Source organism: Sphingobium nicotianae, from assembly GCF_018603885.1.
Lineage (GTDB): Bacteria > Pseudomonadota > Alphaproteobacteria > Sphingomonadales > Sphingomonadaceae > Sphingobium > Sphingobium nicotianae.
This window is the reverse complement of sequence record NZ_JAHGAW010000003.1, coordinates 1-56479: the sequence shown is the minus strand read 5'-3', so window position 1 is coordinate 56479 and position 56479 is coordinate 1. Positions and strand designations below refer to the sequence as shown.

Below are 56479 nucleotides of genomic sequence, written 5' to 3'. Positions count from 1 at the left end.
GCCCGCCTTTCTGAGGGCATTGCGTTGACGCCGCGCCACCATCACGCCGGCGCATGACATAATCGTCACTCCAGCGAAAGCTGGGGTCTCGTGCGGGAGAACGCCCTGCTGGCGGACGAGATGCCAGCTTTCGCTGGCATGACGGGGGGGGGGAATGACGGTGAGGTTGGCGATGGGATTGGTTGTGGCTGGCGGCCCGGCCTCAGCCCAGCGCCTCGATCACCGCCGCGCGCAGTTCGGGGATGCCCATGCCTTTCTCGGCCGAGGTGGCGATGATCTCGGGATGGGCGGCGGGGCGCTTGCGGATCTGGCTGGCGGTCTTGTCCATCACGGCCTGCAGTTCGCTTGCCTTCACCTTGTCGGCCTTGGTGAGCACGACCCGATAGCTGACCGCGGCATTGTCCAGCATGTCGAACAAGGTCTCGTCGACATCCTTGATGCCGTGGCGGCTGTCGATCAGCACCAGCGCGCGCTTGAGCACGGCGCGGCCGCGCAGATAGTCGTTCACCAGGAAGCGCCATTGTCTGATCATGTCCTTGGGCGCCTTGGCATAGCCATAGCCCGGCATGTCGACGAGGCGGAACAATGGCGGCGTGACCTCGCCGCCTTGCAGCTCGACGGCACCGACGTCGAAGAAGTTGAGCTCCTGGGTGCGGCCCGGCGTGTTGGACGTGCGGGCGAGGCCGTTGCGGTTGGTCAGCGCGTTGATCAGCGAGGACTTGCCCACATTGGAGCGGCCAGCGAAGGCAACCTCCAGCGCGACCGGATCGGGCAGGAAGCGCAGATCCGGCGCGGACTTGAGGAAGGCGATCGGCCCGGCGAAGATGCGGCGGGCCTCCTCGATGCGGGCGGCGGCGTCATGGTCTTCCGCGCCTTCGGTCACGTCGCCCTCCCGTTCGGTTCGAGCGGCCGTCGAGCCAAGTCGAGACGGCTGTCGAGAAGGCCGTTCTCGACTTCGCTTCTCGACAAGCTCGAACCTGCGCTCGAACCGAACGGTGTGAGGGAGATGATCACTTCGCCGCCACCGGCTGGTTCAGCACCGGATGCTGGCGATACAGCCACCATTGCTGGGCAATGGTGAGGATGTTGGACGTGCACCAGTAGATGAGCAGGCCGGCCGCGAAAGGTGCCATCACGAACATCATCATCCACGGCATGATCGAGAAGACCTGTTTCTGCATCTCGTCCATCGGCGCAGGGTTGAGGCGGAACTGCAGGAACATGGTGATGCCGAGGATCACCGCGAGCACACCGATGCCGAGGAAGGCGGGGGGCGTGAAGTTCAGCAGGCCGAACAGGTTGAGGATGTGCAACGGATCGGGCGCGGACAGATCCTTGATCCAAAGGATGAAGGGCTGGTGGCGCATCTCGATCGTCAGCATCAGCACCTTGTAGAGCGCGAAGAAGATCGGAATCTGCAGGAAGACGGGCAGGCAGCCGGCGAGCGGATTGACCTTCTCGCTCTTGTAGAGCTGCATGATCTCCTGCTGCTGTTTCGGCTTGTCGTCCTTGTAGCGCTCCTGGATCGCCTTCATCTTGGGCTGGATCGCGCGCATCGCCGCCATCGAGGCGAACTGGCGCTGGGCGACCGGGAACATGAGGCCGCGCACGATGAAGGTGAGGCAGATGATCGCCACGCCGAAATTGCCGATCATGCGGAACAGCCAGTCGAGCAGGTAGAAGATCGGCTTTTCGAACCAGCGGAACCAGCCCCAGTCGATCGCGCGATCGAACAGGGCGATGCCTTCCTTGTCGGTGTAGCGTTCGAGGACCGTCGTTTCCTTGGCGCCGACGAACAGCCGGCTGGTGATCGTCGCGGATTTGCCGGGCGCGATGGCGACCGCGCCATAGGTCATGTCGGCCTGGTAGCGCTTGGCGTCGCCCGCGCAGCCGTCGGTATTGCCGTCCCTGGTGACGCAGCCGCGGAACTGCGCCTGAACGGTCGCATTCTGCGCCGGGATCAGCGCGGTGTGCCAGTAATGGTCGGTGAAGCCGAGCCAGCCGCCGGTGGTGCTGTAGCTATTGACGCCGCGCACCGCCTTGGTGCCGAACACCGAGGCGAAGAAGCCCGGCTCGTCGCCATCCAGATTGGTAAAGTTGACGTCATAATTGGCGGCATTGTTGAACACGCCGATGGGGCCGGTGTGGATCGTCCAGGTCGAGGGCGTGGTGACCGGGCCGAGATGCGAGATCAGGCCATAGGGGCGCACGACGACGCTGCCGGTACCGACATTCTCGACCGTCTGGGCGACGGTCAGCATATAATCCTGATCGACCGAGAGCTTCATGATGAAGCGCTGGCCGGCGCCATTGTCCCAGCGCAGGGTGACAGGGGTCGTCGGCGTCAGGGTCGGGCGGTCGGGTGTCCAGACGCTGTTGGCGTCAGGCAGCTTCACGCCCTCACCGGCCCAGGCGAAGCTCGCGAAATAGGCGTCCTTGGTGCCGCTCGGGCTGAACAGGCGGACCGGCGGGCTATCCTTGGCGATGGTTTCCTTGTGGGTCGGCAGCAGCACGTCGTCGATGCGCGCGCCCTTGAGGTTGATCGAGCCCTTGAGCTTGGGCGTGTCGATCGCGACGCGCGGGCTCTCGCGCAGCACGATCGCGCGGTCGCGGATCGCCTGCGGGCTGTCCGGCGCGGGCGCGGCGGCGGTGCCGGATTGCGGCAGCGGCGTGGTCTTGCCGCCCTGGACCTTGGTGACGGGCGGGTTGGCCGGCGGGAAGAAGCGGTTGGCGATCATCGGCCAGCCGAACAGGATCGCGATGGTCAGAACCGCGGCGAGGATGATGTTGCGCTTGTCGTCCACGTCTCTTTTGCTTCCCGTCTCGTCTTGGTCGTCTGGCTATTGGGAGTGTTCACGGAACCGGGTCGTAGCCCGAGCCGCCCCATGGATGGCAGCGCAATAGCCGCTTCGTTGCCAGCCAGCCACCCTTTATCGCGCCATGTTTTCCGAGCGCCTCGATGGCATATTGCGAGCAGCTCGGGGCATAGCGGCAGGTCGGCGGCAAGATCCGGCTCGGCCCGATCTGCCAGAGGCGGGCGAGGAGGATGAGCAGCTTGGCCATCATTGCCCCTCGCTCTGCGCATGCTTCGCCGCGAGACGGGCGAGCGCCTTGTCCAGCTCGGCGGCGAGCAGGGCATAGTCCCGCTCGATCCCGCCCTCCCGGCCGATCAGCACATGATCGGCGCCTGCGACGCCATGATTGGGCAAGGCGGCGCGCGCCAATGCGCGAAAGCGCCGCTTCATCCGGTTGCGGATGACGGCGCCGCCGATCTTCTTGGTGACGGTAATGCCGAGGCGCTGGGTCGGATCGCCATCGCGCCGATCGCGCACCAGCAGCACGAAGCCGGGCATAGGCGCACGCAGGCCGCGATTGGCGGCCAGAAAGTCGGCGCGGCGGGTCATGCGACCCACGGCACGCCGGGGCGCGCCAGCCACGCCCTGTAACGTCAGGCCGTCAGCTTCTTGCGGCCGCGGGCGCGACGCGCGTTCAGCAGCTTGCGGCCCGCCGCCGTCGCCATGCGCGCGCGGAAGCCGTGCCGGCGCTTGCGAACCAGGTTGCTCGGCTGAAAGGTGCGCTTCATCGTTCATTCCTCAAAATCGAATCGGTCTGCAGAATCGACAAAAAGGGCCGCCTCGAATGGGGCGGCCGTCTGTCCGAAGGCGCGCGGATAGGGAAACGGCGCGGATTTGTCAATGTTGTGCGGCAGGTTTCCGCGCTCGCCCGCGTGATGGAGAGGCGACAGGGCTGCCTCTCCACAAACCGGTCAGGCGCTGGCGGGCGACAGGGCCATGGCCCGCCGCCGCATGAGACCGCCCGCCAGCGCGAAGCCGCCGATCATCAGCGCCCAGCTTGCCGGCTCGGGCACGCTGCCGGGCGGGGGCACGACGTCCGCCATGAAATCATCATAGCCGACGCCACCGAAATCGGTGCTGGAAATGACGAGGCGGGTCACGTCCGTAAAGCCGGCGAGAGACACCAGATCTTGCGTGAACGGGTCGCCGTCGGTCACGATGACGTCGACGATGCCCAGCAAGGTCGCGCCGGAGAAGATCTGCACGTCGCCGATATCGGCGCCGATCGTCGTCTCGTTATTGTAGAGAAAGTCGAAGCTGATGCCGGAGGTCAGTCCGCCGAAATCGACGGTGAGGTCGAGCCCGCAATCCGCGGAATTGGCGGCCGTCGGCGACGGACACAGCACACCCCCGGTCACATAGTTGAAGCCGGGCGTGGAGAAGATCATGCCGTCGAGATGCAACGGATTGTCTGCCGGTCCGTCTGGAATTCCCGAGAAATCGACGTTATTCGTGGCCGCCTGGGCCGGAGGCAGGCCGGCAAGTGCGAGCGCCGCCAGAAAAATCCTAAGCATGTCGTGCATCCTTTGTTTCCCACTGAACAATGATGCGGCGCGAAGAACTCTCTTTTACTTTGTGCAATGGTTACCATGTTCCCCGCATTGTGGAAAAGTCGAACGGTCAGCCGTGCTCCACGTGCGGTGGCGCGCTGATAGGGCCTCCGGCTCGATCGAGGCGGATTTGGGGCGCCCATTAAAATTATGGAAACGAAGCGGGAACACCGCTAGACCCGCGCGATGATCGCACATCTCAAGGGCCTGCTTGCCTCGACCGGACTGGACCATGCGGTCATCGATGTCGGCGGCGTGGGCTATCTGGTCGGCATGTCCTCGCGCAGCCTGTCCGCATTGGGAAGCGTGGGCGAGGCGGTGACCGTCCATACCGAAATGCTGGTGGCCGAGGACTTCATCCGCCTGGTCGGCTTCGCCAGCGAGAGCGAGCGCGACTGGTTCCGGCTGCTGACCGGCGTGCAGGGCGTGGGCGCGCGGGTGGCGCTGGCCATCCTCTCTGCGCTCGACCCGGTCGAGTTGCACCGCGCGATCGCGGCGCAGGACAAGGCGATGGTTGCCCGCGCCAACGGCGTGGGCCCCAAGCTCGCCGAGCGGATCGTGCGCGAGCTCAAGGACAAGGTTGGCGCCATCGCGACCTCGCCGCTGGCCATCGGCATGGCGCGCGGCGCGCCGGCCGCGAGCGGCGCCCAAGCCGATGCGCTGTCCGCTCTGACCTCGCTCGGCTTCAAGCCCGCCGAAGCGTCGACCGCCGTCGCGGCCGCGGTGGACGAACTGGGCGAGGGGGCGACGCTCGACGCGCTGGTACGCCTCTCGCTGCGCAAGGCGGCGAAATGAGCGCCTTATTTGAGGCGACCGGCGATCTTCGCGAGGCCCGGCTGCGCGCAGGCCTCATCCTTGTCGCCGCCCGGCGCGCCGGAAACGGCGATCGCGCCGATCTGCTCGGTGCCAGCCATCAGCGGCAGAGCGCCCGGCCAGGGATAGGGCATTTTGGGATCGGCCTTCACCTCGGCGGCGAGCGCGGCGTCGGTCTTCATGCGCTCGGCGATCGTGCCGCTGGAGACCTTGTACTTGATGACCACCGCGGTCTTGCTGGCCACGATCTGCTGGGTGCGCGCGCCCACGCCATCGGCGGAAAGCATCGCGACGGGGATGCCTTCGCTGTCGCTCACCAGCACGGTCGTCTTATAGCCATTGGCAAGGCAGGCCGCGATAGCGGTCTGCGCCGCCTCCACGGCCAGATTGAGCGCCGGTCCCTTGGCGCGAGGCGGTGGTGGCGCGGGCTGCGCGATGGCAGGCGCGGCGAGGCTGGCGAGCAGCAGGGCGTTGGCGAGTCTGGATTGGCGCATGGCTTTGATCCTCCCATCGGCGCCGCCCCTTGCGCGGCGCCAGCGCGGGGGGCGTATCAAGACACCGGGTTGCGCGCAATCCGATCCCGGCTGGAATATCGAGCGCATCCGGATATGAGCCGCGCATGAGCAATGACGATCGCCTCACCAGCCCCGCGCGCATCGCCGAGGATGCCGATGCGGCGCTGCGCCCCAAGACGCTCGACGAGTTCGTCGGGCAGAAGGGCGCGCGCGAGAATCTGCGCGTGTTTATCGCGGCGGCGCGGGCACGGGGCGAGGCGCTCGATCATGTCCTCTTCTTCGGTCCGCCGGGCCTAGGCAAGACGACGCTGGCGCAGATCGTCGCGCGAGAGATGGGCGTGGGCTTCCGCTCGACCTCAGGGCCGGTGATCGCCAAGGCGGGCGATCTCGCGGCCCTGCTCACCAATCTCGACGAGGGCGACGTGCTGTTCGTTGACGAGATCCACCGGCTCAATCCAGCGGTGGAGGAGATCCTCTATCCGGCGATGGAGGATCGCGCGCTGGACATCATGATCGGTGAGGGTCCCTCGGCGCGATCGGTCCGGATCGACCTGCCCAAATTCACGCTGGTCGGCGCGACGACGCGGCAGGGGCTGCTGACGACGCCGCTGCGCGATCGCTTCGGCATTCCCGTGCGGCTTAATTTCTACACGGTGGACGAGCTTGAGCAAGTCGTCACGCGCGCCGCGCGGTTACTGGCGCTGCCTCTCGCGCCGGATGGCGCCACCGAGATTGCGCGGCGCTCACGGGGCACGCCGCGCATTGCCGGGCGGTTGCTGCGCCGGGTGCGCGACTTTGCGCATGCCGCCGGCCACGACGTCGTGGACGCAGCCGCGGCGGATAATGCCCTCTCGCGCCTCGATGTCGATCATCTCGGCCTCGATACGATGGACCGGCGCTATCTGCGCATGATCGCGGACATCTACAAAGGCGGACCGGTCGGCGTGGAGACGCTCGCCGCCGGCCTTTCGGAGCCGCGCGACACGATCGAGGACGTCATCGAGCCGTTCCTGCTCCAGCTCGGCCTGATCGCGCGGACGGCGCGCGGGCGTATGCTAAACGCGCCGGGCTGGAAGCATCTCGGCCTCAATCCGCCCGAGGGCAGCCAGGACGGGCTGTTCGACTGAGCAGTGCTCCTTCGAGGTCCCTGTGGGCAACTTGATCCGCGCATGAAATGACGCAGGTCATCTCGTCTCTCCAAAGCCCCAGCTTGTCGTCCGGACGAGCCGAAAGCGAGATATAACCATCTCATTTTTCGCCCGTTTTCGATGAATCGCGTTAGGGGCTTCCCCCCGCGACTCGGCTCGACTAGGGTTTGGGCCCATGGCACCGGCACTGGAACCTCTGCCCGCCTCGGGTTTTTTCGAGGATGGGGAGCACCTGTTTCCGGTGCGTGTCTTTTACGAGGATACCGACCTGTCCGGCGTCGTCTACCATGCCAATTATCTGCGCTACATGGAGCGGGCCCGCTCCGACATGCTGCGCGTTTCCGGCATCGACCAGCGCGGCGCGCAGGAGCAGGGCCTCGGCCACTATGCCGTGGCCGACGTCCATATCCGCTATCGCGCGCCCGCGCGGCTCGATGATGCGCTGATCGTGCGCAGCCGGGTCCAAGAGGTGGGCGCGGCGCGCTGCGTCATCGCCCAGTCGGTGTGGCGTGGCGAAACCCTGCTCACCGAAGGCGGCGTGACCGTCGCCTTCGTCGATCCCGCCGGCCGGCCGCGCCGCCAGCCTGCTGACTGGATCGACCGCTTTAACCGGCTCGGCGCGAGCCCCACCTGACCGGAGAGATTGTCCTGCCCATGATCCTGCCTCTCATCCTTGCTGCGGCCGCGCCTCCGGCCGCCGCCGGCCCGATCACCCTGTCGCCGGTCGAACTTTTCCTGCAGGCGGACATCGTCGTGAAGATCGTGATGATCGGGCTCTTGCTGGCCAGCATCTGGACCTGGGCGATCATCATCAGCTTCTCCGCGCGCATCGGCCGGGCGCGCAGGGGCTGCGAGAATTTCGAGCGCGCCTTCTGGCAGGCGCAGGACATGGACGCCTTCGTCAAGGAGCGCGGCAAGGAAGATCTGCCGAGCGCGCAGGTCCTGGCGGCCGGCATCTCGGAATGGCGCCGCTCGACGGCCAAGCGCAACCTTGCGGCGGACGGCACGCGCGACCGTCTCGCGACCGCCATGGGATCGGCGGTCGCGGGTGCGATCGACAAGATTTCGGATCGGCTGAATATCCTTGCCACCATCGGCTCGGTGGCGCCGTTCGTCGGCCTGTTCGGCACGGTCTGGGGCATCATGCGCAGCTTCACCTCGATCGCCGGGGAGCAGAGCACCAGCCTGGCGGTCGTCGCGCCGGGCATCGCCGAGGCGCTGTTCGCCACCGCCATTGGCCTGTTCGCGGCCATCCCGGCGGTCATCGCCTATAATCGGCTCAGCCATGGCGTGAATCGGCTTGAATCGCGGCTGCAACGCTTCGCCGATGGCCTCTACACCACCTTCAGCCGGGAGCTTGAAGGCGGATGAGCATGGGCCTGCCCCAGAAGCGGCGCACCGGAGGGCGTCGCGCGCCGATGGCGGAGATCAATGTGACGCCGCTCGTCGACGTCATGCTGGTGCTGCTCATCATCTTCATGGTCACAGCGCCGCTGCTGGTGACCGGCGTGCCGATCAAGCTACCGCAATCGCGCGCCAAGGCGCTGGATCAGGACCAGAAGCCGACCGTCCTGTCGATCGACAGGCAGGGTCAGCTCTTCGTCAACGACGAGCTTGTGCCCGATGCGGAGATGGCACAGCGGCTGACGGATCTGCGGACCCGGCTCGATCCGACCGAGCAGCTCTTCCTGCGCGCCGACGCGGCCCTCGAATATGGCAAGGTCATGCGTATCATGGGCGAACTCAACCGGGCGGGGCTGGATCGCGTTGCCCTGGTGACGAGCGGCATGAGCGGCAGCCAGGGCGAGGGGCAAAAGGATGAGGCGCCGTCAACCGGCGGTTCATCCGGGGGCCAATAGGCGGGAGCGATGGATCGCAGAGAAAGCCTCGGCGTCGGCATTTCCACAGTGGGGCATGTCCTGCTGTTCGGCGCGCTGTCGCTCGGGCTCTTGCAAACCAGCATCAAATTGCCGCCGCCGCCCGCGACGATCGACGTCTCGCTGGCCGATGATATCGCGTTGGAAAGCCGCACGAACAATCCCACGACCACACCGCCCGAGGTCGCCCAGGCGCCCGAGATCGGCCAGGTCGAGCCCGACGCTGCACCGCCTGTCCCCGCGCCCGAGCCGGAGGTGGTCGAGCCGCCGCCATCGCCCAAGGCGATCGAGCCGGCGAAACCGAAGCCCAAAGAGACACCCAAGCCGCAGGTGAAGGCACCGCCCAAGGTGCAGCCCATGCCGCGCGCGACACCTCGTCCGCAGCGGGCCCAGCGGCTGGGAAACGATTTCCTCAAGGGCCTCGATAGCGACGCCCCCACGCCGCGCAATCCCGCGCCCGCCGCCGCGCCGGGATCGGATGCGCCGATGAGCGCGATCGCGGCACGCGCGCTCAATGCCGAGATCAACCGGCAGATCAAGCCTTACTGGCGGCCGCCCTCGGGCGCCGACGCCGATCGGCTGGTGACCCTGCTCAGCGTCCATCTGGATCGCGATGGCAATGTGGTTGGGCAGGTCGAGGTGGTCGGGCAGCAAGGCGTGACTCCGAGCAATCGTGCCCAGGCGGACCTGCATGCCGAGCGAGCGGTGCAGGCCGTTCAGCGCGCGTCGCCGTTCCGTAATCTTCCACCGGAATATTATGACCAGTGGAAGTGGCTCAAACCCCTCCGATTTGACGCGAGACTAGCCCAATGAAAACCGTCGCCCTCCGCCTCCTGCCGGCGCTTGCCGCCCTGTGGCTGGCCGCGCCCGCCTCTGCCCAGCTCAGCGTTGACGTGACCGGACAGATCCAGACCGATCTGCGTATCGCCGTCCCGCCGATGCCGGCGCAGCAGAGCGTCGACACCCCGGCCGGTTCGACCGATCTGCTCGGTCAGAAGATCGCCGAGGTGATCGCCGCCGACCTCAAGGGCAGCGGCCTGTTCGCACCGCTCGGCCCGGCGGGCGTGCAAGCGCCGACCGTGCCGGAAGTCACCAATCCCGTCTTCGCGCGTTGGGCCGGCATGAATGCGGAGGCATTGGTGCAGGGGTTCGTTCGCTCGGGCGGCGGGGATTCGCAGATCACCGTTGGCTGCTATCTCTATGACGTTGCGCTCAAGCAGGAGCTGACACGCCAGGGCTATGTCGTCGCCCCGCGCGACTGGCGCCGCGCCGCGCATCGCTGCGCCGACCTCATCTACTCGCGCCTCACCGGCGAGAGCCCCTTCTTCGACAGCCGCATCGCCTATATCGCCGAGACCGGGCCGAAGGATAACCGCGTCAAGCGCCTCGCCATCATGGACAGCGACGGTGCCAATCACCGCTTCATCACCAACGGCCAGAGCCTCGCGCTCACGCCGCGCTGGTCGCCGGATTACAAGTCGATCGCCTATGTGAGCTATGTCGGCAAGACCGTTCGCATCTACATCTACAGTGTCGACAAGGGCTCGCAGACGGCGATCTTCGAGACGACCAACGCGACCTTCGCGCCGCGCTGGTCGCCGGACGGGCGCACCCTGCTCTTCTCGATGGCGAGCGGCGGCAATACCGACATCTACAAGATCCCCGCGACCGGCGGCCGGCCGACGCGGCTGACCAACACGCCGGGCATCAATGTCGGCGGCTCCTTCTCGCCGGACGGCAGCCGCATCGTGTTCGAGAGCGATCGCTCGGGCGGCCAGCAAATCTATGTGATGAGCGCCGACGGATCGGGCCAGAAGCGCATCAGCTTCGGCGGCGGCCGCTATGCGACGCCGGAATGGAGCCCGCGCGGCGACCTCATTGCCTTCACCAAGATCGCGGGCAATTTCCGCATTGGCGTGATGAGCCCGGCTGGCGGCGAGGAGCGACTGCTGACCAATGGCTGGCAGGACGAATCGCCGACCTGGTCACCCAACGGCCGCGTGTTGCAGTTCTTCCGTACGAGCGAAGGTCGTGGCGGCAAGTCCTCGATCTGGCAGGTCGATCTGACCGGTGTGAACGAGCGCCATATCGTGACGCCGGTGGATGGATCGGACCCGAGCTGGGGCCCGTTGCTGCAATGATTTCAGGGACGTGACCTGCTTTGCGGTTGACTCGGAGACGAAACGCCCTGAGCATACGATGAACCGTTAGACGTTTGAGCGACACAGAAGGAGAAGACCCATGCGCATGACATCCGCGATATTGCTGGTTTCGAGTGCCGCGCTGGCCCTGTCGGCCTGTTCGAAGAAGGCGCCCGAGGCCTTGCCGCCGCCACCCGCCGATACTGCTCCGACGCCGACTCCCACGCCTCCGCCGCCGCCTGCTGGCCCGACGCCGGGCAGCCAGGCCGATTTCGTGGCGAGCGTCACGTCGGATCGCATCTTCTTCGATACTGACAAGAGCGACGTCGACGCCGAGGATCAGGTGACGCTGCGCAGCCAGGCGACTTGGCTCGCCCGCTATCCGCAGAAGCGCATCACGATCGAGGGGCATTGCGACGAGCGCGGCACCCGCGAATATAATATCGCGCTGGGCGAGCGCCGCGCCAATGCCGCCAAGAATTATCTGGTGGAGCTCGGCGTCGATGCGAGCCGCATCACCACGATCAGCTATGGCAAGGAACGCCCGGCCGCGCTGGGCTCGGACGAAGCCAGCTGGGCGCAGAATCGCCGCGCGGTGACCGTGACGGTCGAGTAAGTGCGCTAACTTCAGCCCCTCCTCTTCAGAGGAGGGGTTGGGGTAGTGCTTGAACGGTGCGGGTTTATCGCTGTGCGAGCGATGCTGTGCATCGCCACCACCGCCTACCCCTCCTCTGAAGTGGAGGGGCCTATTTTTCTCAGTCCCGCCGCGTTCCCGTCATCGCGAGCTGGCCAAAGGCGCCGGCGTCGATCGTGCCGGTGAGCTTGCCGTCTGTGATTACCGCTTCGCAGGTCAGCGTCATCGGCATCGGCATGGTCATTTCCATAACCCAGGTCAGGCGGTTGCCGTCGACCTTGCCGTCCTTGACGTCGAGCGAGCCCAGCGGTCCGGCATTGGTGCCATTGAAATGGTCGCCGTCCGAGACAATCGTGAACACGCTCGGCTGGTCGCCCATCGGCGACTTGGTGATGCAATCATAAGCGCCGTCGACCTTGGTCATGAGGCTCTCCCTTTTCGATGTGATGGCGCCTATTTGGCTGTGGGCGCGCCCGAGTCAATCTCCGTGACGGGCATGCCGAGCGCCTTGAGCTGGCTCTCGATCTTGCTCTTGTCGCCCACCACCACCCAGCTGAGCTTGGATGGATCGATGAGCGCGCGCGCGGCCTGGTCCAGTGCCTCGGGCGTCAGCGCGCTATAGCGCTGGGCGAGCGTCTCCACATAGGTGAACGGCCGTTTGTAAAGCGCGTCGGCCTGCATCTGGCCGAGCACTGATCCGGTCGTCTCATATTGGGCGGGGAGCTGCGCGATCTCGCCCTTGATGACGCGGCTGAACTCGGCCGGGGTCACGCCCTTGGGGCCGAGGAAGGCGGCGATGTCGCCCTTCATCGCGGCGATCGCCGGGCCGGTCTGGTCGGCCTGCACCGGCGCGGTCACGATATAAGGGCTGCGCTCGGCGCGCGTCGCGAGATAGCCGCGCACGCCATAGGACCAGCCCTTGGTCTCACGAATATCCTGATTGAGCCGCGCGAGGAAATCGTCACCCAGGATCGTGCTGGCAGCCTGGAAGGGGACGAGATCGTCGCTGCCCTTCGCGCCCGTCACGAACCCGCCGAGGATCATCGATTGCGGAGACTGCGGCCGATCGATGAGGAAGATGCCGGGCTTCGGCGGCGGCACGGCGACCGCGAAATTCTTGACCGGAGAGGCTTTGCGGTTCTGCGGCCAGGCGCCGAAATGCGCGTCCATCAGCGGTTTGATCTCGGCCATGGTGACGTCACCGGCGACGAAGATCTCGGCCTTGCCCGGCACCATCCAGTCGTCATGATAGGCGATGAGATCGTCGCGGGTGATCGCCTTGACGGTCGCTTCGTCGCCGCGGCCGCTCGACGGTACGCCATAGGGATGGGCGCTGCCGTAGAGCAGGGGGAAGATGGCGCGGGCGGCGAGGCCCTGCGGCTGCGTTTTTTCGGCCGCGATACCGGCAAGCTGGATCGCGCGCAGCCGGTCGATCTCGCTCGGCACGAAGGCGGGATTGCGGATCACGTCTTCATAGAGGTCGAGCGAGGGCTTGAGGTTCGCCTTGAGCGCATAGAGCGAGACGGAGGTGCGGTCCATGCTCTGCCCGGTCGAGATGTTCGCGCCGAGCCGCTCCTGCTCCTCGGCGATCTCGATGGTCGAGCGCGAGGTCGTGCCGGCCTCGAGCAGGCCGAGCATCAGTGAGGCGAGGCCGAGCCGGTCGCGCCGGTCGCTGGCGAGGCCGGCGTCGAAGCTGACCGCGATCTGGACGGTCGGCACGGTCGTGCGGCGTGCGAGATGGAGCTTGATGCCGTTGGCAAGCGTCGTCGTCTCGACGTCGGGCAGGTCGACGCCGGGGCTGGGTGCAACGGCGGGGAGCGGCAGGGTGGGCTTGGGCGGTGCTTCCGCCGCTGCGGTCTCGCCGCCCGGCGCGCTGACCGTCGCATCGGCATAGGCTTCGCGCTCGCCGGGCTCGACGCGCAGGGCGAAGACCGGCCGGCTCAGCCATTGCTGCATCGCTGCCGTGACACCGGCTGGCGTGGCCGAGGCGATGGCCGCCAGATCCTTCTTGTACTGCCCCGGATCGCCTGCATAAAGCAGCCCCTCGGCCAAGGTCGCCGCCTTGCCGCCGAAGCCGCCGACGACTTCCAGTCCCGAGATTTCGCTCGAGACCTGCCCGGTCGCCACGCGCGTCACTTCGTCGGCGGTCGGGCCGGTCTTGATATAGTCGGCGATGATCTCGTCGAGCCGCTTCGAGACGAGATCGGGATCGACGCCGGGCTTCACGTCCGCAGTTACCTCAACCAGACCGAGCTGCTCGAACTGCTGCACGCTGGCAGTGACGCTAACCGCGATCTGCTCCTTGCGCACCAGCGCATTGTCGAGACGCGAACTGGAGAGTCCGCCGAGCACGGACATGCCAACCGCCAGCAGCGGCGCGGCCTTGTCGCTGCGGCCGGGCGTCGCCCACATGCGATAGATGCGCGTGGTCGCGACGCGGTCCTTCATCACCTTGTCGACGCGCGCGGGCAAGGTTGGCACTGGCGTGACGACCGGCGCGACGGCCGGGCCGGCGGGGATCGATCCGAAATATTTCTCTGCCTTCTCGCGCGCGGTTTTGACGTCGATGTCGCCGGCGAGGGCGAGAATGGCATTGTTGGGGCCGTAATTGGTGCGGAACCAGTTTTTTACGTCCTCCAGGCTCGCGGCATCGAGATCGGCCATCGAGCCGATCGCGCTGTGCTGATAGGGATGACCGGGCGGCAGCAACGTCTCGAGCTGGGTATATTCGACCAGGCCATAGGGCTGGTTGTCGCCCTGCCTCTTCTCGTTCTGGACGACGGCGCGCTGCGCATCGAGCTTGGTTTGCGTGACCGCGCCGAGCAGATGGCCCATGCGATCGGCTTCCATGAAGAGAGCGAGATCGACCGCGCCGGTCGGCACCGTCTCGACATAGTTGGTGCGGTCGAACCAGGTCGAACCGTTGGTCGGTGTCGAGCCCGCCGTGACCAAAGGCGTGTCGAAATTGGGAACATTTTCCGAGCCACCAAACATCAGATGCTCGAAGAGATGCGCGAAACCGGTCTTGCCCTTGGGCTCGTTCTTCGAGCCGACCCGATAATAGACGGTGACGCCGACCACCGGTGCCTTGCGATCGGTATGAACGATAACGCGCAGGCCATTGGGCAGGGTGAAGGTCTCGTAGGGAATGTCGACCTGCCTGACCAGCTCCGGGAGCGGCGCGGGCCTGGACTTGGCGGTCTGCGCGGCGACTGGACTGGCGATCAGAGCCGCGCCGGCAAGCAGGGCGGGAAGGATACGGGAGAAGGGCTGGGACATGGAAGGGCTTTCATGACGCGAGGACACGCGAAGGGCTGGCATCACCATAATGTCGTGACTTAGCGGCGCAATACGCCTTCGCGCTGGACAGGGGCGTTCTGGCCGATAAACTCCTGCAATTCCGGTCAATCCGGCTCGCATCAATCGCTAGGTTCCTTCATGATATCTTCTTATCGTTCCACGCTGCTTGCAGCCGTTGCCGCGCTGTGCCTGACGCCGAGCGGCCTGCTCCTCGCCCATGAGCGGCAGGAGGGCGGCGCCGCGCCGGCCGCCGCCGCGCCGGCCAAGCCCGTCATTCCAGAGGATCAGCTGCCGCTCGACCCGCGCTTCTCGCCCGATCGGGTGAAGGCGGACATTGCTTTTCTCGCCGACGACCTGCTGCAGGGGCGCGACACCGGCAGCGTGGGGCATGAGATCGCGGCGCGCTTCGTCGCCGAGCGCTTCGCGTCGCTCGGTCTCAAACCGATGGGCGACAATGGCGATTATCTGCAGCGCATCGGCTTCCAGCGGACCGAGCGGCTGACGGCGCCGGCCGCGGTCACGATCAGCGGACCGGGCGGCAGCACCAGTCTGGTGGCGGGTGTCGACTCCACCATTTTGCTCGGCGCCGATGAGGGCAAGCTGGATCTGACTGCGCCGCTCGTCTTCGCGGGCTATGGCCTGGAAGACAAGGCGCTGGGGCTGAACGACTATGCCGGGCTCGACGTGAAGGGCAAGGTCGTCGTGCTGCTGCGCGGCTTCCCGGAGACGCTGCCGAGCGAGGCGGCCGCCCATCTCCTCTCAGAGCGCCTGAAGACGGCTCAGGACCACGGCGCGATTGGCGCGATCCAGATCGATACCGACGCCTCGGCCAAGCAACGCCCCTGGGCGCGGCGCCTCATGTACGGCTTCCAGCCCAACTTCACCTGGGTCGGGCCGGACGGCAAGGCCTATGACGACACGCCCGGCCTGCACTTCTCGGTCGGCACCAACGACAACGGCGCGCAGGCCATCTTCGCGGGCGCGTCCAGGTCTCTCGCCCAGATCCGCAAGGAGGCTGCGCGCAAGGGTGCCCGTCCCAAGGGCTTCGCGCTCAAGACCAGCGTACAGATCGTTGCGACGCCGGTCCGCAGCATGACCTCAAGCCCCAACGTCGTCGCGATGATCCCGGGCAGCGATCCGGCGCTGGCGAGCGAATATGTCATCCTGTCGGGCCATCTCGATCATATCGGGGTCACGCCGGTCCAGCCGGGCGAGCCGGCCGGCACGGACCACATCAACAATGGCGCGATGGACAATGCCGCCGGTGTTGCGACGATGCTGGAGGTCGCCCGCATCCTCTCGCAGGACAAGGTAAAGCCGCGCCGCTCGGTGCTGTTCGTCGCCTCGACCGGCGAGGAGAAGGGCCTGCTCGGCGCCGACTATTTCGCGCGCCACCCGACGGTGCCGATCAGCAAGATCGTCGGCAATGTCGATCTCGACATGCCGCTGCTCACCTATAGCTTCAACGATGTCGTCGCCTATGGCGCGGAGCATTCGACGCTGGGCAGGATCGTCGCGGACGCCGTGGCGCCGATGAAGGTGACGCTGGCGCCGGACCCGACGCCAGAGGAAGTGATCTTCGTGCGATCGGACCATTATATGTTCGTGAAGCAGGGCGTGCCCGCCGTGTTCCTCGCCACCGGCTACGGCAATGGCGGCGAGCCGAAATGGCATGAGTTCGACGAGAAATATTATCACCAGCCCGGCGACGACATGAAGCTGCCGTTCTTCTGGCGCGCCGGCGCGCGCTTCGCCGAGGCCAATTACCGCATCACCAAGGCCATGGCCGATGGCGCGACCCCTCCGCTTTGGCTCAAAGGCGACTTCTTTGGCAACATCGTCGCGCCGAATGCGCCGAAGGCCGATCCGGCGAAATAAGGCTGGGATAAGGACCGCCGGCATCATTCCTTCCAGGAAGGGATGATGCCGGCGGATCCCCGCGACCCGACCCGCTCGGGCCCTTCACCCCTCGTCGCCCAAGGGGTTGGCTGGTTTGTCGACCGGCGTCCGACGATACGCTGTGCTCTCGCTCGATGTCCGCACCGCCATGCTCAGTGGCCCAGGGCGGATTCTGCGATCGGATTGATCGGCACGGCGGCGAGCCGCTCATTGGCCAGGGACGGCTCGTGCAGGGCTGCGACTTCGGCCGCTCGCCGGTTGAGATAGGAGGCGCGCGCGGCGGCGTAGGCATCTTGGGCACCATCACGCATCTGCCGTATTTCCCCGTCAAATTCGATGCGGTGATCGAGCACCTTGATGCTGGTCGCCGAGGCGGCATAGGCCGGGCCGCGCATCGGGCTGGTGCCGGAGAGAGGCATCGCGATCGTGTCGACACCGAGTCCGACAAGATCGCGCACCGTCGTCGGCCCGATCAGGGGGAGGAACAGGAATGGTCCCTGTTTCACGCCATAATAAGCCAGGCTGTTGGCAAAGCCATTGATGCGATAGGGCAGATTGAAGGGCCGCCGCCGCGCCATGTCGAACAATCCTGCCGCGCCGACCGTGGTGTTGATGGCAAAACGCCCCAGCGTCTTCAGCGCCTTCTTCGGCTTAAGCTGGATGAGATCGTTCAGAAAGACGACCGGTTCGTGCAGGTTCCGGAAGAAATTGCGCAGGCCATCGCGAGCCGGCAGGGGGATCGCGCGCTCATAGCCCTTCGAGGCCGGGCCGATCACGGCGTCGTCGACCGCCTGGACCATCGCGAAGCTCTTGACGTTGAGGCTCTCCAGCGGATCGGCCGCGATGTGGCGGCGCCGCGCTGTGACGACCATGACCTCCCCGTCCGCCGTCTTCTCATCCGTGGCGGGCGCCGCTCCCACCAACTCGGCTGGTGGAGCAATCGTCTCCGGCTCGGGGACCGCTGCAGGCGTCGCGGTCCGCACCATGACGGTCTGGGTGGCCGCGACGGACTCGGGTGCTGGGTCCGCCTGCGCTGCCGGTACCAGCACAGTCGCCAGAACCAGCGCGCACAGGCTCATATGCCCCGCACTCCATTGTCTCTCACCACCAGCCCCATCAGCATTCCCCTCAGGGATAAGACGACACCGATGTCTGTTCTCCGCACATGCCTGTCTCAAGGGTCAGCGGAGGTGAGTTATGCTATGGAGCGGGCGCGACGGTCTCCAAGATCACTGCCGCAAGCAGGGACTGGAATGCTGAAGACATGTTTCCAGTCCCGGAACCCGCATTGCCGATCGTTGGCTGGCTCTCACCCTGTCACGGGAACTTGATCCGGACGCCGACCTCGAAGGCCCGGCCGACCTTGTCGTAATATTGACCGTTCACGGCCTGGCCCTGCGTCGCATAGGGGCTGACCGGCGGATCGCGGTTGAGCAGATTATCGATCGAGGCCGTGATTTCCATCCGTTCGTCGATCTTGATCGTCGAGAAGAGGTTCACATAGGCGGCCGCCGCGATCTCGTTCTGGTTGATCGTCAGCGCCGGGATGGTGTTGAACGTGTTATCGTTGTTGCCCTTGCTGATGTAGAGGAGCTGGGCTGTCAGCGAGAGCGGACCTGTGTCGAACGTCTCCTGCAGATTGCCGCGGAAGCGCGGCACCGCGCCAAGGCTGCCCAGGCCATTTTCGCCCGCGCGATCGACGCCGTTGATCCAGTTGTGCAGGGCATAGGTGCCGCTGAACCGCGTCGTCAGCGCGCTGCCGCCGCCAAGGCCCATGCGATAGGACAGGGCGAAGTCCAGCCCGCTCGACTTGAACGAGGCGATGTTCTGGACCGGCGCCGCGAGGCTGAGCGGTGTGCCGTTGGGCGCAAAGGTGATGAAGCTGCAATAGAGCTGCTGCCCCGCCGTGCAGAAATTGCCGATGTTCGCGGCCGTCAGGGAGTCGATCGCATCGCGCAGGTCGATCCGGAAATAATCAACCGAGGCGCGAAGCCCCGGAATGCCCGACGGCTGCAGCACGACGCCGAGCGTCAGGGTGTTGGCGACTTCCGGGCGGAGGTTCGGATTACCGATCGACCGATTCTGCGGGATGTTGGCATTGATGCCACGCACGGTCAGGCCTGCCGCGAGCGTGGAGCCCGGCGAGAACAGCTCGTAGATCGCGGGCGCGCGGATGTCGCGCGAGCGCGTGGCACGGAAGCGCAGCCCTTCGACTGGCTCATAAACCGCGCCGAGCTTCCAGGTCGTCTGGCCGCCGGCCGTGCTGTAGTCGGCATAGCGGATCGCGCCGTTTATATCGAAGCTGTGGGCGAAGGACACATCGCGCGCCAGCGGCACCAGCGTCTCGAAATAGCCTTCCTTCACGTCGAACTTGCCGGCGAAGGGCGTGGCATTGCCGATCAGGAAGCGGCCGGCCGTCGAGAGAGCGTCGGCGGTCAGCTTCTGGGTCTCGCGGCGCCATTCTCCGCCGAACGCGATGGAGACCGGGCCGGCCCAGGTCGCGAAGGGTTCGCCGCGCACGTTTGCTGCGGCGGCGTGCTGCACATAGCCGACCCGGCTATAGCCTGAGCGGTTCACATAATCCTGCGCGCCGGGTGCGCTTCGCGAGGTTGACTGCGGCCCGAAAATGTTAAGCGGGATGCAGCCTGCGGCCGCAGCGACATTGTCGCGCACGCCCCGGCAGACGATCGTATTGCCGACCTGCACCGCATCGGCGGCGAACGCATAGAAAACCGGTGCGAAGTTGTTGGTGAAATCGCTCTGGAAGATGTTCTTCCCGTACGAATAATGCGCGTCATAGTGCCAGGAATGGCCAAGGTCGCCCTCGAGCGCGACCATCATGTGCGGCGTCTCGTTGCGCACCCGAAAATTGATGTTTCCCATGTCGTAGAAGCCCTTCGACATGGTGAAGCTGGTCACATTTTGCGCGATCATCGCATCGCGCACGACCTGCGGCAGATAGGCATTGTCGCGCTGGATGGTGAAGGAGGCGATATTGGGGAGCCCGCCGGTGAACAGGCCGAGCGTCCGGGTATAGCCGCCTTCGGCCGACAGGATCGCGGCCTCGGAGAAGGCGTATTCCGCGCGCGCATAGGTGGTGAGACGCCGCACGCCGGGAATAAGGCTGGAGCCGGTGTTGCGGCTGAGGCCCTCGCCGCCGATCTGATAGGTACCGTTGTTGAGCGACCCCGCGTCATAGGGGCGGATCGTGCCATCGGCATTGAAGGTGTAGTTGCGCAGCGAAAAGTTGGCCGGGCCGAGGATCTTGCCGCCGATGCTGTTGTTGTTCTTGACGAACGGCGCGACGATGTTGGCAGGCAGGCCGTTGGTCGCGAAGTTCGCGTTGGTCACGATCATCCATTCCTGCGCGCCCCAGGCGCGCGAGTAGAGATCGTTGATTTCCCCGGATTCCGTCGCCTCTATGCTGGCGACGAGATGCCCGCGCCCATCCGCGAAATCGATGCCGCCGATCGCGCCAAGGCGATATTTGAAATTGTCGCCATATTGCGAAATGCCGCTGGAAGCGGTGAGCTCGATACCCTTGAATCGCTTCTTGAGGAGTATGTTGACGACGCCGGCGACGGCATCCGAGCCATATTGCGCAGAGGCGCCGCCCGTTACCACCTCGACGCGGTCGATCATGTTGGTCGGGATGACGTTGAGGTCGGTGGTGACGGGCACGCCGGTATTGTTCGACGGCGCCTGCGGTACGATCCGCGATCCGTTGACCAGGACCAGTGTGCGCTGACCGCCCAGGCCGCGCAGATCGGCGGTCGCCTGGCCGGGATTGGCGAAGTTGTTGGCATTGCCGCCAGCCGAGCGGGTCGCCTTGAAGGCAGGCTCCTGCTGCAGCACCTCGGCGACCGTCGAGGCGCCCTGCTTGGCGATGAGATCGGCGCCGATCACCTGGGTCGGTGAAGGAGCGGAAAAGCCGTTGAGAGAGGCGCGAGAGCCGGTGACGATGATCTCCGCGTCGGAGGTTTGGATTGCCTCCGTGCTGTCCTGACTCGCCTGCGCATTTGCGGCGATCGGGCAGGCCGCCATGGCCACCAGCGATGCGGTGATCAGCAAGCCATGTCGTGTGCCGTGTCGTCCGCCAGCCAGTTTCAATACCGGATTCATCGTCGTTCCCCTCCATATTTGCCGATCTGTGTCGGCGTGAAAGGCCGGCCTCGTTGTGAGGTTCCGGCCGGCACCGGGCGGAATGGCCGCCGGCGTCGATCTTCCTATCTGTTAGATTTGCTGATCATTATAATATCGAGACATGGATCGGGCGGAGCGGTTCGCGCGAGAAGAAGGCATGCAGGTAAATCGCCATATCGCTCATATTTCCGGAAATGAATCCCCTTTCCCCGCACCGGATCATCGCTCTCTCGAATCAAGATATTATATGAATTTATAATTCTAATTGCGCCTCAAAATGCAAGCACGCAAGACCCCTCTATGGACAAGGCGGCGATCACGGGGGCGGGGCGGCCCTGAGCAAAGCGCGATGTCGCGCGGCGAGAGGAGGCGACGGCGGGCCCTGAGGATGTATCTGCCGCGGGAGCGTTGGCTGGGGCGGCAGGATTCGAACCTGCGAATGGCGGCATCAAAAGCCGCTGCCTTACCGCTTGGCGACGCCCCAGCATCGTGGCGCCGCAGCGCCCGAGAGGCGCGTCATATAGCGCCGTGATCGTAAAAGCCAAGCGTCGCGGCCGGTTCCCCTCCTGTCGCGAAGCGCTGCGGAGACACATTTCCAGCATCGGCCGGATCAGCTAGGAAGCGCCTCATGGTCAGTTCCGCTCCCAGCCCCGCCGCGTCCCCGCTCTTCCTGCGCGAGGAGGAGATCAGGCGAGGGATCGAGCTGCTGATCTTCGGCCACGCCGCGCTGGCGCGCGTGATGGATCCGGTGCTGGAGACGCACGGACTTGGCCGGGCGCATCAGCGCGCGCTCTATTTCATCGCTCGCCAGCCGGAGATGACCATCTCGACACTGCTGCGCCTGCTCGGCGTCACCAAGCAATCGCTGGGCCGGGTGCTGGACGAGTTGGCTGAGCGCGGCCTCGTCGAGACAATCCCCGGCATCCGGGACCGACGTCAGCGACTCCTGCGCCTGACGGCGACCGGCGAGAGCATCGAGCGCAGCCTGTTCGATGCGATGCGCGAGCGCTGCGCGGCTGCTTATTCCGCAGCCGGCCAGGGCTCGGTCACGGGCTTCTGGCGCGTGCTCGAAAGTCTGCTCGACCCTGAAGAGCAGCGCATGGCGGCGGCGCTGCAGATCAAGCGGTGATCGATCGCGCCGCGGTCAGGATCGAGCCGACTATCTAAATTCGCGAGGTGTGGATCTCACCTGACGAGACGCACCAGCGTCGGACCATCGGGTTGACCTTGAGGACGCTGCGCTCCGGATCCGCTTTACGTTCGCGCTCGGACGCGCTCTCAAAAACCTGAGGGGCGCCGCGAAGCGATTTCTTCTTGGACGCAAACGACTTGCTCTGTTCCGGCCGCATCCGGGCTATCCCGGATGGCCGGGATGATGAACGGGCGGCTATCTGCCACGATCCTGTCTGATAACGGGTCGAAATCGGCCTGCTGCTCTTGTGTTGCACATGGGCAACACTATCTGGGGGCTCGAAAGGGAGAGCATATGAATCTCGAGAAGTTCACCGAGCGCGCCAAGGGCTTCCTCCAGAGTGCGCAGACCGTTGCGATCCGGATGAGCCATCAGCGGATCAGCCCCGAGCATCTGCTGAAGGCATTGCTTGAGGATGAGCAGGGCATGGCGAGCGGCCTGATCCGCGCCGCCGGCGGCGATCCCGCCGTGGCGACGCGCGAGACCGATGCGGCGCTCGCCAAGGTGCCTTCCGTTTCTGGGAGCGGTGCGCAGCAGACGCCCGGCCTCGACAATGATGCCGTGCGCGTGCTGGATCAAGCCGAGCAGGTCGCACAGAAAGCCGGGGACAGCTATGTCACCGTGGAGCGCCTGCTGCTGGCGCTCGCGCTGGCATCGACAACCGCCGCCGGCAAGGCGCTGGGCGCGGCCGGGCTCAAGCCCGAGGCGCTGAACGCCGCGATCAACGAGCTGCGCAAGGGCAAGACCGCCGACACCGCGTCCGCCGAGGATCGCTACGACGCGCTCAAGAAGTTCGCCCGCGACCTCACCGAGGCTGCACGCGAGGGCAAGCTCGATCCGGTGATCGGCCGCGACGAAGAAATTCGCCGGACGATCCAGATCCTTGCCCGGCGCACCAAGAACAACCCGGTACTGATCGGCGAGCCCGGCGTCGGCAAGACCGCAATTGCCGAAGGGCTGGCGCTGCGCATCACCAATGGCGACGTGCCCGATACGCTCAAGGACCGCTCCCTGATGGCGCTCGACATGGGCAGCCTGATCGCCGGCGCCAAATATCGCGGCGAATTCGAGGAGCGCCTCAAGGGCGTACTCGACGAGGTGAAGGCCGGCGAGGGTCAGATCATCCTCTTTATCGACGAGATGCACACGCTGATCGGCGCAGGCAAATCGGAAGGCGCGATGGACGCCTCCAACCTGCTCAAGCCGGCGCTGGCGCGCGGCGAGCTGCACTGCATCGGCGCGACGACGCTCGACGAGTATCGCAAGCACGTCGAGAAGGATCCGGCGCTGCAACGGCGCTTCCAGCCTGTCTTCGTGGGCGAGCCCACGGTCGAGGATACCATCTCGATCCTGCGTGGTCTCAAGGAGAAGTATGAGCTGCACCACGGCGTGCGAATCACCGACGGGGCCCTCGTCTCCGCAGCGACGCTTTCCAATCGCTACATCACCGACCGTTTCTTGCCGGACAAGGCGATCGACCTCATGGACGAGGCTGCATCGCGTCTGCGCATGGAAGTTGAGTCCAAGCCCGAGGAGATCGAAAATCTCGATCGGCGGATCATCCAGCTCAAGATCGAGCGGGAGGCGCTGAAGAAGGAGACCGATCAGGCGAGCAAGGACCGCCTCGCCGCACTGGAAGCCGATCTCGCCAATCTCGAGCAGCAGTCGGCCGAGCTCACCACCCGCTGGCAGGCGGAGAAGGACAAGATTGCCGGCGAATCCAAACTCAAGGAACAGCTCGATGCCGCACGCGTCCAGCTCGATCAGGCGCAGCGCAGCGGCGATCTCGCCAAGGCGGGCGAGCTGCAGTACGGCACCATCCCGCAGCTCGAGAAGCAGCTCTCCGAGGCCGCCGGCGCTACTGCGGGCGCGATGCTGCGCGAGGAAGTGACCGCGGAGGATATCGCCGGCGTCGTTGCACGCTGGACCGGCATTCCAGTCGAACGCATGATGACCGGCGAGCGCGAAAAGCTGCTCGCGATGGAAGAGACGATCGGCAAGCGCGTCATCGGCCAGGCGGAGGCGGTCAAGGCCGTCTCGACCGCCGTGCGCCGCGCGCGCGCGGGCCTGCAAGACCCGAACCGGCCGCTCGGTTCGTTCCTGTTCCTAGGGCCCACGGGCGTCGGCAAGACCGAGCTGACGAAAGCCTTGGCGGGTTTCCTGTTCGACGATGACAACGCCATGGTCCGCATCGACATGAGCGAGTTCATGGAGAAGCACAGCGTCGCCCGTCTGGTCGGCGCGCCTCCGGGCTATGTCGGCTATGAGGAGGGCGGTGTACTCACCGAGGCGGTGCGGCGCCGGCCCTATCAGGTCGTGTTGTTCGACGAGGTCGAGAAGGCGCATCAGGACGTGTTCAACATCCTGCTGCAGGTGCTCGACGATGGCCGCCTGACCGACGGACAAGGCCGCACGGTCGACTTCACCAACACGATCATCGTGCTGACCTCGAACCTGGGCAGCCAGTTCCTGACCAGCCTGGCCGATGAAGATCCGGTCGAGAAGGTCGAGGACCAGGTGATGGAGATCGTCCGGGCGCATTTCCGGCCGGAATTCCTCAATCGCCTCGACGAGATCATCCTGTTCCACCGCCTGGGCGCCAGCCATATGGCGCCCATCGTCGACATCCAGGTCGACCGGGTGGGCAAGCTGCTCAAGGACCGCAAGGTGACGCTGGACCTGACCGATGCCGCGCGCGCCTGGCTCGGCCGGGTCGGCTACGACCCTGTCTATGGCGCTCGGCCGCTCAAGCGGGCGGTTCAGCGTTACCTGCAGGACCCGCTTGCGGACCTCATCCTGCGCGGGGAGGTGCCGGACGGCTCGACGGTGAAGATCGACGAGGGCGATGGTGGGTTGAAGCTCGCAGTGGCCTGACGATCCAACATTCCTGTATCCGCAGGAGCACCGGCCAAAAAAAAAGGGCGCCCCGTCGCGGGCGCCCTTTCTGCTGTTTCGGACGTGCCTGGCTTAGAACTTGACGCTCGCGCCGACCTTGAAGGTGCGGCCGATCGCGCCAGCCGAGTGCCAGGTGATCAGATAGTTCGGCGCCGACGTGTAGGCGGCCGCGGCGAGCGGTGCACGCACGTTGAAGATGTTGCCGACATTGGCATAGAGACGGATGTCGTCGGTGATGTTCGCCGTGACGTTCGTGTCGACGTTCACGAACTCCTTGATGTAGCAGAACTTCGGATCGACATCCTGCGGTGACGAGCGGGTGTAGAGGTTGCCGTTGTCGCAGTCGAGCGGCAGACCCTGGTCCTCCGACACCGCCTTGATCTTGCCGACATAATAGGCCGTCGCGCTGAACGTGAACTGGCCGACCTCGAGGGTGTTCTGCCAGTTGCCGCGCCAGTCCGGCGTGCCGTTGCCGGACGAGAGATCATACGGACCAAGCGTACCGGCATAATGCTGCGTGCCGCTCGGCGTCACCAGATTATACTTGATCACATGGGTGACCTCGACCTTGCTGGTGAACTTGATGCCGTCGCTCAGCGGCACACGCACCGTCGCCGAGAAATCGAGGCCTTCGGTTTGGGCGTAGTTGGCGTTCACATAAGGCACGTTGATGATCAGGATGCGCGGCAGGGCCGTCGGGAACAGCGGGTCGACGCCATCGACCACGTTGCAGCTATAACCCTGACCCACCGCGGCGACTGCGGCGCAGCCGGCAGCCTGATTGGCAGCCGCATAATAAGCGGCCGTCGCCTTGCCGACGTCAGGTCCCGCGACGATCAGGTTCGATTTCTTGACGTTGTAATAATCGAGCGTGAGGCTGAACCACTTGACCGGCTCGATGATCACGCCAGCCGTGTAGCTGCGCGAGGTCTCCGGCTGGACCAGCGGATTACCGGCAACGCCGCGACCCAACGAATAGTTCAGGTTGTAGGGATTGCCGTTGGCCGAGCAGGACGCTGTCGTGCCGGTGCCGCCATGTTGCAGGATGAAGGCGCAGGGCGGGGTGGTGCTGACGAAGCCGGCATATTGGCTACGCGGACCTGATTCCGCGAAGGTCGGGGCGCGGAAGCCTTCAGAATAGGTCGCGCGGAACGCGATCTGCTTGATCGGCGTGAACTTGACGCCGACTTTCGGCGAGAAGTGTGAGAAGCCCTCCGAGTAGTTATCGTAGCGGCCCGAAGCATTGACTTCGAGCTGATCGACGATCGGGGCACTCAGCTCGAAATAGGCAGCCGAAACGGTGTGCTTGCCGAAAGCCGAAGCCGTGGTCAGGCCCAGCGTGTCCAACGCTGCATTCTGGTTGTTGTTGGTCAGCTTTTCCCAACGGATCTGGCCGCCAACCGCTAGGGCGAGCGGCCCGCCCGGCAGGTCCATGAGCTTCTTCGTGATCGAGGCGTCGACCGACACCATCGACGAGTAGGACGGCGTCGACTTGTCGGGAGCGATCGTGTCGCGCACCGACTGGCTGTTCGAACCGGGATTCACGAAGCTGTACGACCCGGTGTTGATCGCTTGCTTGAGCGCGGCGATATTGAGCAGGCCGTGCTGCACGATCTTGAGATTGTCCCAGGCGCCGACCCCCTCGACGCGCCAATCCCAATCATCGCCGAACGTGCCACTGAAGCCGCCTGCGACGCGATAGACATCGTTGGTGCGGTCGCTGCCGATCGGAAGGTCGCCGAACAGGTAATAGATGCGCGCGGCGCCCTGCGACGGGTTTGCCGCAAAGGCGGCCGCATAGGGGTTGTTCGGGTTGAGCGTGCGGCCCGCCGTGGCCGGGTCGGCGCAGTTCACGCCGGTCGGGCAAATCCAGACCGGCAGGACGATGCCCGGGTTGCTGCTCGCCAGCGCCGGCGAGCCGCCGAACGGCTGGGTGTTGCGGATGGCCGCTGGGAAGCCCGAGATGATGCTGACATAGGAGCGGCTAAAGTTGCCGGACAGATAGGCCTCGACATTGTCGCTCACGCGATAGCTAAAGCGGAATGCGCCCGAGTAGCGTTCCTGCAGTGGCTGAATCTGGCGATACTTGTCGTTGAGGTCGTACTTGCAACCCGTGCCCTGCGCACCGCCGGTCGTGACCGTGAAGCTGCCGTTCGGGCAGTTCGGGTTGAGCAGTGTATAGGCGCTGTTGGCCACGGCTGTGCCGCCGGCGAATGGATTGTTGAGGTCCGTCTGCGTCGTGCGCACCACAACTGCGCTCGGCGTCGCCGTCGTCAGCGAGCTGTCTGCGCTGTTGTTGTCGAGGCCACCGATGCTCGACAGGTCGAGCGTATTGTATGGGAAGCCGCGGCTGTGGCTCGAGATGCGGCCAATGCTCTGATATTCGCCGTTGACGTAGAAGTTCCAGCCGTCGCTGTCATAGTCGCCGAAGCCGACCGTCAGGTCGCCATAAGCCCGGGCACCGTCGCCCTGCTGGGTCACGCCACCCTCGGCGGTCGCGCCGATGCCGGTGAAGTGCTTCTTCATGATGAGGTTGACCACGCCGCCGATGGCGTCCGCGCCATAAGTGGAGGAGGCGCCGTCCTTGAGCACTTCGATCCGGTCGACCAGGCTGAACGGGATCGAGTTGAGGTCGGTATAGGCGTTGTGGCCATCGTCGTTGATCGGGAAGTTGGTCGAGCGCAGACCGTCGATGAGCACGAGCGTCGAGGAGACGCCGAGGCCACGCAGCGACACGGCCGAACCACCGGCCGAGAAGCCCGACTGGAAGCCGGTGCCGATCGAACCCGCGCTATCCGCGGAGATCGAGCGGATTGCGTCTGAGACGGTGGTGATGCCGGCCTTGTCGAGTGAATCGGCGGTCAGGATGGTGACCGGCGAGGGCGTCTCGGCATCCGTCCGGCGAATCAGCGATCCAGTGACGATGATGGCCTCACCCTCGTCGCTGTCGGCGCCCTGCGCTTCCTGCGCCTGAACGGGCGAAACGAAAAAAGCCGACGCGATAAGCGCCGGCGCAACGCTGGAGCGCAATGCTGCAGCAACCGAAATCTTGACCATGAATAAACCCCCTTAAACAGGGACGGTCGCCAACAGACTGCGCGCAGCGCAGGCCGCCGGCGACCGCAAATCCCCCTAACTGTTCGGTCACTAGCCACTCTCTTGCATGAGGCCAGTAACCCACTGATGTTGGTTTACTACCGCGTGCGAAAGCTTCCACCCTTTGCTTGGTGCATTGCAGCTTTTCGACTTACGATGTAGCAGTTCTGCAACAAAGCAAATTAAGGGGTGCGGATTTTTCATCTGGCAACGTCATACTGCCCGCCCGCATAAGGAAGCAGATTCGGCGCGAATACCGAAGTGCGCGGCACTCTCGATTGAACACCGCGCATCCTATGATTGTGGCAATTTTGCTGGCGACGCAGACCGGTAAGGCCTGCCGTCGTGCGATCAGCGGTCGATCATCGAGCGCGAGCGATCCATAGTCTGATTGCGCTCGAGGTTACGCTGCCCTTGCGCATCGATCGCGGCCCACTCCGCCCTGGTGCGACAGATGCGCTTGGGCATGATCGATCCGGTGGTGGTATCGCTGCGGCAGACCTTCTTCTCGCCGTCATTGGATTGCGACTTATCGGACGGTGCCTTTTCCGTTGCAAAGGCGGGCGCGCCGATTGCCGTGGCGGCAGCAACAGATGCCGCCAGAAGGACGAAAAATCTCACAAAAATGCTCCTCGGAATGGACATGATTCGCCATGCCTGTGAGCATCATTTCATAAAATAGGGGCCTACCTCAACATTTCTGTGAGGTAGGCCCCTGATTTATTTGGTTTTAAGTGGAGGGCTTAAAAGTCCACCTTCGCGCCGACGCGGAAGTAGCGACCGATGAAGCCGCGGTCCGCCCAGGCAGGGTTGAACTGATAGAGAGCATAGCCCGCATTCACGTCGAGCGGTGGACGGCTGTTCAGAATATTCAGCACGTCACCGTAGAGCGTGAACTTGTCCGCGACCTTGACCTCGACGTGACCGTCGAGATTGAACGTCGCATGGACGTGGCACTGCACCGGATCGCCATTGTCGTAAACGATCAGCTGACCATCGGCCGCGCTCTGCGCGCAGTCTTTGTAGGTGCCTCCCGAGTCAGCCGCCGTCGGCGAGTAGCCGCTGGTGTAGCTGGCGGTCAGCGTGGCGTTGAACTGGTCGTTCACGTCCAGCGTATTCTGCCAGGTCACACGCCAGCTCGGCGCACCCGAGCAGGATGTCCAGCCGCACGGACCCAGCGTGCCGTCAGCGCGCCAGATGGTGCCGTCCTTCAGCTCCTGCTGCAGCTTCATCAGATAGGAAGCATTGGCAACGCTGCGGATCGACAGGGTGTTGGTGATCGGCAGCTTGACGTCCGCCGAGATGTCGATGCCTTCGCCCATGATCGCGTTGGCGTTCTGGAACGGCGCTTCGATGAAGCCCAGCAGCGGCAGCGCATTGGGATTCTGCGGATCGGGATTGCCCTTCACCACGTTGATGCCCGGAATATTCACCACGCCATTGTTGGTATAATATTGCGTGGTGATGTCGGATGTCACGGATGGCGGAATGATCACGTTCTTGATCTTGGTGTGCCAGTAATCGACCGTGAACGTGATGCTCGACCGCGGCTGGAGCACCAGGCCAAACGTGTAGGAGGTGGACTTCTCCGGCTCGAGGTTCGAGTTGCCCGACGAGGTCAGACCTGGCGAATAACCACTCGCATAATAGCTGGGGTTGCTTGCGTGCGCGGCGCAGAAGGCCGCGAAGGTCGGATTCGAGCAGACGATCGATGCGTTCGAGTAGCCGGTCGAGGGCAGCTGGAACGACTCATTGAAGTTCGGAGCGCGGAACCCCTTCGACCAGGTGCCACGGATCTTCACTTCCTTGATCGGGGTGAACTCGGCCTCGAACTTGGGCGAGAACGCCGTCTGGCCGGTCGAGTAGTGATCATAGGAACCCGATGCCTTCGCGCGGAGCTGCTCGACGATCGGAACGGTGATTTCATAGGAAGCCGACCAAATGTCACGCTCGCCCTGAACGCCTACGCCGTTGATCGTGTAGTAACGGGCATAAGGATTGGTGTCGTTCGGTGCGTTCGAGCTCGGATTGTTGAGCGATTCATGACGGAACTGGCCGCCCACCGCGACGTTCAGCATGCCGCCCGGCAGTTCGATCAGATCCTTGGCAATCGCAGCCTGTGCCTGGAAGAGCTTGGAGGTCGCGCGCTTAGTCTGATCCTTGAACACCGAATCGATCACCGCCTGCGTGTTCGCCGACGGATTGACGAAGTTGTAGCTCCCCGTCGCAATCGCATTCATCAGACCCTGCAGGTAGATGTAGTTGTGATTCCGAACGTCGAGGGTGACTTCAGAAGCCGTCACGCCAACGTTGTAATCCCAACCTTGGCCGAACGAGCCATGTGCGCCGATTGCGCCGCGATAGACCTTCGCATCGGTGAAGGTCTGAATGCCCCGGTCGGGCAGGCCGGAGAGCTGTGCCGTACCGCCCTGCGCGGCGAACGGGTTGTTCGGGTTGAGCGTGCCGTTGCCGGCGTTACAGCCCGATGCTCTCAGATCTCCAGTGATGTTGCCCGTCGACGGATTGGTCCCGACGATCGCGGTGCCCTGCGGACAGACATAGACCGGCAGGAAGATGCGGCTCACCGTCACGGTGCGGCCACCGGCAGCCGTCGAACCCGTCCAGCCGCGCGGCGTACCTTCGTTGAAGGTGGTGGTGTTGTAATAGTTGAACATCGCGAAGACTTCGGAATCACCGAAGGTCTTCGTGGCCCGCAAGGTCCCGCCCTTGCGCGTGATCGAGGAGCTATACATCTGATATTCGCCCAGGAGGTCCTCCTGGCAGACGGTCGAGGGAGCAACGGCGCCGGTATATCCGATGTTATTGAAAGTATATCCCGTAATATTGCCGTCGGCATCTTTGACCGCCGTGTACTTTGGCGACGTGCTGCCTTGCTGACCTGGCGTCAACGCTGCAGACGCAAGACCGCCGCAGCCGTTCAGATATTGCCATGGTCCAACGGGGAGCGTTCCAGCGGCATAGGTGTGGGAAACGCCCCCTGGATCGACGAACGTGAGTGGCGTGCTGTTGAAGGGGCGCGTCGCGCTAGCACGCGATGACTGGAAGCCCAGATAGCTGCCGTCATACTGGATGCCGTTGCGAACGGCGTTGTTCAAGCAGCCCTGGCTCGCATCGCCGCAAATCCGGCTGAGGTCGCCCGTGTTGAACGGATAGCTGCGCTGACGGGAATAGAGCGTATCATTGTGCTGATATTCGCCGGCAATGTAGACGTTGAAGCCATCCCGATCGAGGTCGCCAATGCCGTAGCTGGCGCTGATGCGCTGCTCGCCGGCGTCGCCGCGCTGCGAGATACCGGCCGAGCCGTTCAGATGCAGGCCCTGAATCTGGCGCTTGGTGATCACGTTGACCACGCCCGCGATCGCGTCCGAACCGTAGGTCGCCGATGCGCCGTCCAGCAGCGTGTCGACATTGCCGATGACCGAGTTCGGGATCGTGTTGATGTCGACGATGTTGCGCTGCGTGTCGTCGGCCAGCGGATAGACGGCCGTGCGCATGCCGTCGAAGAGCACGAGTGTGTAGGCGTCGTTGAAGCCACGCAGCGAGGGCGCGCTTGCGCCGGTCGTGAAGCCGAAGGCTGACCAGCTCGGGGGGACCGTACCGGCGTTATTCGCGGTAAGGGTCTGCAGATACTCGGTTGCCGTTGGGATGCCGCGCTTCTGGAGATCGTCTGCCGAGATGGAGACGACCGGCGAAGCCGTCGCCGCAGCAGGATTGCGGGTGATTGACCCAGTGACGATGATTGCTTCGCCTTCATCGGCTTCCGCGTTCTGCGCCGTCTGGGCGAAAGCGGCGGTCGACAGCAGGGCGAGGCCCAGTGCGGCCGGCGCCGAAGCGACCTTCAGCAATGTTTGAGTGGAGATTTTTTTCACGATCCAGTCCCTTGCTCTGGAAATGAAGACGAGCGTCCGGTTATCCGACGCCCAACGGACAAGGGATGCACGCCAACGCTCGTCAAAGCGCCGGCATGCACGATTCCCCTGCTCGTACTGCCAACGAAACTGCGCCGTGCGGGCCGGTTGTGTAAAGCGCAGGCGCGGGATTACGCGGCTGTTTTCAAGGGCGTGTCACATTTCCGCAACAGCAAATGTAACGTTTTGTCATACGCCGATTTCGCCGCAAAACATAAAATTGCGCGATCCCGCCATTTCACAGCAAAAACTTATGCCACAGCGTCTCTTCTTGCAGCAATTGAACAATCTTTTCAGGCGCTAGCCGCGCGGCTTCGCGCAATTGGATAAAGTCATTTTACGACCGGATCGGGCGATCAACTGGCTATCGATGCACTGGCGCTGCGGTCCCCATCGTGGGCAGCTGTGGTGAATCGAAGACAGCGATTGCGGCATCCTTGCCGCGTTCGCGGATGCGAGCAGGTGCATCCTGGTCGGAGACTGCCGCTACGGTATGCTGGGCCGCAGAGTCAGGGGGACCTGGACCGGTCCGGATCGTTCGCCAGCAGCATCAGCGGATCGATCCGCGCCGCATGCCACTTCATGCTCCAGTGGAGATGCGGGCCGGTGACCCTGCCGGTCGCGCCGATCATGCCGATCGGCTGACCCTGGCGCACCACATCGCCCACTTTCACCAGCACGCGCTGGCTGTGCAGGAAGGCGCTGTTCAGTCCCATGCCGTGATCAATCATCAGGAGATTGCCCTCCAGCGTGAAGGGATGACCCGCCACGAGGATGACGACGCCGTCGGCCGGCGCGACATAGGTGGTCCCGGCGCCTCCAGCGAGATCGAGTCCGCTATGATAGCTGCCGGGCTGACCGCGATAGATGCGTTGCGATCCGAACACGCCGGAGATCCGCGCCCTCACCGGCCAGATGAAGTGCTGGCGCCAGCCGTCGCTCGGCTCTCCGCGCGCACGGGCGGCGCTGATCTGTGCCAGCTCATCCGCGCGCAGTGCCTTGAACTCTTCGCTCGTCGCGCTGCCGGTCGGTGAGGCGTTGACCTGCTCGATCTTCCAGTGGCCTGGCGCCACGTCCAGCGTCCGCGTCTGCGTCTCGCCATTGGCGAGCGTCGCGACCAGCCGGGCGCTCGGGCTGGCGTCGCGATCGAAGGCGATGATGAAATTGCCTTCCGCATCATAAGCGACGGGATCGCCGTCGAGCGTCAGCGACCGGATGCCGCCGGGCACGAGGCCGCGCAGCAACGCGCCCTGACGCGGCGTGCCGAACAGCAAAAGCGTGGCCGGACCGATGGCGACGGGGGCCGGTGGCGCTTGCGGTGCGGGAGGAGCAGGCGGGGGGCTCGCCCCGGGCTGCGCGACCGGTGCGCAACTCCCCGTGATGAGGGCGAGGGCCAGAGCAAGAGCGGCCCTCGAGCCGGGGCGATGGCACCGAAAGATCATCGCGCCAGCATGGCCATCGCGTCGCGGGCGCGCAAGGTCGGTTGGGCTAGTCGAACAGATCGATCTGCCCGATCGGTGCCGGTTGCCCCTTACGCGCCGGACGCGGGGTGGCGCGTGGCTCGGGGACCGTCTCGCTGATGGTCGCCGCTGTCTCGCCATCGGCGAACTTGAGCGTGACGGCTCCGGCGACCCTGGCCTCTCGCGCCGTCCGGATCAGCCGATCACCCGCCATCACCCGTGCGAAACCGCGCTTGAGCGGCGCATCGGGATTGAGCGACTGGGCAAGCCGCGCGAGGCCATCAAGCTGACGTCGCGCCTCGGCAAGACGTCGCTCCAGCAGGATCGGCGAGAGGCGCACGCCTGCGAGCTTGTTTCGCCCGCGTTCGATCTGTGCTTCGAGCAAGGCCGGACGCAGGGCGCCAGCGGCGTCGGCGAGTTCATGGCGGGCCCCGCTTAGCCGATGCGACAGGCCCCGCCGCAATCGTTCGGCCAGATCGTCCGAGCGCTGCCGCGCCTGGCCGAGCAGCACGTCCGGCCGGGGCAGCAGCCGGCGCTGCGCCTCCAATCGTTCCTTCGAGCGCTCCATGCCGCGCGCCAGGCAGCGCCGCATCCGCGCATCGAGCTCGGTCACGCCAGCGATGAGTTCGGCGCGCACCGGCACGGCCATTTCGGCAGCGGCGGTCGGCGTCGGTGCGCGCAGATCGGCGGCAAAGTCGCACAGGGTCGTGTCGGTCTCGTGGCCCACGGCCGAGATGACCGGGATCGGCGATGCCGCTACCGCACGCACCACACTCTCCTCGTTGAAGGTCCACAGATCCTCGATCGAGCCGCCGCCGCGCGCGACGATCAGCACGTCCGGGCGCGGGATCGGGCCGTCCGGCGGCAGCGCGCCGAAACCGCGCACAGCAGTGGCGACCTGCGCCGCCGCGCCTTCGCCCTGTACCAGCACCGGCCAGAGCAGCACATGGCTTGGGAAGCGGTCGGCGAGGCGATGGAGGATGTCGCGGATGACGGCGCCAGTGGGCGAGGTCACCACGCCGATCACTTTGGGCAGCATCGGGATCGGCCGGCGCTTGCCGGGATCGAACAGGCCCTCGGCAGCGAGCTTGGCCTTCAGCTTCTCGAAGAGCTGCATCAGCGCGCCTTCGCCGGCCAGCTCCATGCTCTCGATGACGATCTGATATTTGCTGCGGCCGGGATAGGTCGTGACCTTGCCCGTCACGATGACGTCCAGCCCATCCTCCGGCGCGAAGGCGATCCGCCCCATGGAGCCCTTCCACATGACACCGTCGATCAGTGCGCCGTCATCCTTGAGCGCGAGATAGGCATGGCCGGAGGCCGCGCGCTTCCAACCGGAAATCTCGCCGCGCAGGCGGACATGGCCGAAGCGGTCCTCGACGGTGCGCTTGAGCTGCGAAGACAATTCGGTGACGCTCAATGGCGGCAGATTGTCGCCTTCCCGCTCCTGCGCTAGGAGGCGGCCGGACGCATCGAACCGGACTGGACTCTCTTCCATGAATATCCTTCTGCTCGGCAGCGGCGGGCGCGAACATGCCCTCGCCTGGAAGCTGGCGCAATCGCCGCGCTGCACGACGCTCTATGCGGCGCCGGGCAATCCGGGAATAGCCGAGCATGCGGCGCTGGTCGACCTCGACTTGGCCGACCATGGCGCCGTCGCGGCCTTTTGCACTGCGCGGGAGATCGGTCTGGTCGTCGTCGGGCCGGAGCAGCCGCTGGTCGATGGCATTGCCGACAGCCTGCACGCGGCGGGCCTGGCCGTGTTCGGGCCGAGCGCCGCGGCTGCGCGGCTCGAAGGCTCCAAGGGCTTCACCAAGGAATTGTGCGACGATGCCGGCATCCCGACCGCGACCTATGTTCGCTGCAAGAGCGCACCCGAGGCACTGGCCGCGCTCGATCGCTTTTCGCTGCCGGTGGTCATCAAGGCCGATGGCCTCGCCGCCGGCAAGGGCGTGATCATCGCCGAAACGCGCGGCGAGGCGGAGGCGGCGGTCGCCGACATGTTCGGCGGCAGCTTCGGCGCGTCGGGTGCGGAAGTGGTGCTGGAAGAATATATGACCGGCGAGGAGGCGAGCTTCTTCGCGCTCACCGATGGCGTCAGCGTCGTGCCGTTCGGCTCCGCGCAGGATCACAAGCGCGTCGGCGATGGCGACACTGGCCCCAATACCGGCGGGATGGGCGCCTATAGCCCCGCCTCGGTGCTGACTCCGGCGCTGGAAGCGGAAGTGATGGCGCGGATCATCCGGCCCACCGTCGCGACGATGGCGGCGCGCGGCACGCCTTATTCGGGCGTGCTGTTCGCCGGGTTGATGCTCACGCCCGATGGACCGAAGCTCATCGAATATAATTGCCGCTTCGGTGATCCCGAGTGTCAAGTGCTGATGATGCGGCTGGAGAGCGATCTGGTCGATCTGCTGCTCGCCGTCGCACAGGGCCGGCTCGATACGGCGCCCGTCGCGCGGCTGGGCGAGGATGCCGCGCTCACCATCGTGCTGGCCGCCAATGGCTATCCCGCCGCGCCGCAGAGGGGTGCACCCATCCGCCTGCCTGTCGTGCCCGAGGACGAGAAGATCTTCCACGCCGGCACTGCCCTGCGCGACGGCGGACTGGTCGCCAATGGCGGCCGCGTCCTCAATGTGACGGCCCGCGGCGGCACGGTGACGCAGGCGCGTGACGCGGCTTATGCGCTCGTCGACGCGGTCGATTTCCCCGGCGGCTTTTGCCGACGCGACATCGGCGCGCGCGAGGTCGCACGGGAAGCGATCGGCCAGACGGGCTGACGCACCGCCTGTCCCGCGAGTCTCATATCGGCACGTGAACCCCGGCAGGGGGGGATTGATGGCCGCAGCCGAAACTGCCAGCGTCCGCTGCGTAACTCTGGTGGGGAGAGAGTCGTCGTCATGCATGGCGGGCTCAAGATAGCGATCGGTGCGGGCGCCACGGCGCTTCTGGCCTGGACGGTTCATGGGCCGCTGGGGCAGGGCAAGGCGTTCATCGTCGGTCTGGAGCAGGATGCGGACGTCAGGCTGGCCACACGCGGCATGCCCAATATCAAGGTCCACTTCCCGACCAGCCCTTACTCGCGCATGGCGCATCTTTCCGGCGCCGCCAGTGTCATCCAGCAGGAGGACGCGCTGAAGCTGGTCCGCGCGTTCGGTGGCACCTCCGGGGCAGTTTGGGGCGACGCGGCAGCGAACGCTGACAAGCTGCCCATGCTCGCCGCGTCGGAGCCGCAAAACGCCGTCGATCAATCGAACGAGGCCATGGACGAGCAGCGCTCCCGCGAGCTCGGTGCCGTGATCAATAGCATGGCTGCCCCCTTGCCGGCCGAGAACAAGCTGGCGCAGGCGGTCGCGCCAATGCCGCAGCCCTCTCCCAAGGCGACGCCAACGCCGACACTGATTCCCGCGCCCAAGGCCGTCGCGATTGTCGCGCCGAAACCGGCCCCGCCGCCTCCGCCCAAGGTCGTGCCGACACCGACGCCCCGGCCCACGCCTGTCGTGCGGCCGACCCCGGTGCGGGTCGCTGCCGCCGGGTCCGCCCCGATGCCGTCCGTCCGTCCGTCCGCCAATCCCTGCCAGCGCAGCATCGACGCCGCTCTCGCCGGGCGGGTGATGAGCTTCCGCTCGGGCAGCGCCTGGCTGAACCCGCAGTCCAACAAGATGATCGACGATGTCGCCGCCGTGCTGAAGCGGTGCCGTGCCTATGGCATCGAGATTGGCGGGCACACCGATGGGGCGGGCGACGAGGGCGTCAACCGCAGCATGTCGCAGGAGCGCGCCAACCGCGTCCGCGAAAGGCTGATCGCGCGAGGCGTCCCGGCCAGCGCTGTCGTCGCCAAGGGCTATGGCTCCTCGCGGCCGATCCGCGCCGGCAACACGCTCGATCCTGCGAATCGGCGCATTTCCTTCACCATCTCGCGGGGAGGCGCATGATGCCGTTGCTCGTCGAGACCATGCTCCTCTTCCTCATCGCCTTCCTGCTGGGCCTGGTCGCGGGCGCGGTGTTCTGGAGGCGGTCATGATCGCGCTGATCGCTTATTACTGGTACGGCCTGCTGATCGCCTTCGGCATCGGTCTGGTCACGGCCTGGTGGGTCTGGACGCAGCTTCCTGTCGCCATGCCGATCGAAGTCGATCCGGATGATGAGTTGCTGGACTGGGAGTCCGAGCAGCCAATGCCGTCGCCCGCCGCGCCTTCCGGCTTCGCCAGGATCGAGACAGTGGAGGATCAGCTGCTGATCGGCGGGGCCGAGCCTGCACCGGAAGAGGTTGCGCCGCCTGTGTCCGATCAAGAGGAGACGGCGCACATCGACGAGGGCGAGGCCGAGCCTGCGCCGGCAAGCCTGATCGAGCATGGCGTCGACGAACTCACCAGCGCATTGTCGGACGAACTGGCCCCGGCGATCACCGCGAGCAGCGAAGCGGCGATGGATGCGGTCGAGCCGGTCCAAGACGAAGCGGAGGCGCTGGCGGAACCCGATGCAGCGGCCATCGAGGACCACGTCGAGCCGCTCGAGCCGCGTGTCGAGGAGCCCGAACCCGTCGTCCCGGCGGGCAAGGCGCCCGACGACCTCATGGTCATCAAGGGGATAGGCCCGCAGATCGACGCGCTGCTGCGCAGCCTCGGCGTCCAACGCTTCGAGGACATCGCCGGCTGGATGCCCGAGGATATCGAGCGGATCGACGGCCAGCTCGGCATCTTCAAGGGCCATATCATTCGCGACGAATGGATCGGCCAGGCGCGGCTGCTCGCCAAGGGCGACATGGAAACCTTCAACCAGCGCTACGGGCATCTTTCCTGAGCCGGCCAAATGATGCCATGACGCAGGTCATGCGGATCGACTCCATCACGACGGAACAGGCGGCAGTGCGCGATCTGATCGCGATCCATCTGGCGGGCATGCATGCCAGCTCGCCGCCCGAAAATGTCTTCGCGCTCGATCTCTCGGGCTATGCCAAGCCCAATCTCACCCTGTGGGGCGCCTGGCGCGGCGAGGCGCTGGCCGGGATGATCGCGCTGCAGCGGCTGAGCGCCACGCAGGGCGAGATCAAATCCATGCGAACCCATCCCGACCATCTGCGTCTGGGCATCGCGCGCCTGCTGCTCGACCATGTGATCGACGTGGCGCGCGGCGAGGGGATCCGGCGCCTGTCGCTGGAAACTGGCAGAGGCGATGCCTTCGAGCCCGCGCTCACGCTCTATCGTGCGCGTGGTTTCGTCAATGGCGATGCCTTTTCGGACTATAAGCCAAGCGATTTCAGTCAGTTCCTGCATCTCGATCTGGCCTAGGCGGCGTGGACAAATTCAGGGCGGCGCCATGTCCGCCTTGCTGAAGGCAGATCTGAGGACAGCACGGCTTGTCCTTTGCGCAGTCGCGAAATCGGGACTGTCCTACTCGATCGCGTTAAAGCATGATGATGATGATGATGCGGGGGATGCGATCCCCGGGCTCTTTCTCATCATGAATGCTGGAGCAGCATGGAAGGTGCGCGGCCTGTCGCTGCTCATAGTGTGACCTTGGTGTGACCTCTGGGCGATCCAGACTGGCCGTTTTGGCGAGATGGCTTGCCAGGAACGACCGCTCGAACTGTCCACGCAGCCTGGCTGAACCCCGATCGGGGCGAGCGCTACTCCGCGCTCACCAGCAGCTTGTCGATTTTGCGTCCATCCATATCGACAATCTCGAATCGCCAGCCCTGTTCGCTGAAATGCTCGCCTTCCTCAGGCAGGTGACGCAGCACCGCGAGCGCGAAGCCGGCCACGGTCGCATAGTCGCGATCCTCGTCCAGAGTGAGCTCGAGCCGTTCGGCCAGCGCATCGAACAGCAGCTGGCCAGAGACCAGCAGGGATCCGTCGTCGCGCTCGACCAGCATCGGATGATCGTAGAGATCATTGTCCGAGACGAATTCGCCGGCAATGGCGGACATGAGATCGGCGGGGGTCACGATCCCCTCGAAATGCCCATATTCGTCATGCACCATGACCATCGGCACTTCGGCCTCGCGCAGGCGATTGAGCGCGTCCATCGCGTCGACCTGGTCGGGTACGATCGAGACCGGGCGCATCAGTGCGCGCAGGTCCAGCGCCTCGCCGCGGAAGAGGGCGGACATGACGTCGCGGGCCTGAACAACACCGATAATATCCTCGACACTCCCCTGCGCCACGGGGACGCGCGTGTGCGGCGTCGCCAGCAGCTTTTCGCGCAGGTCGGCGGGATCGGCGTCGGCATCCAGCCAGTCGACGTCGCGGCGCGGCGTCATCACTTCGCGCACCGGCCGGTCGGCAAGACGCACCACGCCGGAGATGATCGCGCGCTCGCTCTCCTCGATCACGCCATGCCGGCTCGCCTCGGCGACGATGAGCTGCAGCTCCTCCGCCGTCACATGATCCGGAGACTCCGGCTTGATGCGGAACAGCCTGAAGATCAGCGCGCTCGATGTCTCGAGCAGCCACACCAAAGGCGCGGTGACGCGGGCGAGCAGCACCATCGCGGGCGCCAGCAGCACCGCGAGTGGCTCGGGGTTGCGCAACGCATATTGCTTGGGGACCAGCTCGCCGATGATCAGCGACACATAGGTCGTGATGATGATGGCGACGGCGAAGCCGGTATTCTGGGCGGTCTCCGGCTTCATGCCGAAGGATTGCAGGATCAGGCCGAGCGGGCCGCCCAGCTTCTCGCCCGAGAAAGCGCCGGCCAGCACGGAGATGCCGGTGATGCCGATCTGCACGGTCGAGAGGAATTTGCCCGGATCGGCGGAGAGGTCGAGCGCCGCCCCGGCTCCGCGCTTGCCGGCCTTGGCCATCGCCTGCAGGCGCGGCCGCCGCGCGGAGACGATCGCCAGCTCTGACATGGCGAAGACGCCATTGAGCGCAATGAGTGCGATGACGATGGCGGCATCGAACCAGGGGAAGGCGGGCAAGGCTTGCGAAACGGGCATGGAGATGCCTGCTCATTAGACAATTTTTTACGCCGCGCCACAAGCCGATGCTTGCGTCCGTTCACGGAACGATCATCTGGGCCGGTCATTAATGCACATATCCCCGCAAAAGCGGCTCGAAACACGAGGAGATGATCATGAGCTTTCGGTCCCACACGCGCTTTGCCCTGGCGAGTGCCGCACTGGCGTCGCTGGCCCTGTCCGGCTGCGTGACGGATCCCGAGACGGGCAATCGCAAGATTTCCAAGGCCGCGATCGGCGGCGTCGGCGGCGCACTCGGCGGCTATCTGCTCGGCGATCTGCTGGGCGGCCGCAACGACCGGACCGAGAAGATCGTCGGCGCGGGCATCGGCGCGATCGCCGGCGCGGGCGTCGGCGCCTATATGGACGCGCAGGAAAAGAAGATGCGCGAGCGGACCGCCGGAACCGGCGTCGATGTCGTACGGCAGGGTGATGAACTGCTGCTGCGTATGCCCTCCGGCATCACCTTTGCCACCAACAAGTCCGACATCCAGCCCCAGTTCCGGCCGACGCTGGACGAGGTCGCCGCGACGCTCGCCGAATATCCCAAGACGATGATCGACGTGCTCGGCCACACCGACAGCGACGGCAGCGAGGCCTATAATCAGAAGCTCTCCGAGCAGCGCGCGCAGAGCGTGGCGGGCTATCTCACCGGCCATGGCATTGCGCCGGTGCGCCTGGCGACCAAGGGCTATGGCGAGATGCAGCCGATCGCGAGCAACGAGACGCCGGAGGGCAAGGCGCAGAACCGGCGTGTGGAGATCAAGATCGTTCCGGCGGTGGCGGGCTGAGGCTGGACGCTCCACCTCCGTTCGTTTCGAGCTGAGGTTCGGGCGAAGTCGAGAACCGGTGTCGAGACAGACAGCGTGGCGCTGCATTCTCGACAGCCGTCTCGACAGGCTCGACGGCCGCTCGAAACGAACGGCTTGTTTTGCCGGTTAGCCCGGCTGGAACAGACTGCCGCTGAGGCCGGTCAGCACGAATTGCACCGCGAGCGCCGCCAGGATGACGCCCAGCAGGCGGGTGATGACCGCCTCGACCTGACTGCCGAAGATGCGCATGATCGGAGCGACGGACAGCAGGGCGATCAGCATCAGCAGCAGATTGGCCAGGAGTGCGGCGAGCACGACCATGCTCTGCTCGATGCCGTGTGCGCGTGCCGTCAGCAGCATGACGGTCGCGATCGAGCCGGGGCCGGCGATCATCGGCATCGCCATCGGGAAGACCGAGACATCCTCGATTTCCGGCGTCGCCCTGATCTTCTCGGCGCGATCCTCGCGGCGCTGGGTGCGCTTCTCGAACACCATGTCGAGCGCGATGAAGAAGAGCATGATGCCGCCCGCGATGCGGAACGCCTCCAGGCTGATCCCGAGCACGCGCAGCAGATCTTCGCCGACCAGCGCGAAGCCCAGCAGGATGCACGAGGCGATGATCGTGGCGCGGATCGCCATGCGGCGGCGCTGCGCCGCGTCCGCGCCGCTGGTCAGCCCATAGAAGATAGGCGCGCAGCCCGGCGGGTCGATCACCACGAACAGGGTGATGAAGGCCGAGACGAAGAGCTCGATCATGGCGCGCCGTTCGGCACGACTTCGTGGATCACAACCTTCTGGTCCCCGCCGCTCTCGCGCATCGTGACCTCGAAGCTGTTCTCCTTCTCGCCCTTGGTCCAGCGCCAGTGAAGCGAGCCGTCATTGGACTGGCCGTCGCCGGACAGCGGCGGCGGGTTGGCGATAAGCGTGACGGGCGGATTGCGTGGCGGGCGGCGACGATCGTCGAGCCCTTCCACGTCGAAGCCGTCCGGGCGCCGGCCGCCGCGGCATTCGGCGACCTTGCCCTCGATGATCACCTCGTCCTGCTTCGGCGTCTCGCGCGGGCTGCCGAAATCGACCACCCATTTATAATCGCCGTCCTTCTGGCGCCGCCAGATGGTGTTGAACGTGCCGCCGCCGCCATTGGGCCCGCTCCACGGCCCGGTCGAGAGCGCGTAGGTGCCGTCGCAGGAGACGAACACGCGATAGGGCTGCCATGACAGCGCTCTGGCCGGGTCGGCGCGCTTCTTGAGCCAGCTCTGGGCATTGACGGCGTCCGGCATGAACATGACGGCGTCCTTGTCCGCCGTCTCGCGGAAGGCGGTCCACTGGCCCTTGTCCTGCGCCAGGCGGGCGAATGCCAGCTCGGCGGAAACGATGGCGCTGGGATTGGCATTGCCCCGGCCGGGGCCACCCATGCCGCCGCGGCGCCCCTGCGCGCCGGCAAGGCTCGCGCCCAGTACGAGCGCGATCGCGGCGATGCAGGCGGCCTTGCGGATCAAAGGCCCAGCGGCGCCGGCAGGCCCGCGCGCAGATGCGCGGCGAAGAGCGTGTTGCGCATGAGAACCGCGATCGTCATCGGGCCGACGCCGCCGGGCACCGGCGTGATCGCCGCGACATGGCTGATTGCGCTGGCCGTATCGACATCGCCGACGATCCGGGTCTTGCCCTCTTCCTCGGCCGGCACGCGGTTGATGCCGACGTCGATCACCGTCGCGCCGGGCTTGATCCAGGCACCCTTGATCATCTCGGGCCGGCCGATCGCGGCGACGACGATGTCGGCCTGGTGGATGACGCCGGCGAGATCCTGCGTGCGGCTGTGCGCGATCGTCACCGTGCAATTGGCGTTGAGCAACAGCTGCGCCATCGGCTTGCCGACCAGGATCGATCGGCCCACCACGACGGCATTCTTGCCGGACAGGTCGCCCAGCTCGTCCTGCAGCAGCATCAGGCTGCCGAGCGGCGTGCAGGGCACCAGACCGGGCAGGCCGAGCGCAAGGCGGCCGGTGCTGATCGGCGTCAGGCCATCGACATCCTTGTCGGGATTGATCAGCTCGACCACCGCCTGCTCGTCGAGATGCTTGGGCAACGGAAGCTGTACGAGGATGCCGTCGACGCGCGGATCGCCGTTCAGCTCCTCGACCAGCTCCATCAGCTCTTCCTGGCTGATGTTGGCGGGGCGCTTGAACTCGAAGCTCTCCATGCCGAGCTTCAGAGTCATCTTGTGCTTGGAGCGGACATAGACGGCGCTTGCCGGGTCCTCGCCGACGAGCACGACCGCGAGGCCCGGCTTGCGGCCCTGCGATGCGGTGAATGCAGCAACGCCCTCGGCGACCTTGTCCTGCACCTTGGCCGCGAAAGCCTTGCCGTCGATTTCCTTGCCCAACGTCATGTTTCGTTCCGTTCCTCTATCGCTAAGGCTCTCAAGGCGTGCTCGGTCTCTGCCGATCCGCCGACGATGCGCAGGCGCTTTAGCCGGTTGGTGTCGCCTGTCTCCAGCAAAATCGACGATGACGGGACTTTCAGGCGGCGCGCGAGCAGTGCGATCAGCGCGGCGTTGGCCTTGCCCTTGTCGGGTGGCGCGGTGACGCTCGCCTGCAGCCAGCGGGCGCCGGCCGCGTCGGTGAACAGGCCGGCGATCCGCTCGCGTGACGCGCGCGGCGTCAGGCGGATGGCGAGGAGGAGGTCGGTGCCGTCACGGCGGACCGGCATATGCCCGGCGTCAGCGCAGCAGCAGTGTCGCCAGCGCCGTCATGCCCGGCCCCTGCAGGATGATGATGATCAGCAGCACCACCATCGGTGAGAGATCGAGCGCGCCCAGATCGGGCATGATCCGGCGGATCGGACGGTAGAGCGGCTCGGTCAGCCGGTCCAGCGCGATCCAGATGCTGCGGATGATGTCGTTGCTGGTGTTGATCACGTTGAAGGCGATGAGCCAGCTCAGGATCGCCTGAATGATGATGATCCACCACGCCACGTTGAGCAGGATGTACAGCGTCTGGATGAGGGCAAGTGCCATGAAGGATCCTGTGGGTGAAGGGCTGAGGGGCGTATAGCGCAGCTAATACACCTGCGGCAAGCGGCGAAGAAGATCCGCCAATTCAGAAACCGTTCGTTTCGAGCTGAGGTTCGAGCCTGTCGAGAACCGGAGTCGAGAAATCTGCGCCTGCGCAATGTTCTCGACAGCCATCTCGACTTCGCTCGATGGCCGCTCGAACCGAAAGGATATTATTACAGGTGCACCAGTGTCCCCGCGCCTTGCTTGGTGAAGATCTCCAGCAGCATGACGTGCGGTACGCGCCCGTCGAGGATGACGGCGGCGTCCACGCCCTTCTCGACCGCGTTCACGCAGGTCTCGACCTTCGGGATCATGCCCCCCGAGATCGTGCCGTCCGAAACCAGCGCGCCGATCCGCGCCGGGTCGAGATCGGAGAGCAGATCCTTGTCCTTGCTGAGCACGCCGGGCACGTCGGTCAGCAGGAAGAAGCGCTTGGCCTTCAGCTCGGCGGCGATCGCGCCGGCCATCGTGTCGGCATTGACGTTGTAGGTCTCGCCATCCACGCCGATGCCGACCGGGGCCACCACGGGGATGATGTTGTCGGCCGAGAGGCTGTCGAGGATGCGCCGGTCGACCTTCACCGGATCGCCGACGAAGCCGAGGTCGACATTGCGCTCGATGCCGCTGTTCGGGTCCGGCTCGCGCCTGCCGCCGACCTTCTCGCAGATGACGAGCCCGGCATCCTTGCCGGAGATGCCGACCGCGCGGCCGCCCGCGCCGGCGATCCAGCCAACGATTTCCTTGTTGATCGATCCGGCGAGCACCATTTCGGCGATCTGCGCGGTCTCCCTGTCGGTGACGCGCAGGCCGTTCACGAACTTGCTCTCGACGCCGAGCTTCCTGAGCATCGCGCCGATCTGCGGACCACCGCCATGGACGACGATGACGTTGATGCCGACCATCTTCATGAGCACGACATCCTCGGCGAAATCGCGCGCCGCCTCCGGATCGCCCATGGCATGTCCGCCATATTTCACGACGAAGGTCTCGCCGGCATAGCGCTGCATGTAGGGCAGCGCCTCGGTGAGGGTCTCGGCCTTGGCGAGCAGGGCAGCGTCTGGTGCGTAGCGGTCGGTCATGCGCGGGCGCATAGTGGTTTGTGCGGTTTGCTGCAAGGAAGGCGGGAGGCTCATTGCCCTAGCCCGGAATGAGTCCCGCCGCGCGGTAGCTTGCGATGACCGTATCATAGACAAGGACATTGCCCTGGCTGCGCGCGATGAGCTGGGCGCCGCCGACAGCGGCGAAGATGGCGAGGGCGCGGCGCTCGATCGCCGCGGGATTGGCGCTGGTCTCCCCTTGCGCCAGCACCCGGGCCAGCCAGGCGACGTTGATGTCGGCGAACGCCCGCACCTCGCGCCGCACCGCCTCGGGCAGGTCGTCATGCTCGGCGGCGAGGAAGTTGCACAGGCACATGCGGTTGTCGTTCTCGAGCGCGCGGCGGAAGATGGCGGTATATTTGCGCAGGCATATCGCCGGGTCGGGATCCTCCGCGCGGATGGCCTCGAGCGCTGCCCGCGCCTCTTCGCCATAGCGCCGCGCCAGTTCCGCGCCGAGATCGCCCTTGGTCGGGAAATGATAATGGATGCTGGCGCTCTTGACCCCCACAGCCTTGGCGAGTTCGCGGAAGCTGAGGCCGCCATAGCCGTGGGCCTGCGCCGTCGCGCGGGCATGGGTCAGGATCGTTTCGCGCGTATCGAGCATTGGGCCGGCTCCTCAATCTATCGGTAGATAGGCGTTGACAGGCGGGATGCAAATATCTCTACGGATTACCTATCTACCGATAGATAAACAGGACTCACCCATGAAACTTTACGACCGCCAGGGAACGCCCAATGCCGCGCGCGTTCGCATCGTGCTGGCCGCCAAGGGTCTCGATGAAGTGGTCGAAATCGTCCAGGTCGACCTCGTCGCCGCCGAGCAGAAGCAGGACTGGTTCCTGGCGATGAACCCGATCGGCAAGACACCGGTGCTGCTGCTGGACGACGGCCTTGCCCTTTCCGAGTCTCCCGCGATCACCGAATATCTCGACAATCTCGACGGCAATCCGGTGCTCACCGGCAGAACGCCGCGCGAGAAGGGGCTGATCCACATGATGCAGCGCCGCGTCGAGATCATGCTGCTCGATCCCGTGGACGATTATTTCCATTACGGCACGCGCGGGCTCGGCGAGGCACTGCGGCCCTGGCGCATGCCGGAATGGGACGCGGCGGAGAAGAAAGCCTGGGGCGAGCGGCGCGGCGCGCTGGCGGTGGCGAATCTGCCCTATTTCGATGGGGCGTTGCGCGAGCGGCCGTTTCTCGCGGGCGACTTTTTCTCGCTCGCCGACATCTCGCTCTGGGCGGGGCTGGTCTTCCTGACGGGTGCGGGCTTGCCGATCGCGCCGGAGCTGACGGCGCTGGCGGCGTGGAAGGCGAAGGTGGACGATCTGCCGGCGGTCAGGAACCGCACAGGGCAGAATTTCTGAAAGGCTCAGGCCTTGCCGTCCAGCTTCCTGCCGAGTGCCACGAAGGCAGTGATCAGCGGCGGCACGAGGATGATCGACAGCACGACCTTGGTGATCATCTGGCCGCCCATCAGCGCGAGGATTGGCCGCTCGCCATAGAAGCTGATCGTGATGAACAGCAATGTGTCGATGATCTGCGAGATGACGCTGGCGATCATGCCCCACAGCCAGACCAGTTTGCCGGTGCCGCCGGAGAGCTTCGAGAAAATGGCGACGTTGAGCGTCTGCGAGATGCCGTAGGAGATGAGGCCGGCCAGCATCATCCGCGCGCCCTGCCCGACGATGATCGGGAAGGCCTCGATCGCCGGCGGATACATGCCCGGATCATGCGGCAGGGCGATGACGAGCTGGATCAGGGCAGCCGAGACCAGCAGCGGGATGAAGCCCAGCCGCACCAGCAGCGTGGCGATGTGCTGCCCATGCAAGGCGGCGACTGCACTGGAGAGGATCACCAGCAGCAGGAAGGCGAAGATGCCCGCTTCCACCGCGAGCGGCCCCAGCGCGACCTGCTTGGCGCCGAGCACGCCGGCGATGCAGACCATGCCGCCATACAGCACCGAGAAGACGAAGAGGGACCAGCTGAGGGGCGGAGCGGAAGGCGCGGCGGCGCCAGGTGTGGGGTCGGCCATCGGCAGGGTCTATCGGCTTATCGGGAGGGAGGGAAGGGGGCGAAATCTTCCCTTAGCCCCTCCTCTTTAGAGGCGGGGTTAGAATAGCTGGTCCACGGCAAGCCGGCCCCGATTGCCGCGGCCCCGCGCGCCTGTATAAGGGGTGGCCGTGCCCCCGTCGCTCGGGCCGGGCACCAGGGGGACGCGCTTACCGCATATGCATATCGTCATCGGCCTTGCCGGCATCGTCGCCATCCTGCTCATCGCCTTCGCGCTCTCCAGCAATCGCCGCGCGATCCGGCTGCGGGTCGTCGGGGCCGCCTTCGCCTTGCAGGTCGGCATCGCGGTGTTGGTGCTCTACGTGCCGGCAGGCAAGCAGGTGATCGCCGCCATGTCTCGCGGCGTCGCCAATCTGTTGGGCTATGCGCAGGCCGGCACGGACTTCATCTTCGGTCCGCTCGCCAGCCCCACCGTCGGCGGCACCAGCTTCGCCATCGCGGCGCTGCCGGTGATCATCTTCTTCGCGAGCCTCGTCTCGATCCTCTATTATCTCGGGATCATGCAACTGATCGTGCGCTGGGTTGGCGGCGCGATCGAGGCGGTCACCGGCGTCTCCAAGGTCGAGAGCCTGTGTGCGGCGGCGAACATCTTCGTCGGCCAGAGCGAGAGCCCGCTGGTCATCCGGCCCTATCTCGCTGGGCTGACGCCGCCGCAACTCTTCACGGTGATGACCAGCGGCATGGCCGGCGTGGCGGGCACGATCCTCGCCGCTTACGCCTCGATGGGCATCAAAATCGACTATCTGCTGGCCGCCAGCTTCATGGCCGCGCCCGGCGGCATCCTGATGGCCAAGCTCATCATGCCGGACGACCGCACGCCGGTGCAGGGCGAGCTGCCGCTGGAGACGCCGGGCGACGTCGAGGTCCATCTTCCCGAGGTGCGGATCAGCGGCCAGGGACCGGCCGCGCTGTTGCCCGAGGGCACGCCGGGCGAGCCGATGCCCGAGGCCAGCCATGACGAGGAGAAGCCGGCCAACATCATCATGGCCGCCGCGCAGGGAGCGCAGACCGGCGTCAAGCTTGCCGTCGCGGTCGGCGCGATGGTGCTGGCGTTCGTGGCGCTGGTCGCGCTCGCCAACGGCCTGCTCGGCGGGATTGGCGGCTGGTTCGGCTATCCGGACCTGAGCTTCCAGATGCTGCTCGGCAAGGTGTTCGCGCCGGTCATGTGGCTGCTCAACATTCCGTGGGATCAAGCGCAGGTGGCGGGCGGGCTGTTCGGCACCAAGGTCGTGCTCAACGAGTTTGTTGCCTATATCGAGCTTGGCAAGGTGCAGGCCACACTGGCGCCGGCGACAGTCGCGATCGTCACCTTCGCGCTCTGCGGTTTCGCCAATTTCTCCTCGATCGCGATCCAGATGGCGGTGACCGGCAATCTCGCGCCCAACCAGCGTCCGATGATCGCCAAGCTCGGCCTCAAGGCGCTGGTCGCGGGGAGTCTCGCGAACCTCATGAGCGCCGCATTGGCGGGATTGTTGCTGAGCTTGTGAACCGATCTAAGCCCCTCCCTTTCAAGGGAGGGGCTTTTAAGAAGCTCACCGCGTCGGCACAGGCTCCGTGCCCGAATAATCGTAAAAGCCCTTGCCGCTCTTGCGGCCGAGCCAGCCGGCTTCGACATATTTGACGAGCAAGGGCGCGGGGCGGAACTTGGGATCGCCGGTGGTCGAGAAGAGCACCTTGCAGATCTCCAGGCAGGTATCGAGGCCGACGAAATCGGCGAGCGTCAGCGGGCCCATCGGGTGATTGAGGCCGAGCCGGATCGCGGTGTCGATGTCGGTGACGTTGGCGACGCCCTCGCCGAGTGCGAAGATCGCCTCGTTCAGCATCGGCATCAGGATGCGGTTGACGATGAAGCCCGGCGCATCGAAGCTGTGGACCACGTCCTTGCCCAGCGATTTCGCGAAATCCTCGACCGCACTCACCGTCTCGGGCGCGGTCGCGAGGCCGCGGATCACCTCGATCAGGCCCATCACCGGCACCGGATTGAAGAAATGCACGCCGATGAAGCGGGCCGGGTCGGCGCTCGCCTGGGCGAGCCGCGTGATCGGAATGGAGGAGGTATTGGAGGCGAGGATGGCGCTCTTGCCAAGTAGCTTGCTCACATCGGCGAAGATGGCGCGCTTGATCTCCTCGCGCTCGGTCGCCGCCTCGATGACGAGATCGCAGCGCGCGAAGGGATCGAGATCGGCCAGCGGCGTGATCCTGCCGAGTGCGGTCTGCACATCGGTCGCTTCCAGCTTGCCGTTGTCGACCGCGCGTTTCAGCCGTTTCTCGATGCCCGCCTTGCCCGCCTCGGCCCGGCCGAGGTCGACGTCGCGCAGCAGCACATCATAGCCGGCCTGCGCCGCCACCTGCGCAATGCCCGCGCCCATCTGTCCCGCTCCGATGACGCCGACCTTGCGCATATGACTTCCTTTGCGTGAATCCCACGATGACCAAGCTTCGCACTACACCACAGGCGCCAACTGCATTATGCACGGCACGATGACAAGAAGTCTCGCCGCGTTGAGCCGAATGGGCGGCCTCGCCCTGCTGTGGGTAAGCTGCGCCTCGTTCGGCGCGCAGCCGGTGTCGTCCGACGCGCCACCCTTGCCCGAGCTGGGCAAGCCCGCGCCCGCCGCCGAGCCGCTGCTCGGGCGCATCCAGGTCTTCGGCGACTGGGCGGTCGGCTGCGATAATCGCCTCACCTGCAGTGCCGTCTCGCTGATCCCGGACGGCGCCGGCACCTCCTATTCCGTGCTGGTCTCGATCCAGCGCGCCGGCGGGCCGGAGGGGGCGAGCACACTGCGTCTAATCGGCGCCGACCAGCTCGCGGGCAAGATCGACCTCTTCGTCGATAATCGCGCCCTGACCCGCGCGACCGCCGCGCACGACATGATCGAGATGAGCGGCGCGCCTGCCATCGATTTCATCCGCACCCTGGGCTCCAGCTACACGTTTGAGCTGCGCGAGAAGAAACAGACGCTCGATGCGCCGTCGCTGCGCGGCCTGCCGCAGGCGCTACGCTATATCGATGAGCAACAGGGGCGCGTCGGCAGCAAGGGCGCGCTCGCCGCGCTGGGCGATGGCCCGGCCGATCTCGCCAAGCCGATACCGCCGGGGCCGACCGTCACGCCGGACGTCGCGCCGGTCGCGGATTCCGGACCGCTCGATCTCACGCCCGAGGAGCAGGCGGCGGCCCGCAAGCTCGCGGTGTGCGAGGCGCATTTCGACAATGAGCATCCATTCGAAACGCATATCCTCGACACCGACCATGCGCTGGTGCTGCTGCCCTGCAACGCCGGCGACTATAATGTGAGCGCCGTGCCCCTCGTCGCCACGGGCGGCGCGGGGAAATGGCAGTTCCAGATCGCCAGGTTCGATCATGTGCCCGGCTCCACGGGCGATCCGGGCACGCCGCCGCTGATTGTCAATGCGCGCTGGAATCCGGTGCGTGGCGAGCTTTCCAGCTTCGCCAAGGGGCGCGGCCTTGGCGATTGCGGCACGGCCGAGACCTATAAATGGGACGGCGCCACCTTTCGCCTGACCGAGGCGCGCTCCATGCCGGTCTGCCGGGGAGCATGGGAGTGGCCGGTGCTGTATTCGGTGGCGCAGGGGTAGGGCGCAACCGACGTTCGGTTCGAGCGGCCATCGAGCGAAGCCGAGATGGCTGTCGAGAACTTGATGCGCGAACGCCCTTCTCGACTCCGGTTCTCGACTTCGCTCGAACCCTCAGCTCGAAGCGAACGGAATTTTAGCTAGGATCGTTTGCGCGTCTCTGTCAGAGCCAGGGCCAGTGCCCCGCAGGCCAGCGCCAGCGCGATATCCAGCCAGAAGACGGAACGCAGCCCGAAGCTGTCCGCCGCCCAGCCGGCGAGCGGTGGGCTCAGCACGCCGCCGACCAGCTCCGCCGCGCACATCGAGAGCGCGACCGCCGTCGCCACCCGCCCCGGCGCGACGCTTTCCGATGGGATGATCGCGCAGACCAGAGGCGCGCAGCCGACCACGAGGCTGCCGATCACCAGCGATATGCCGAGCAGCCCGACCGATCCCGGCACGATCAGCAGCGCCAGCGGCACCAGCACCGACGCGAAACCGGTGACGATCGTCAGACGTCTGCGTCCGAACCGGTCCGACAGCGCCGGGATAGCGATGCCGCCGATCAGCCCGCCGAAGCCGGCAAGGCTGAGCAACCAGGACATGGTCTGCGGGCTGTGGCCGATCGTCTCGGTGAGGTAGCGCGGCAGGAAGACGTTCTGCACGGTGAGCCAGGCGGTGAAGAGGGCCGCGATCGCCATCGACAGCAGCAGATTGCGGGAGCGCAGCAATTCCCGGATCGAGGGCAGCTGCGTGATCGCCCCTTCGACGGCCGCGACCGGGACCGGCGGCCGGGGCTGGCGCACGAACAGGGCGACCAGCGCGGCGATGACCAGCCCCGGCAGCATCGTGCCGAAGAAGGTGTGCCGCCAGCCGATCATCTCCGCGACCTGGACGATCACGACCGGCCCGGCCATCGCGCCGATCAGGAAGGCGCCGCCGATCTGCATCGTCCCCATGTTGAAGCCGCGGCGCCGCGGGGCCGAGACCGCGCCCATGATCGCCTGCGCGATCGGCACCAGCGGGCCTTCGGTGACCCCGAGGAGCAGCCGCGCGACGAACAGGGCGGCGAAGCCCGCCGCGATGCCCGCCCCGCCGGACATCAGCGAGAAAGCGACCAGCATCCAGACCAGCACCGCCTTCTGCCTGCCTGAGCGGTCGGCGACGGCGGCGATCAGCAGGCCCGAGACCGAGATGGCGCCAGACAACGCCGAGGAGAGCAGCCCGAGCTGGGTGTTGGAAAGGCCGAGATCCGCGACGATGAACGGCGAGAGGAAATTGACCGCCAGCCGGTCCAGCGCCACCACGCCATTGACCAGCGACAAGATGATGAGGACCGCGATCTCATAGCCGCGGGACGCCGACTGTCTCTCCATGGCGGGGTGATAGGGGCTGGTGAGGCGGCTGTCATCCGGGGATGTGGGCCTCTTCATCCCCTCCCTTTCAAGGGAGGGGTAAGGGGTGAGTGACGCGCGCAGCGCGTTCGGCGCGACCGGGCGTGTTCGCAGATCGCTTCGCGACACCCACCCCCGACCCCTCCCTTGAAAGGGAGGGGAGCAGGAAGCCTGCTACCTCCGCGCCGCGATTTTCCTCGGCGCTGCCTTCGCGAGCGGCCCTTGCCAGAAGCTCTGCATGTTCCTGCCGACGAACATCTGCGGTTCGGAGGGGAGGAGCTTCTGCGCCGTCTCCCACTGGGTCACCATCTTCCTGGCGCCGTCGAAGGATTCCGCCAGCGAGGCGCCGCGCGCCAGCGGGCCGGTCAGGAAGGCCTCGCCGAAATAAGTCAGCTCGCGCCGGTCGTCACAGCCGAACGAGGTGCGGTCCGGCCGCGCCGCGGCGATGACGATGGTGTCGTCACTGGTAAGCCGGGGGATCCAGCTGCCGGCGAAGCAGGCCGACAGGATGATGACGCGCCTGCGGATATGCGCCCGGTCCAGCGTGGCACCGAGCGTGTCCGCCGAGAGCGCGATCAGCGGCACGTTGCCGGGAAGGGCGGTCGCCACGGCGGCGTCCGGCCGGCCATGCGAGGTCAGATAGACAATCAGCACGTCGTCGGGCGATCCGGCCATGCGGCTGCCGATGTCATCGAATATCTGCGCCATGTTTTCCGGCGTCGCGAGGGGCACCTGCATGAGATCGGCCGCACCATTGGAGAGCAAAACGCCCCCTCTGGCCGTCCCGCCATATTTCGCCGCCAGCTTCTGCAGCGCCGTGCGCGCCTCGCGAGAGAAGAGCGCCTGCGTCCCGAGCGGCGCGATCGCGACAGCATAGACATTGGGATGATCCGTGGCGCGTGGCGGAATCTGCGCCAGGCAGTCGCGGACAAGGCGATCCTGCACGCCCCACAGATCGATCACGTTGCGCGGCGGCAGCGGCTGGGCGAGCGAGCAGGATGTCGCGTTCCGGGGTGACGGCAGGTCGGCGCGCGCAGCAGCGCCGAGGAACAGGATCGCGATCATCGCCGCGTTGCGCCGCAAAGCCGACAAGGATGTGTCCATCAACGAGACCCCCTCCCATTGCGACGCAAAATTGCGCGAAGCCGGGTCGTCCGGCAAGCATTTTTGCGCTCGCCTTCGCTCGCGCCACATGCAAACCTGCAGGCAGGGGAGCGAGGATGCTGGAAAAGACGAGCGCGCCGAGGGAGCTGGGCGACATCATCGATCATCGGCCGATGACGGTCACGCAGATCGCGGTGGCGATCCTGTGCGCCGCAGCCCTGTTCGTGGACGGATACGACATCCAGGTGATGGCGCTCGCCGTGCCCTCGCTTTCGCGGGACTGGGCCCTGCCGGAGTCGAGCTTTGGTCTTGCCCTCTCCGCCGTCGTCATCGGCATCACCTTCGGCGCCGGCGTGCTTGGTCCGCTCGGCGATCAGATCGGCCGCAAGACGATGCTCGTCACCGCCATGCTCGCCATCGGCATCGCCACGACCTGCACGGCGCTGGCGACGACGACCACCGAATTCGTCCTCTGGCGGCTGGTCACCGGCGCCGCGCTCGGCGCAGGGCTGCCGAACGGCGCGGCGCTCACGTCGGAATATGCGCCGGTCGCGCGGCGGTCCTTCATTGTGGGGCTGATGAACGTCGCCTCGCCGATGGGGGCGTTCAGCGCGGGCTTCCTGGCGCCGCCCGTGCTCGATGCGTTCGGCTGGCGCGGCGCCTTCGTGATCGGCGGCGCGGGGCCGCTGCTGATCGCCGTGCTGATCCTGTTCCTCGCGCCAGAATCGCTCAAATATCTGCTCATTCGTCGCCCGGCGGACAAACGCATCGGCCGTATCCTGCGCATCATTGCACCGGACGTCGATCCGGCCTCGGTCACCGTCACCTCGCCCGCGCATCGCCCGCGCAGCTCGCCGCTGCAGCTCCTCAACCGCGAATTCCGCGCGCGCACCCTGCTGCTCTGGGCGCTGCTCACGCTCAACCTGTTCACGCTCTATGTGCTGGTGAGCTGGCTGCCGGCGCTGCTCCAGCATAGCGGCTGGGCATCGGGCGACGCGCTGCGCGGCGCCGTGCTGATCCAAGCCGGCGGAATCGGCGGCGGCATCGTGATGGCCAATTTCCTCGACCGCGGCGCGACCCGCGCGGCGCTGGCGGCCGGTTTCTCCTTCCAGGCGGTCTGCCTGCTGGCCTTCTCGCTGGTGCCGGGCGGCTTCGGCTGGGTCGCATTGCTGCTCCTGCTGGGAGCGGGCGTCTCGGGCTGCCAAACGGCGCTCAACGCACTCTCCGCCGCTTATTATCCGCCCTCGATCAAGGCGACCGGTGTTTCATGGGCATTGCTGATCGGGGGCATCGGCTCGGTGCTGGGGCCGCTCGCCGGGGCCTGGTTCATCGATCTCGGCCTCTCGACCGTGCCGATCCTTGCTATCCTCGCCATTCCGGCGCTGATCTGTCTCGTTTCCGTCAGCCTGATGAAACGCGCGTGGCAGGCGCATTGACGTCGCGTGCCGGCACGACGATGCTGCCGGCAGGAGAGAGACCATGGCATCCACACTGACCGGCGCGTCGACCGTGCGCGCGACACTGAATTATTTCGATCCGCATGTGCCGCGCGGCCGCTTCGATCTGGTCGAGCCGGAGCGCAACCTCATGGTTTTCGAGGGGCATGAGATGCCGATCCACGACATGCGCGACGGCGGTGTGACGCTGGATCGCGAGGGCTTCACGCTTGCGCGGCATCGCAGCGCGGTGGCCCGCAGCCCGGAGATGCTCGACACCAATCTCGTCGCCCAAGACGGCCTGCCGCCGATCAACAAGGCCTATTATGACGAGCTGCTGCCGCTGATGCGGGAGATCAGCGGCGCGCGCGAGGTGATCCCGCAGGCGACCGGGCTCACCGTCCGCTTCAGCGCCCGCTCCCAGCGCCAGAGCTGGGCAGGCGCGGCAGGCTTCATCCATCTCGACGTCACCGAACAGTCGGTGAACCGCTTTCTCGATTTCAGCCTCAAGGCCGCCGGCCGGGAGATCGCGCCCTACAGCCGCTTCGTCCTTCTCCAGACCTGGCGGACGGTCTCCGATCCGCCGCAGGACAATCTGCTGGCCTTGTGCGATCGCAGCAGCGTCCACCCGAGCGATGAGGTCTTCTACGATGCGATCATCGGCGATAAAGGCACGGCGCTGGAGGCGGTCGAGGCGCGCAGCTGCCGCTACAATTCCGACCATCGCTGGTGGTACGCGTCGGAGATGGGCGCGCAGGATGTGCTGGTCTTCATCGGCTATGACTCGGCCGATCCGCAGGGCATTCAGCCCTTCCACACCGGTTTCGACGTGCCGGGCTGCGAGGGCGCGGCCCCGCGCGCCAGTCTGGAAGCGCGCTTCTTCGCCTTCTACGACTGACCGGAGGGCGAGCGTTGCGCACGACCCTCGGCATCTGCGAGAAGAAGAGGCGCTACCGCACCGAGCGAGAGGCGCTGGCCGTCACCCTCGCCGCCGGTGTCACTCTGCGGCCCTATCGCTGCGAGCTGTGTCGCCAATATCATCTGACCAGCCGAACCAAGGGCAAGCGGATCCCGCGGCCGGGGAACTAGGGCGCGTGGACAAATTCCGGGTTCAGCTGATGTCCGCCTTAAGGAGGCGCATAAGGGCCGCTGCATGGCCGAAATGCCGTGGGAAAGGGAAGGTCGGCTTTTGGGTTCAAGAACTGACATTCGCGCTATAGGGCGCTTGAACCCACTCGATCGCCAGTGCGGCGAAGCCACATTGAGCGATCATCGCCAACGGAACGTCCATGCCCATCGTGAAAACCAATGGCATTAATCTGGCCTATGACAGTTTGGGCGATGAAAGCTCGGAGGCCATCCTTCTGATCGCGGGGCTCGGGACCCAGATGATCCGCTGGACTATTTCATTTTGCCAACAGCTGGCCGACAGAGGCTATCGCGTGATCCGCTTCGACAACCGCGACGCGGGCTGCTCCACGCATTTTGCCGATCGTCAGATACTCGATTTTGGGGCATTGGCCGCTA

The 56479-nt window shown here is 65.6% G+C and carries 52 protein-coding genes and 1 tRNA gene; 24 read left to right on the top strand and 29 right to left on the bottom strand.

Features of this window, described 5'->3' with window-relative positions; all coding sequences use genetic code 11:
* Positions 1-202 precede the first annotated feature (202 nt).
* From yihA to KK488_RS04740, 6 genes are all read right to left on the bottom strand, one after another.
* A complete protein-coding gene (gene yihA / locus KK488_RS04765) occupies positions 203-883 on the bottom strand; it encodes a ribosome biogenesis GTP-binding protein YihA/YsxC (RefSeq protein WP_214622009.1) in 681 nt (226 codons plus the stop codon).
* A 127-nt stretch (positions 884-1010) separates the two neighbouring features.
* The gene (yidC, locus tag KK488_RS04760; protein ID WP_214622008.1) at positions 1011-2804 is read right to left on the bottom strand and encodes a membrane protein insertase YidC; all 1794 of its coding nucleotides are present in this window, start codon (positions 2802-2804) and stop codon (positions 1011-1013) included.
* A gap of 49 nt (positions 2805-2853) precedes the next feature.
* Positions 2854-3066, bottom strand: coding sequence for a membrane protein insertion efficiency factor YidD (gene yidD / locus KK488_RS04755; RefSeq protein ID WP_214622007.1), 213 nt, complete (start codon positions 3064-3066; stop codon positions 2854-2856).
* A complete protein-coding gene (gene rnpA / locus KK488_RS04750; RefSeq protein WP_214622006.1) occupies positions 3063-3404 on the bottom strand; it encodes a ribonuclease P protein component in 342 nt (113 codons plus the stop codon). Before rnpA ends, yidD begins: the two co-directional genes overlap by 4 nt.
* Positions 3405-3448: 44 nt before the next feature.
* Positions 3449-3583 (bottom strand): 50S ribosomal protein L34, encoded by a 135-nt coding sequence (gene rpmH / locus KK488_RS04745; RefSeq protein WP_214622005.1) that lies wholly within the window; start codon positions 3581-3583, stop codon positions 3449-3451.
* 183 nt (positions 3584-3766) lie between these two features.
* Positions 3767-4369 carry a PEPxxWA-CTERM sorting domain-containing protein gene (locus KK488_RS04740; RefSeq protein WP_250890092.1) on the bottom strand — a complete coding sequence of 201 codons (603 nt, stop codon included), beginning with the start codon at positions 4367-4369 and terminating at the stop codon, positions 3767-3769.
* A gap of 222 nt (positions 4370-4591) precedes the next feature.
* On the opposite strand from KK488_RS04740, the gene ruvA reads away from it, so the two are divergent.
* Positions 4592-5200 carry a Holliday junction branch migration protein RuvA gene (gene ruvA / locus KK488_RS04735; protein ID WP_214622003.1) on the top strand — a complete coding sequence of 203 codons (609 nt, stop codon included), beginning with the start codon at positions 4592-4594 and terminating at the stop codon, positions 5198-5200.
* Positions 5201-5205: 5 nt separating this feature from the next.
* Here the strand turns inward: ruvA and KK488_RS04730 are convergent, their stop codons facing one another.
* The gene (locus KK488_RS04730; RefSeq protein ID WP_214622002.1) at positions 5206-5712 is read right to left on the bottom strand and encodes a GlcG/HbpS family heme-binding protein; all 507 of its coding nucleotides are present in this window, start codon (positions 5710-5712) and stop codon (positions 5206-5208) included.
* Positions 5713-5837: 125 nt separating this feature from the next.
* On the opposite strand from KK488_RS04730, the gene ruvB reads away from it, so the two are divergent.
* From ruvB to pal, 7 genes are all read left to right on the top strand, one after another.
* Positions 5838-6860: a Holliday junction branch migration DNA helicase RuvB gene (gene ruvB / locus KK488_RS04725; RefSeq protein WP_214622001.1), complete on the top strand. Its 1023-nt coding sequence runs from the start codon at positions 5838-5840 to the stop codon at positions 6858-6860.
* Positions 6861-7056: 196 nt separating this feature from the next.
* Positions 7057-7515, top strand: a complete 459-nt coding sequence (ybgC, locus tag KK488_RS04720) for a tol-pal system-associated acyl-CoA thioesterase (protein WP_214622000.1) — start codon at positions 7057-7059, stop codon at positions 7513-7515.
* A gap of 20 nt (positions 7516-7535) precedes the next feature.
* Positions 7536-8252 (top strand): protein TolQ, encoded by a 717-nt coding sequence (gene tolQ / locus KK488_RS04715; protein ID WP_214621999.1) that lies wholly within the window; start codon positions 7536-7538, stop codon positions 8250-8252.
* Positions 8249-8740, top strand: coding sequence for a protein TolR (tolR, locus tag KK488_RS04710; protein WP_214621998.1), 492 nt, complete (start codon positions 8249-8251; stop codon positions 8738-8740). Before tolQ ends, tolR begins: the two co-directional genes overlap by 4 nt.
* Before the next feature lie 9 nt (positions 8741-8749).
* Entirely contained in the window at positions 8750-9571 is an 822-nt protein-coding gene (locus tag KK488_RS04705; protein WP_214621997.1) for a TonB C-terminal domain-containing protein, read from the top strand.
* Positions 9568-10899 carry a Tol-Pal system beta propeller repeat protein TolB gene (tolB, locus tag KK488_RS04700; protein WP_214621996.1) on the top strand — a complete coding sequence of 444 codons (1332 nt, stop codon included), beginning with the start codon at positions 9568-9570 and terminating at the stop codon, positions 10897-10899. The genes KK488_RS04705 and tolB overlap by 4 nt, the downstream gene beginning before the upstream one ends.
* A gap of 100 nt (positions 10900-10999) precedes the next feature.
* Positions 11000-11515, top strand: a complete 516-nt coding sequence (gene pal / locus KK488_RS04695; protein ID WP_214621995.1) for a peptidoglycan-associated lipoprotein Pal — start codon at positions 11000-11002, stop codon at positions 11513-11515.
* 139 nt (positions 11516-11654) lie between these two features.
* Here the strand turns inward: pal and KK488_RS04690 are convergent, their stop codons facing one another.
* Together KK488_RS04690 and KK488_RS04685 are read right to left on the bottom strand one after the other, a co-directional pair.
* Positions 11655-11957 carry a hypothetical protein gene (locus KK488_RS04690; RefSeq protein WP_214621994.1) on the bottom strand — a complete coding sequence of 101 codons (303 nt, stop codon included), beginning with the start codon at positions 11955-11957 and terminating at the stop codon, positions 11655-11657.
* Between the two features lie 29 nt (positions 11958-11986).
* Positions 11987-14812: a M16 family metallopeptidase gene (locus KK488_RS04685; RefSeq protein WP_214621993.1), complete on the bottom strand. Its 2826-nt coding sequence runs from the start codon at positions 14810-14812 to the stop codon at positions 11987-11989.
* A 159-nt stretch (positions 14813-14971) separates the two neighbouring features.
* On the opposite strand from KK488_RS04685, the gene KK488_RS04680 reads away from it, so the two are divergent.
* Complete coding sequence (locus KK488_RS04680) at positions 14972-16711, top strand: M20/M25/M40 family metallo-hydrolase (RefSeq protein ID WP_214621992.1); 1740 nt, start codon at positions 14972-14974, stop codon at positions 16709-16711.
* A gap of 173 nt (positions 16712-16884) precedes the next feature.
* On the opposite strand, the gene KK488_RS04675 is transcribed toward KK488_RS04680, so the two are convergent.
* From KK488_RS04675 to KK488_RS04665, 3 genes are all read right to left on the bottom strand, one after another.
* A complete protein-coding gene (locus KK488_RS04675; protein ID WP_214621991.1) occupies positions 16885-17811 on the bottom strand; it encodes an MlaA family lipoprotein in 927 nt (308 codons plus the stop codon).
* A 238-nt stretch (positions 17812-18049) separates the two neighbouring features.
* Positions 18050-20854, bottom strand: coding sequence for a TonB-dependent receptor (locus KK488_RS04670; protein ID WP_214621990.1), 2805 nt, complete (start codon positions 20852-20854; stop codon positions 18050-18052).
* 430 nt (positions 20855-21284) lie between these two features.
* A tRNA-Gln gene (locus KK488_RS04665) sits at positions 21285-21359 on the bottom strand.
* 144 nt (positions 21360-21503) lie between these two features.
* Between KK488_RS04665 and KK488_RS04660 the strand changes: the two genes are divergently transcribed.
* Together KK488_RS04660 and clpB are read left to right on the top strand one after the other, a co-directional pair.
* Complete coding sequence (locus KK488_RS04660) at positions 21504-22004, top strand: MarR family winged helix-turn-helix transcriptional regulator (RefSeq protein WP_214621989.1); 501 nt, start codon at positions 21504-21506, stop codon at positions 22002-22004.
* A 357-nt stretch (positions 22005-22361) separates the two neighbouring features.
* On the top strand, positions 22362-24941 hold the full coding sequence (clpB, locus tag KK488_RS04655; RefSeq protein WP_214621988.1) for an ATP-dependent chaperone ClpB: 2580 nt from the start codon (positions 22362-22364) through the stop codon (positions 24939-24941).
* Positions 24942-25034: 93 nt separating this feature from the next.
* Here the strand turns inward: clpB and KK488_RS04650 are convergent, their stop codons facing one another.
* From KK488_RS04650 to xseA, 5 genes are all read right to left on the bottom strand, one after another.
* The gene (locus KK488_RS04650; protein ID WP_214621987.1) at positions 25035-28019 is read right to left on the bottom strand and encodes a TonB-dependent receptor domain-containing protein; all 2985 of its coding nucleotides are present in this window, start codon (positions 28017-28019) and stop codon (positions 25035-25037) included.
* Positions 28020-28409: 390 nt separating this feature from the next.
* Positions 28410-28679 carry a hypothetical protein gene (locus KK488_RS04645; protein WP_214621986.1) on the bottom strand — a complete coding sequence of 90 codons (270 nt, stop codon included), beginning with the start codon at positions 28677-28679 and terminating at the stop codon, positions 28410-28412.
* Positions 28680-28801: 122 nt separating this feature from the next.
* Positions 28802-31948 carry a TonB-dependent receptor domain-containing protein gene (locus tag KK488_RS04640; protein WP_349356850.1) on the bottom strand — a complete coding sequence of 1049 codons (3147 nt, stop codon included), beginning with the start codon at positions 31946-31948 and terminating at the stop codon, positions 28802-28804.
* Between the two features lie 548 nt (positions 31949-32496).
* Positions 32497-33429 carry a M23 family metallopeptidase gene (locus KK488_RS04635; RefSeq protein WP_214621985.1) on the bottom strand — a complete coding sequence of 311 codons (933 nt, stop codon included), beginning with the start codon at positions 33427-33429 and terminating at the stop codon, positions 32497-32499.
* Between the two features lie 46 nt (positions 33430-33475).
* Positions 33476-34945 (bottom strand): exodeoxyribonuclease VII large subunit, encoded by a 1470-nt coding sequence (gene xseA / locus KK488_RS04630; protein ID WP_214621984.1) that lies wholly within the window; start codon positions 34943-34945, stop codon positions 33476-33478.
* Between xseA and purD the strand changes: the two genes are divergently transcribed.
* From purD to KK488_RS04605, 5 genes are all read left to right on the top strand, one after another.
* Positions 34944-36227, top strand: coding sequence for a phosphoribosylamine--glycine ligase (purD, locus tag KK488_RS04625; RefSeq protein ID WP_214621983.1), 1284 nt, complete (start codon positions 34944-34946; stop codon positions 36225-36227). The two genes, xseA and purD, sit on opposite strands and share 2 nt — an antisense overlap.
* Positions 36228-36347: 120 nt before the next feature.
* On the top strand, positions 36348-37382 hold the full coding sequence (locus KK488_RS04620; protein ID WP_214621982.1) for an OmpA family protein: 1035 nt from the start codon (positions 36348-36350) through the stop codon (positions 37380-37382).
* 85 nt (positions 37383-37467) lie between these two features.
* Positions 37468-38250 carry a helix-hairpin-helix domain-containing protein gene (locus tag KK488_RS04615; protein WP_214621981.1) on the top strand — a complete coding sequence of 261 codons (783 nt, stop codon included), beginning with the start codon at positions 37468-37470 and terminating at the stop codon, positions 38248-38250.
* Between the two features lie 17 nt (positions 38251-38267).
* A complete protein-coding gene (locus tag KK488_RS04610) occupies positions 38268-38738 on the top strand; it encodes a GNAT family N-acetyltransferase (RefSeq protein WP_250890091.1) in 471 nt (156 codons plus the stop codon).
* 28 nt (positions 38739-38766) lie between these two features.
* Entirely contained in the window at positions 38767-38964 is a 198-nt protein-coding gene (locus KK488_RS04605; protein ID WP_214621980.1) for a hypothetical protein, read from the top strand.
* A gap of 112 nt (positions 38965-39076) precedes the next feature.
* Here KK488_RS04605 and KK488_RS04600 read toward each other — a convergent pair whose 3' ends face one another.
* Positions 39077-40387: a hemolysin family protein gene (locus KK488_RS04600; RefSeq protein WP_214621979.1), complete on the bottom strand. Its 1311-nt coding sequence runs from the start codon at positions 40385-40387 to the stop codon at positions 39077-39079.
* Positions 40388-40524: 137 nt separating this feature from the next.
* Here KK488_RS04600 and KK488_RS04595 point away from each other — a divergent pair, with 137 nt between their 5' ends.
* Positions 40525-41199: a YiaD family glycine zipper/OmpA-like lipoprotein gene (locus KK488_RS04595; protein WP_214621978.1), complete on the top strand. Its 675-nt coding sequence runs from the start codon at positions 40525-40527 to the stop codon at positions 41197-41199.
* Positions 41200-41346: 147 nt separating this feature from the next.
* Here KK488_RS04595 and KK488_RS04590 read toward each other — a convergent pair whose 3' ends face one another.
* The 7 genes from KK488_RS04590 to KK488_RS04560 form a co-directional block, all read right to left on the bottom strand.
* Positions 41347-41976 (bottom strand): MarC family protein, encoded by a 630-nt coding sequence (locus KK488_RS04590; RefSeq protein ID WP_214621977.1) that lies wholly within the window; start codon positions 41974-41976, stop codon positions 41347-41349.
* The gene (locus KK488_RS04585) at positions 41973-42719 is read right to left on the bottom strand and encodes a Cif family virulence factor (RefSeq protein WP_214621976.1); all 747 of its coding nucleotides are present in this window, start codon (positions 42717-42719) and stop codon (positions 41973-41975) included. Before KK488_RS04585 ends, KK488_RS04590 begins: the two co-directional genes overlap by 4 nt.
* Entirely contained in the window at positions 42716-43609 is an 894-nt protein-coding gene (gene folD / locus KK488_RS04580) for a bifunctional methylenetetrahydrofolate dehydrogenase/methenyltetrahydrofolate cyclohydrolase FolD (RefSeq protein ID WP_214621975.1), read from the bottom strand. The genes KK488_RS04585 and folD overlap by 4 nt, the downstream gene beginning before the upstream one ends.
* Positions 43606-43929, bottom strand: a complete 324-nt coding sequence (locus KK488_RS04575) for a DUF167 family protein (protein WP_214621974.1) — start codon at positions 43927-43929, stop codon at positions 43606-43608. Before KK488_RS04575 ends, folD begins: the two co-directional genes overlap by 4 nt.
* Positions 43930-43939: 10 nt before the next feature.
* Positions 43940-44236, bottom strand: coding sequence for a YggT family protein (locus tag KK488_RS04570; protein WP_214621973.1), 297 nt, complete (start codon positions 44234-44236; stop codon positions 43940-43942).
* A 212-nt stretch (positions 44237-44448) separates the two neighbouring features.
* Complete coding sequence (argB, locus tag KK488_RS04565; RefSeq protein WP_214621972.1) at positions 44449-45366, bottom strand: acetylglutamate kinase; 918 nt, start codon at positions 45364-45366, stop codon at positions 44449-44451.
* A gap of 46 nt (positions 45367-45412) precedes the next feature.
* On the bottom strand, positions 45413-45976 hold the full coding sequence (locus tag KK488_RS04560; protein WP_214621971.1) for a TetR/AcrR family transcriptional regulator: 564 nt from the start codon (positions 45974-45976) through the stop codon (positions 45413-45415).
* A gap of 100 nt (positions 45977-46076) precedes the next feature.
* Here KK488_RS04560 and KK488_RS04555 point away from each other — a divergent pair, with 100 nt between their 5' ends.
* On the top strand, positions 46077-46739 hold the full coding sequence (locus KK488_RS04555; protein WP_214621970.1) for a glutathione S-transferase family protein: 663 nt from the start codon (positions 46077-46079) through the stop codon (positions 46737-46739).
* A gap of 5 nt (positions 46740-46744) precedes the next feature.
* On the opposite strand, the gene KK488_RS04550 is transcribed toward KK488_RS04555, so the two are convergent.
* A complete protein-coding gene (locus KK488_RS04550; protein ID WP_214621969.1) occupies positions 46745-47407 on the bottom strand; it encodes a queuosine precursor transporter in 663 nt (220 codons plus the stop codon).
* 196 nt (positions 47408-47603) lie between these two features.
* Here KK488_RS04550 and KK488_RS04545 point away from each other — a divergent pair, with 196 nt between their 5' ends.
* Positions 47604-48932, top strand: a complete 1329-nt coding sequence (locus KK488_RS04545) for a NupC/NupG family nucleoside CNT transporter (protein ID WP_214622286.1) — start codon at positions 47604-47606, stop codon at positions 48930-48932.
* A 45-nt stretch (positions 48933-48977) separates the two neighbouring features.
* Here the strand turns inward: KK488_RS04545 and KK488_RS04540 are convergent, their stop codons facing one another.
* Entirely contained in the window at positions 48978-49847 is an 870-nt protein-coding gene (locus KK488_RS04540; RefSeq protein WP_214621968.1) for a 3-hydroxybutyryl-CoA dehydrogenase, read from the bottom strand.
* Between the two features lie 109 nt (positions 49848-49956).
* Here KK488_RS04540 and KK488_RS04535 point away from each other — a divergent pair, with 109 nt between their 5' ends.
* A complete protein-coding gene (locus KK488_RS04535; protein WP_214621967.1) occupies positions 49957-51042 on the top strand; it encodes a DUF1176 domain-containing protein in 1086 nt (361 codons plus the stop codon).
* Positions 51043-51179: 137 nt separating this feature from the next.
* Here KK488_RS04535 and KK488_RS04530 read toward each other — a convergent pair whose 3' ends face one another.
* Positions 51180-52451: an MFS transporter gene (locus KK488_RS04530; RefSeq protein ID WP_214621966.1), complete on the bottom strand. Its 1272-nt coding sequence runs from the start codon at positions 52449-52451 to the stop codon at positions 51180-51182.
* 135 nt (positions 52452-52586) lie between these two features.
* Positions 52587-53516 (bottom strand): C13 family peptidase, encoded by a 930-nt coding sequence (locus KK488_RS04525; RefSeq protein WP_214621965.1) that lies wholly within the window; start codon positions 53514-53516, stop codon positions 52587-52589.
* Between the two features lie 116 nt (positions 53517-53632).
* Between KK488_RS04525 and KK488_RS04520 the strand changes: the two genes are divergently transcribed.
* From KK488_RS04520 to KK488_RS04505, 4 genes are all read left to right on the top strand, one after another.
* Positions 53633-54952: an MFS transporter gene (locus KK488_RS04520; protein WP_214621964.1), complete on the top strand. Its 1320-nt coding sequence runs from the start codon at positions 53633-53635 to the stop codon at positions 54950-54952.
* Between the two features lie 43 nt (positions 54953-54995).
* The gene (locus KK488_RS04515; RefSeq protein ID WP_214621963.1) at positions 54996-55850 is read left to right on the top strand and encodes a CmcJ/NvfI family oxidoreductase; all 855 of its coding nucleotides are present in this window, start codon (positions 54996-54998) and stop codon (positions 55848-55850) included.
* Positions 55851-55864: 14 nt separating this feature from the next.
* On the top strand, positions 55865-56041 hold the full coding sequence (locus KK488_RS04510) for a hypothetical protein (RefSeq protein WP_214621962.1): 177 nt from the start codon (positions 55865-55867) through the stop codon (positions 56039-56041).
* A 200-nt stretch (positions 56042-56241) separates the two neighbouring features.
* On the top strand, positions 56242-56479 hold a 238-nt coding region (locus KK488_RS04505), incomplete at its 3' end, for an alpha/beta fold hydrolase (RefSeq protein WP_432653836.1).

Bases quoted from the DNA above. Each gene is read 5' to 3' on its own strand.
- yidD (WP_214622007.1), bottom strand. From the start codon at position 3,066: ATGATGGCCAAGCTGCTCATCCTCCTCGCCCGCCTCTGGCAGATCGGG.
- rnpA (WP_214622006.1), bottom strand. From the start codon at position 3,404: ATGACCCGCCGCGCCGACTTTCTGGCCGCCAATCGCGGCCTGCGTGCG.
- rpmH (WP_214622005.1), bottom strand. From the start codon at position 3,583: ATGAAGCGCACCTTTCAGCCGAGCAACCTGGTTCGCAAGCGCCGGCAC.
- KK488_RS04740 (WP_250890092.1), bottom strand. From the start codon at position 4,369: ATGCTTAGGATTTTTCTGGCGGCGCTCGCACTTGCCGGCCTGCCTCCG.
- ruvA (WP_214622003.1), top strand. From the start codon at position 4,592: ATGATCGCACATCTCAAGGGCCTGCTTGCCTCGACCGGACTGGACCAT.
- KK488_RS04730 (WP_214622002.1), bottom strand. From the start codon at position 5,712: ATGCGCCAATCCAGACTCGCCAACGCCCTGCTGCTCGCCAGCCTCGCC.
- ruvB (WP_214622001.1), top strand. From the start codon at position 5,838: ATGAGCAATGACGATCGCCTCACCAGCCCCGCGCGCATCGCCGAGGAT.
- ybgC (WP_214622000.1), top strand. From the start codon at position 7,057: ATGGCACCGGCACTGGAACCTCTGCCCGCCTCGGGTTTTTTCGAGGAT.
- tolQ (WP_214621999.1), top strand. From the start codon at position 7,536: ATGATCCTGCCTCTCATCCTTGCTGCGGCCGCGCCTCCGGCCGCCGCC.
- tolR (WP_214621998.1), top strand. From the start codon at position 8,249: ATGAGCATGGGCCTGCCCCAGAAGCGGCGCACCGGAGGGCGTCGCGCG.
- KK488_RS04705 (WP_214621997.1), top strand. From the start codon at position 8,750: ATGGATCGCAGAGAAAGCCTCGGCGTCGGCATTTCCACAGTGGGGCAT.
- tolB (WP_214621996.1), top strand. From the start codon at position 9,568: ATGAAAACCGTCGCCCTCCGCCTCCTGCCGGCGCTTGCCGCCCTGTGG.
- pal (WP_214621995.1), top strand. From the start codon at position 11,000: ATGCGCATGACATCCGCGATATTGCTGGTTTCGAGTGCCGCGCTGGCC.
- KK488_RS04690 (WP_214621994.1), bottom strand. From the start codon at position 11,957: ATGACCAAGGTCGACGGCGCTTATGATTGCATCACCAAGTCGCCGATG.
- KK488_RS04685 (WP_214621993.1), bottom strand. From the start codon at position 14,812: ATGTCCCAGCCCTTCTCCCGTATCCTTCCCGCCCTGCTTGCCGGCGCG.
- KK488_RS04680 (WP_214621992.1), top strand. From the start codon at position 14,972: ATGATATCTTCTTATCGTTCCACGCTGCTTGCAGCCGTTGCCGCGCTG.
- KK488_RS04675 (WP_214621991.1), bottom strand. From the start codon at position 17,811: ATGAGCCTGTGCGCGCTGGTTCTGGCGACTGTGCTGGTACCGGCAGCG.
- KK488_RS04670 (WP_214621990.1), bottom strand. From the start codon at position 20,854: ATGAATCCGGTATTGAAACTGGCTGGCGGACGACACGGCACACGACAT.
- KK488_RS04660 (WP_214621989.1), top strand. From the start codon at position 21,504: ATGGTCAGTTCCGCTCCCAGCCCCGCCGCGTCCCCGCTCTTCCTGCGC.
- clpB (WP_214621988.1), top strand. From the start codon at position 22,362: ATGAATCTCGAGAAGTTCACCGAGCGCGCCAAGGGCTTCCTCCAGAGT.
- KK488_RS04650 (WP_214621987.1), bottom strand. From the start codon at position 28,019: ATGGTCAAGATTTCGGTTGCTGCAGCATTGCGCTCCAGCGTTGCGCCG.
- KK488_RS04635 (WP_214621985.1), bottom strand. From the start codon at position 33,429: ATGATCTTTCGGTGCCATCGCCCCGGCTCGAGGGCCGCTCTTGCTCTG.
- purD (WP_214621983.1), top strand. From the start codon at position 34,944: ATGAATATCCTTCTGCTCGGCAGCGGCGGGCGCGAACATGCCCTCGCC.
- xseA (WP_214621984.1), bottom strand. From the start codon at position 34,945: ATGGAAGAGAGTCCAGTCCGGTTCGATGCGTCCGGCCGCCTCCTAGCG.
- KK488_RS04620 (WP_214621982.1), top strand. From the start codon at position 36,348: ATGCATGGCGGGCTCAAGATAGCGATCGGTGCGGGCGCCACGGCGCTT.
- KK488_RS04615 (WP_214621981.1), top strand. From the start codon at position 37,468: ATGATCGCGCTGATCGCTTATTACTGGTACGGCCTGCTGATCGCCTTC.
- KK488_RS04610 (WP_250890091.1), top strand. From the start codon at position 38,268: ATGACGCAGGTCATGCGGATCGACTCCATCACGACGGAACAGGCGGCA.
- KK488_RS04605 (WP_214621980.1), top strand. From the start codon at position 38,767: ATGTCCGCCTTGCTGAAGGCAGATCTGAGGACAGCACGGCTTGTCCTT.
- KK488_RS04600 (WP_214621979.1), bottom strand. From the start codon at position 40,387: ATGCCCGTTTCGCAAGCCTTGCCCGCCTTCCCCTGGTTCGATGCCGCC.
- KK488_RS04595 (WP_214621978.1), top strand. From the start codon at position 40,525: ATGAGCTTTCGGTCCCACACGCGCTTTGCCCTGGCGAGTGCCGCACTG.
- KK488_RS04590 (WP_214621977.1), bottom strand. From the start codon at position 41,976: ATGATCGAGCTCTTCGTCTCGGCCTTCATCACCCTGTTCGTGGTGATC.
- folD (WP_214621975.1), bottom strand. From the start codon at position 43,609: ATGACGTTGGGCAAGGAAATCGACGGCAAGGCTTTCGCGGCCAAGGTG.
- KK488_RS04575 (WP_214621974.1), bottom strand. From the start codon at position 43,929: ATGCCGGTCCGCCGTGACGGCACCGACCTCCTCCTCGCCATCCGCCTG.
- KK488_RS04570 (WP_214621973.1), bottom strand. From the start codon at position 44,236: ATGGCACTTGCCCTCATCCAGACGCTGTACATCCTGCTCAACGTGGCG.
- argB (WP_214621972.1), bottom strand. From the start codon at position 45,366: ATGCGCCCGCGCATGACCGACCGCTACGCACCAGACGCTGCCCTGCTC.
- KK488_RS04560 (WP_214621971.1), bottom strand. From the start codon at position 45,976: ATGCTCGATACGCGCGAAACGATCCTGACCCATGCCCGCGCGACGGCG.
- KK488_RS04555 (WP_214621970.1), top strand. From the start codon at position 46,077: ATGAAACTTTACGACCGCCAGGGAACGCCCAATGCCGCGCGCGTTCGC.
- KK488_RS04550 (WP_214621969.1), bottom strand. From the start codon at position 47,407: ATGGCCGACCCCACACCTGGCGCCGCCGCGCCTTCCGCTCCGCCCCTC.
- KK488_RS04545 (WP_214622286.1), top strand. From the start codon at position 47,604: ATGCATATCGTCATCGGCCTTGCCGGCATCGTCGCCATCCTGCTCATC.
- KK488_RS04540 (WP_214621968.1), bottom strand. From the start codon at position 49,847: ATGCGCAAGGTCGGCGTCATCGGAGCGGGACAGATGGGCGCGGGCATT.
- KK488_RS04535 (WP_214621967.1), top strand. From the start codon at position 49,957: ATGGGCGGCCTCGCCCTGCTGTGGGTAAGCTGCGCCTCGTTCGGCGCG.
- KK488_RS04530 (WP_214621966.1), bottom strand. From the start codon at position 52,451: ATGAAGAGGCCCACATCCCCGGATGACAGCCGCCTCACCAGCCCCTAT.
- KK488_RS04525 (WP_214621965.1), bottom strand. From the start codon at position 53,516: ATGGACACATCCTTGTCGGCTTTGCGGCGCAACGCGGCGATGATCGCG.
- KK488_RS04520 (WP_214621964.1), top strand. From the start codon at position 53,633: ATGCTGGAAAAGACGAGCGCGCCGAGGGAGCTGGGCGACATCATCGAT.
- KK488_RS04515 (WP_214621963.1), top strand. From the start codon at position 54,996: ATGGCATCCACACTGACCGGCGCGTCGACCGTGCGCGCGACACTGAAT.